This window comes from Ruegeria sp. CJ3, from assembly GCF_056536725.1.
Genome location: NZ_JBQFQE010000013.1, coordinates 54,855 through 104,100, shown reverse-complemented (window position 1 = coordinate 104,100; position 49,246 = coordinate 54,855). Strand labels below are relative to the sequence as shown.

Genomic DNA, 49,246 nt, shown 5'->3' with positions numbered 1-49,246 from the left:
CAATCTGGTCATACGCTTTGAAGTCACCGAAATACTTGGTGATCGCTGCGGTCAGCGTCGTTTTACCATGGTCAACGTGGCCAATCGTGCCAATGTTGACGTGCGGTTTTGTACGCTCAAACTTTTCCTTTGCCATTCCTCAGGCGCCCTTTTGCGATTTGGGGGACCCTCGGTCCCGGTTTCCTCTGCGCGCGCGAGATATTTGGTTTAGGGGGGAAAATCAAGCACATCCTGAGGGAAAAGCGGATCAGGACGCCGGATTTTGCGTGACGACCCCGGAATCGAGCGGCTGGATCAGGCTGGGGCGCTTGTCGAACCACCCATTCTCAAGATGTTCTTCGGCCAGCCACTCTTCGACCCGGTCGGCAACTTTCAGGGCAAGCCCGCTCATCTGCTCGTCCTTGGTGCGTTCATTGCCCGAGCCTTTGAGGGCACTTCCCCCGGTCGTGTCTTCCAGCACCTGAAATTTCTTGCCCTTGGCCAGAAACTCTTTCTTGTTCACGTCATAGACGTTCACCAGCACGATCGCGGTGCTTTTGGGGTTGTAGATTACCGGAATGCCCGGAGGGGCCAGCATATAGCCTTCAAGGCTGATGCCGATGTCATAATCCTGCGCGCCTTCATACCGACCAAGTCGGATATCAACGGCGTTCTGAATCGCTGCCGTCCATTCGTCCGGCGTGGCATCGCGCGAGACCGGGCCCTGTATCGCCTTGTCGGCGAAGGCGTAGTTCACGCGCAGTTTGAATTCGCCCAGGCTTTCGGGTTCTTCATAAACCTGCGTTTGGGTGCAGGCACCCATCAGGGCCAGCCCGGTGATCAGTGTCAGAATGCGCAGCATGTCTCTCGTCTCGATAGGCCTGTTTTCATCTGATCTAGCGCACCGATACGGGGTGTGCCAAGCGGTATCGGCAGATTTTCACCAAACGGGCCGCTTGATCACGAGAACTTATAGTCGCGCGGGAAGCCATAGGGGGCCTTTTTGCCAACACCTGCGCGCTTAGCCAGCCATTGGGACATATCCGCCTCGTGCCGGGTTTTGTCGCCGCCCATGGACCATTTCAGGCCCTCTTCCCAGTTGAACGTGGTGATGTCAGACAGACCGCCATCCAGTTCCAGCGTCCCCTGACGCCCGCGCGCCATGTTGTATTTCTGCAGGCGCACACCTTTGCCTCGGGTCATCTCGGGCAGTTCTTCCGTCGGGAAGACGAGGAACTTACCGTTCTGCGAAACGACGGCGACGTGATCGCCTTCAACGGGTTTACAGATCATCGCTGTCTCGTCGCCCTTGACGTTCAGCACCTGTTTTCCGTTGCGGGTCTGTGCCAGCACGTCATCTTCGGGCACCATGAAACCGTTGCCCGCATCCGAGGCGACCAGCAACTTGCGCCCCGGTTTGTGGATCAGAATGTCGATGATCTGCGCCTCGTTCGGCAGGTCGACCATCAGGCGCAGCGGCTCACCCATTCCGCGTCCGCCCGGCAAGTTGGCAGCGCTGACCGTGTAGAAACGCCCGTTAGAGGCAAAGACCAGCAGGCGGTCGGTGGTTTCCGCGTGGAAGATGAATCGCGGGCCGTCGCCGTCCTTGAACTTCAACTCGCGTTTCAGGTCGATATGACCGGTCATGGCGCGAATCCAGCCCATCTGGGAACAGACGACCGTGATCGGTTCGCGGTCGATCATCGCCTCAAGCGGCACTTCTTCGACCTGCCCCGCTTCGGCGAACCGCGTCCGGCGCGCGCCGCCTTCATAGTCTTTGCCGAAGGTCTTCTTGGTCTCTTTCAACTGCTCGGCGATCTTGGCCCATTGCAAGGCAGGATCGGCCAGCAGGTCTTCGAGATTGGCGCGCTCCAGCATCAACTCGTCGCGCTCCCGGACCAGTTCCATCTCTTCCAGCCGACGCAGGCTACGCAGGCGCATGTTGAGGATGGCGTCGACCTGAACCTCGGACAGTTCGCCCTCGCCCGGTTTGGGTGTGATGTAGTCGGATTCGTCCGTGGCACGGACGTGATCGATGCCCCAATCCTCGCGCATAAGTGCGGCTTTGGGGTCATCGTCGTATCGGATGATGTCGATCACGCGGTCGAGGTTGAGGAAGGCGACGATAAAGCCCTCCAACACCTCCAAACGGTGATCGATCTTCCCCAAACGATAGCGAGACCGCCTGATCAGCACCTCTTGCCGGTGATCAAGGAAGGCGCGCAGCACTTCCTTCATCGAGCAGACCTTGGGCGTCACGCCGTCGATCAGCACGTTCATGTTCAGGCTGAACCGCACCTCGAGGTCCGAGTTGCGATAGAGCATGCCCATCAACACCTCGGGGTCCACATTCTTGGAACGCGGTTCAAGGATCAGGCGGATATCATCGGCGGATTCGTCCCGCACATCTGCGAGGATCGGGATTTTCTTGGTCTGGATCAGCTCGGCGATCTTTTCGATCAGCTTGGATTTCTGAACCTGATAGGGGATCTCGGTAACCACGATCTGCCACTGCCCACGGCCCAGATCCTCAACTTCGAACTTGCAGCGCAAACGGAACGAGCCGCGCCCGGTGCGATAGGCTTGCGCGATATTCTCGGGCGGCTCAACGATCACGCCGCCGGTCGGGAAGTCCGGGCCCGGCACGTAGTTCAACAGTGTGTCGTCCCGCGCATCGGGCGTTTTGATCAGATGCAGACAGGCATCGCAAAGTTCCGAGATATTGTGCGGTGGAATATTCGTCGCCATCCCCACGGCAATACCGCTGGCCCCGTTGGCCAAAAGGTTCGGGAACTGCGCGGGCAGCACGACCGGCTCGGTCAGCGTGCCGTCATAGTTGTCGCGGAAATCGACGGCGTCTTCATTAAGACCCTCAAGCAGCGCCTCGGCCACGATGGTCATCCGCGCCTCGGTATATCGCGAGGCAGCAGGGTTGTCCCCGTCGATATTGCCGAAATTCCCCTGCCCGTCGACCAGCGGATAACGGACGTTGAAATCCTGCGCCAGCCGCGCCATCGCGTCATAGATCGCAGCATCGCCATGCGGGTGATAGTTGCCCATCACGTCGCCCGAGATTTTCGCTGACTTACGGAATCCCCCCGTCGCACTGAGTCGCAACTCGCGCATTGCATAGAGGATTCGCCGGTGAACCGGCTTCAGCCCGTCCCGTGCATCCGGCAGAGCGCGGTGCATGATGGTGGACAGCGCATAGGTCAGATAGCGCTCTCCAATCGCGCGGCGCAGCGGCTCGGCTATCTCGCCCCCGTTCTCGGGGGCCTCCATGTTGGGGTCGTCAATCGTGTCGTTCATACATGATGTGATACGCCGCAAGTGCGCCGTGGTAAAGCAATCGCTGCACATTTTACCCCGGACACATCAGGCTTTTTGCAACAGGGGGAGGCAAGTATCGGATTTCCCCCGCCTTTCGACTCAGCGCCTGATCTATGGTATCCTTTCAGTCATTCTTACTGCTGCCTTTTTATTGTTGTTACGATTGCCAGGGGGTGCGCCATGACGCGCGTTATTATCATCACTTTTGCCATGCTCGGCTGGAGCTTTTATGTCATGAGCGGAGGGCCGGATTTCGAGCCGCGCGGTGTGCGCACCGAACAGCCCCGCCAGATCGCCGCACAGACAGATCACGACCCGGCGCCGGCCGTTGAACAGCTGGTCACCCGTGCCACGCCGCAGCCCGCACTGCCCGCCATTCCGGTTGTCGAGATTGTGCCCGACGCCACCCAGACAAGTGATGACGAGGAAACCCGGGCGCTACTGGCGCAAATCGCCACGGGCCTCAATCTCGATTCGTCCTTCGTGACCGATCAGGACGCGACGCTGGCGCTGGCCTCGCTGGAACAGGGGGTAACCGCGCTGCAACAGGTCACGCCCGACGCGGTGAGCGATGCCAGTGAAACGGCTGTTCTGCCAGAACCCGAAAAAGACATCCGCGAGATCGCCGGCACCCGCGTAAACATGCGCGACGGCCCCGGCACGATCTATCCGATCATCGGCAAGGGCACCATCGGTCAGCAGGTCGAGGTGTTTGCCGAATCCGGCACCGGCTGGCTGCGCCTGCGCGTGGTGGAAACGCAACAGGTCGGTTGGATTTCAGCCTCGCTGATCCGCAAAACCAGAAACTGACGCAGTCGGGTCATTGTCCTGCCCGAAACCTCGCCATAGCTATGGGCGAGGCATAGGGGCGGGGACAACATGCAGAAAACCATCCTGATCACGGGTTGTTCGTCGGGCATCGGCCTGGACGCGGCGCATGGGATGCGCGCGCGGGGCTGGCGGGTGTTTGCCTCGTGCCGGCAGCAGCGCGATTGCGACCGGTTGCGGGCGCAAGGCTTTGACAGCCCGCTGATCGATTACACCGACGCGGCCAGCATTACCTCGGGCCTGCAGCAGGTGCTTGAGGCGACCGGCGGCACATTGGATGCCCTGTTCAACAACGGCGCCCACGGCCTGCCCGGCGCTGTTGAGGATGTGCCCACGGATGGCCTGCGCCAGATATTCGAGACCAACGTCTTTGGCTGGCACGAACTGACCCGACAGGTGATTCCCGTCATGCGCGCGCAGGGGCATGGGCGGATTGTTCAAAATTCCTCGGTTCTGGGTCTGGTCGCCTTTCCGTGGCGTGGGGCCTATGTCGCCACCAAATACGCAATCGAGGGCCTGTCGGACACGCTGCGGCTGGAACTGCGCGATACCGATATCAAGGTCATTTTGATCGAACCCGGTCCGGTCACGTCGAAAATCCGCGAAAACGCTATTCCGGTCTTCGAGCGTTTTATCGATTGGGAAAACTCGGTCCTGCGCCAGCGATATGAGGATACGGTGATAAAACGACTCTACGAATCCTCGGGGCCCGACAGGTTCGAATTGCCCGCCTCGGCGGTAACCGCCAAGCTGGCCCATGCGGTCGAAGCCGCCCGCCCCCGCAGCCGGTATTATGTCACCACGCCCACCTATATCGCCGCATATCTGCGCCGCATCCTGCCGACCCGCATGATCGACCGCATTCTGTCGGACATCTGAGGCGAAATTACCCGTTCGCTTTTACCCGCTTTGAGGCTACATCAGGCGCAACGAGACAAAACACGGACGGTGACCTTATGGACCTGTTGATGGTCGTATTGCTTCTGGCGATGGCAGCGGTGGTTGCTGTCCTGGTCATTGGCATCTCGAATTTCGGAAAACCCGGCAAAGACGCCGCGATGAAAAGCAACAAGATGATGCGGCTGCGCATCCTGTTTCAGTTCATTGCCGTCGTGCTGATTGTGCTCTACGTCTATCTGCGCGGACAGGGAGTTCAATAGATGGTCGTTCTCAACAAGATCTACACGCGCACCGGCGATGATGGCAAAACTGCGCTTGGCAATGGCGAACGGGTCGCCAAATACTCGGGCCGTGTTGCGGCCTATGGCACGGTGGACGAGCTGAATTCCTTCGTCGGCGTCGCCCGCACCGAGGCGGACGGCGAGGTCGAGGCCGCCCTGTCGCGTATCCAGAACGATCTGTTTGATCTGGGCGCCGATTTCTGCCGCCCCGACATGGATAAGGATGCCGAGGCCGAATACACCCCGCTGCGCATCGTCGCGGCCCAGATCGACCGACTAGAGGCCGAGATCGACGCGATGAACGACACGCTGGAACCGCTGCGCAGCTTCATCCTGCCCGGCGGCTCTCGTCTGGCAGCGCATTTGCATGTCTGCCGCACGGTATCGCGCCGGGCCGAGCGTCTGGCGGTGGAACTGACCAATATGGAGCCGGTAAACGAAGTGGCGGTGAAATACCTCAACCGTCTCAGCGACTGGTTCTTTGTCGCAGCGCGCTGCGCCAACAATGGCGGGCGTGACGACGTGCTGTGGATTCCGGGCGCGAACCGCTGATCTGTACGCCCGGCGGAAATAAAACTTCGTTTCCTGTCGAAAAAATGACAAAACGCGACGTCTCAAAACCATGACGTGACGATTTTGCTCTGTTGCAGGGCATCGTGACCCGCTATCTAAACCAGCGAGAGCATTGGTGGAGTCGCGGCGCGGCTTGCCGTTTTTGTAAGGAGCATACGCAAAAATGAAGGTACTTGTGCCTGTCAAGCGCGTGATCGACTACAACGTGAAAGTTCGCGTCAAAGCGGATGGCAGCGGTGTTGATCTCGCCAATGTCAAAATGTCGATGAACCCGTTCGACGAGATTGCCGTGGAAGAGGCGATCCGCCTGAAAGAAGCAGGCAAGGCTGACGAAGTCGTTGCCGTTTCGATCGGTGTGAAGCAGGCGCAGGAAACCTTGCGCACCGCCCTGGCCATGGGGGCCGACCGCGCCATTCTGGTTGTCGCAGCCGAAGACGTGCATCAGGACATCGAACCGCTGGCCGTTGCCAAGATTCTGGCCAAGGTGGTCGAGGAAGAACAGCCGGGCATCGTTCTGGCCGGCAAGCAGGCCATCGACAACGACATGAACGCCACCGGCCAGATGCTGTCAGCCCTTCTGGGCTGGTCGCAAGGCACCTTCGCGTCCGAACTGGACATCGAAGGCGACAGCGCCAAGGTCACCCGCGAGGTGGATGGCGGCCTGCAGACCATCAGCGTCAAGATGCCCACCATCGTCACCGTCGACCTGCGCATGAACGAACCGCGTTATGCGTCGCTGCCCAACATCATGAAGGCGAAGAAAAAGCCGCTGGATGAGAAAACCGCCGCCGATTACGGCGTCGACGTCACCCCGCGCCTTGAAATCGTCAAGACCGACGAGCCGCCCGCGCGCGCCGCAGGGATCATCGTGGGTTCGGTCGATGAACTGGTTGAGAAACTCAAAGAAGCGGGGGCTGTGTAATGGCTGTACTTCTGCTTGCCGAAGTCAACAACGGCGAACTGAGCGTTGACGCAACCGCCAAGACCGTTGCCGCCACCAAATCGCTGGGCGACATCACGGTTCTGGCGGCAGGTGGCTCGGCCGCTGCTGCCGGTGAGGCCGCCGCCAAGATCGACGGCGTGTCCAAGGTCCTGGTCGCCGAGGATGCCTCGCTGGGTCATCGTCTGGCGGAATCGACCGCGGCGCTGATCGTTTCGCTGGCCGATAGCTATGAGCATATCGTGGCCCCTGCGACCACCGACGCCAAGAACGTGATGCCGCGCGTGGCAGCACTTCTGGACGTGATGGTGATCTCGGATGCCTCTGGCGTGGTCGATGGCTCGACCTTCGAGCGTCCGATCTATGCGGGCAACGCGATCCAGACCGTGAAATCGAACGACGCCAAAAAAGTCGTCACCATCCGCACCGCCAGCTTCGACGCGGCGGGCGAAGGTGGCTCGGCCTCGGTCGAAACCGTTTCGGTGCCGGGCTCCGAAGGTCTGTCGTCATGGGTCGAGGACAAGGTGGCCGAAAGCGACCGTCCGGAACTGACCTCGGCTGGCGTCGTTGTCTCGGGCGGCCGTGGTGTCGGTTCGGAAGAAGACTTCAAGCTGATCGAAACGCTGGCGGACAAGCTGGGCGCTGCAGTTGGCGCGTCGCGTGCTGCTGTCGACTCGGGCTATGCGCCGAACGACTGGCAGGTGGGCCAGACCGGCAAGGTTGTTGCGCCGGACCTGTATGTCGCTGTCGGCATCTCGGGGGCAATCCAGCACCTGGCCGGCATGAAGGACTCGAAAATCATTGTGGCGATCAACAAGGACGAAGAAGCGCCGATCTTCCAGGTTGCCGATTTCGGTCTGGTCGCCGACCTGTTCCAGGCGGTGCCGGAACTGACCGAGAAACTCGGCTGATCGAAGGCCGAGATTTTTCGTCGAAAAATCTTGCAAGGCCCGCCACTGGCGGGCCTTTTCTGTTACAGGTCAAGATCCTGAATTGCACAGGCCATGACGTCGGCAACCCGACGGTGTGTGGCCGGGCCAATCATATGCTCGGCCATGGGCTGCTGCAGGGTCCCGAACAGCACATCCTCCAGATCGTCGGACATGCCTGAGACCTGCGCCTGCAAGTGGACAATTCTGGCACAAAAAGGCGCCAGCGCGCTGAGCATGAATGGTTCAATCCTCAAATGGCTCTCCAGTTCAAGCGCCAGAAGCACCACCGGGCATGTGATTTGGTCCAGAACCGTTTGCAGATGGTCGATCCAACTTTGCTGCAACGCATGGCTGACTTGTTCAAAGCGGCCATCCGAATGCGTCTGCAGCCGCATCAGCAGGTGGCCCACGAAATGGATCTCGGTAAAGTCCTCTTCTGGATAAAGCTTCACCAAATCCGGCGTCGGGGCCACGAAACGGTCATTGCGGCGGGGGTGCACGCGATAAAAGCGGTTGGAATGCCCACCTAGATCGGGCAACTGCAGAACGCAAAGCACAGACCCGTTGGCGAGTTCTGTCAGCCCCTCGTCCTGCAATAGCGCCTCGGCCCCGCAGAAGAGGCTGCCGAAATTGATGCAGCGACGGCCAAGACGCTGCTGCAGGAGCGCCGGAAATGGATGTTCGACGAATCGGCCAAAGGTCTCTGCCCCGCCGAGGCAGGCCACATAGGGGCGGCTCAATGCCCGCTCCGGCCCTCGGAAAACCAGCTTCGACGCACCATAGTTGCACGTCAGTTCAGCGGTACCACCCGCACTGATCGGTTGATAGCTCATCACGCTCACCCAAAGTCTCACCCGCCGCCATTTTGCCGCCGCAGGTCTTGAGAAAATCCTAATGTACGCATTTGAAGCGAATTTGACCGGCCCACGCCCCTTGCCGCCCGCCTGCAACTGCCCATAATGTCGCCCGTAACCTACGAGCAAAGGCATCAGAACATGGATGTAAAATCAGTCGGAGTGATCGGTGCCGGTCAGATGGGTAACGGGATCGCCCATGTGATGGCGCTGGCGGAATATGATGTCTTGCTCAATGACGTCAGCCAGGAGGCCCTGGATGCTGCGATGGCGACAATCGAAGCCAATCTGGCACGGCAAGCTTCGCGCGGGAAAATCTCGGACGAGGCGTTGCAGGCAGCTTTGGGACGGATCAAGACGACGCTGAACCTGCCAGATATCGGTCAGACCGATCTTGTGATCGAAGCCGCGACCGAACGGGAAACCGTCAAACAAGCCATTTTCGAGGATCTACTACCGCATCTGCAACCGCATACGATTCTGACGTCGAACACCTCGTCGATTTCGATCACCCGCCTCGCCAGCCGCACCGACCGGCCCGAGCGGTTCATGGGGTTCCATTTCATGAACCCGGTGCCAGTGATGCAACTGGTGGAACTGATCCGGGGCATTGCCACCGATGAGCCAACGTTCAGTGCCTGCAAGGCGGTTGTGGATCGGTTGGGCAAGACCTCGGCCAGCGCCGAGGATTTCCCGGCCTTTATCGTCAACCGTATTCTGATGCCGATGATCAATGAGGCGGTTTATACGCTGTATGAAGGCGTCGGAAATGTGGAGTCGATCGATCAGTCGATGAAGCTGGGGGCCAATCATCCCATGGGGCCGCTGGAATTGGCGGATTTCATTGGTCTGGATACCTGCCTGGCAATCATGAACGTGCTGCATGACGGCTTGGCGGATACCAAGTATCGCCCCTGCCCGCTGTTGACGAAATATGTCGAGGCCGGGTGGCTGGGGCGCAAGACTGAGCGCGGGTTTTATGATTATCGGGGCGAGGTACCGGTGCCGACACGTTAGGAATTGAGAGGGCCAGCCCTCTCTTGAGCCTGCGGCTCAATTCACTCCCGGGATATTTATGGCCAGATGAAGGTTTGGATCAGGTTTTGCCGAGGGCCAGCGTGTGGTCGCGGAGCCAGGCCATGAAGCCGCGGGGGTCGCGTTCGAGCAGGGCCATGTCTTCGTCCGACACCGGTTCTCCGATCACAGGAGACTGAGGTCTGTTGCAGGAGCGGACGATTTCGTGCAGCAGCAGGCCTTGACGCAGGATCGGCGACAGCCGGTTGGCGATCTGGTACCAGCGCGAATTGCTGCCGGGGAAAAAGATCGGCACCACTTTGGCACCCGAGCGGCGGATCATCTTGGCGGTGAAGACATTCCATTCCCGCTCGATCGCGGGGCCGAACCAGCTGTCCGAGGACATCACGACGCCTGACGGGAACAGCGCCACGACGCCGCCATCGGCAAGATGTTTCATTGTCTTGCCGCGCATCTCGAGCATCTTGGCCTGCGCTTCGGGGTCATGCGGGAAGGGTACGGGGATCATAAACGAGGTCGCCGCCTCGTCCAGACCGGTCAGGACCGAGCGGGTCAGGATGCGATAATCGCTGCGGACCCGGCCGATCAGCTCGGCGAAGATCATGCCATCGACCATGCCGTGCGGATGGTTGGCAACGACAATGACGGGCCCTTCTTTTGGAATGCGCGCAATCTGTTCGGCCGGGGTGGTCAGGTCGATGCCCATGGTCTTGAGCGCGCCGCCCCAGAATTTCTGGCCGCGATAATGTTCGTTCTGCTTTTCGAACTTGTTGACCATGCGCAGGATGGTCAGTTTACCGGTCAACCATTCGATGGTGCGAATGGCCGTCGACGTCCAGGCATCGTCGAACGAGTTGGCATAGGTCAGGGTTCGGCGGTCGTAGATCTCGCCCTGATCGGTGTCGTGGTCCACCACCGGGCCTGATTTGGTATCGTGCGTGGTTTCCGCCAATTGCCTGGTCTTTCCGTCCTTGGTGTCGCGGCAGATCGGGTGTCAGAACCCTTCGCCGAACTTGTCATTCACCAGGGTTTCCAACGCTTCTGCCAACGCCTCAGCATCCGGGCCGGACGTCTCGACGTCAATAGTGCTTCCGCGCGACGCTGCCAACATCAAAAGGCCCATGATACTGTCGCCTGAGGCAGAAAGTCCGTCGCGCGACACTTCGGCGCGGGCGTCGAAACCTTCGACCACCTCGACCAGCTTGGCCGAGGCGCGGGCGTGCAGGCCCTTTTCGTTGATAATTTTCAAACTTTTCGTGGTCATTCAAATCTATCCGGTCTCAGTCCAGCGTCACATTTTGGGCGTTGATGTATTTGCGTCCGGCCTCGAGCGCCAGACGCACGGCCTCGGCCAGCGGCAGGTGGCGGCTTTTGGCCAGTTTGATCAGCATCGGTAGGTTTGCCCCATAAAGGATTCGCCGATCCTGCGGGGCGCAGGCGCGCAAGCTGAGATTCGACGGGCTGCCGCCGAACAGGTCGGTCACCACCACCACACCGTCGCCCTGATCGACCGCATCGGCGGCGCGGCAGATATCGGCCTGTTTTTCCTCGCGGTCGTGATCGGCCTCGATCGGGACGGCCACCAGCCCGGGCTGCTGACCCACAACATGCTGCGTGGCGGCCAGGTATTCCTGTGCCAACCCCCCATGTGCAACGATTACGATCCCGATCAACCCGGCCTCACATTCAACGAACGACGCTCCATTTCGCGGTGCCTAATTGACACCTGCTGGCCCGCTTCTGCAAGGGCCTTTGCAACCGCTTCCGCCAACGCGACCGAGCGGTGCTGCCCCCCGGTGCAGCCAAAGGCCACTGACAGATGCGCCTTGCCCTCGGCCCGGAACGCCGGGAGCAGTTCGATCAGCAGGTCGACAACACGGTCAAAGAAGGCCTCATAGTTCATGTCTGACTGAACATAGGCTGCCACATCAGCATTTCGACCATCGGCCTCGCGCAATTCGGGGCGCCAGTAGGGATTGGCCAGAAAGCGGCAGTCAAAGACCATGTCCAGACCACGAGGCAGGCCGCGTTTATACGAAAAGGATTCGATCGACACCGCCAGATGTCGCCCTTCCCGGGGGGCGAACCAGCGCTCGACCTCTTCGCGCAGCTGGTGGACGTTCAGGGCGCTGGTGTCGATCAGGGTGTCTGCGATCTCGCGGATCGGGGCCAGCAGTTCCTTTTCCTGCACGATTCCCGTTTCCGGGCTGGCATCGGCGGCGACCGGGTGACGGCGGCGGGTTTCCGAGAAGCGGCGCAGCAGCACCTCGTCTCGGCAATCCAGATAGAGCGTGGTCAGGTCGACCTGTTCCATCCGGTCGAGCTTGGCGGCCAGTTCGATGAACCCGATGGTGGAAAAATCGCGGTTGCGGGCATCGATGCCCAGAGCCATCGGGCTGCCGGGCTCGGAACTGTCCAGCAGGCGCGACAGCAGGCCCATAGGCAGGTTGTCGATGGCCTCAAACCCGAGGTCTTCGAGCACGTGGATCGCGGTTGATCGGCCTGCGCCAGACGGGCCCGTTACCAATACGATGCGGCGTTGCGCGGTCATGTATGCGGCCATTCCGGGCTCACGCGTCCCATTTTAAGAAGTTGTATCAGGGCTGCGGGTAAATTGGGCACGGTTGCGGCCCGAAGCAAGGGAACAGTTTGCCTCAGCACCCGAATGTTCTGCGGCTCGGGCAGGCGGGCGGGTTCGCTTTGGTCCAGATCGACCACATAGGCCAACGGAACCGGCCCGGCCGCATCGGCGCGTAACAGGCCAATGCCGCGCGCCTCGATCAGCCCGCACAGAGGCGGCACCGCATCGGCTATGAGCCGTGTGCCCTGCACCGTCAGTTCCACCCGGTCATCCGCCACCATCTGCGCACCCAGCGCCATCATCTGCAACGCAAGCGCCGATTTTCCGGCCCCCGAGCCGCCCGCGATCAGCAGGCCGGCGCCTCGTACCGCCACACAGGACGCGTGAACGCACGCTCTGTCCTGATCCGCAATGTCCGAGAAAAGCCCCCCGCCCATAACCTAGACGGGCAGCCCGACCACAAACCGCGCCCCCAGCGGGTCCGAGGTGATGTCGGCCTCGGTCGGGCGGATGTTCTCGGCCCAGATCACGCCACCATGGGCCTCGACGATCTGTTTCGAGATCGCAAGCCCAAGCCCAGAATTGTTGCCGAAATGCTCGTCGGGGCGTTGCGAATAGAAGCGCTTGAAAATCTTTGTCAGCGCCTGATCGGGGATGCCGGGGCCGGTATCCTCGACCACGACCAGCACGCGGTTGTCGCGACGGCGGACCCAGACGCGGATCGCATCCTTATCTTCGCAGAAGGAGATCGCGTTGGTGATCAGGTTGACGAAGACCTGCGCCAGACGCGCCTCGAGCCCGTTGACCACGATCGGATCAGACGGCAGGTCGGTAATATAGTCGATGCCTTTCGAGCGCGCATCTTCGCCCAGATACTGACCGATATTGTTTAGCAGGTTCAGCAGGTCGAAGGGCTGTTCCTCTTCCTTGACCAGTTCGGCATCCAGCCGCGAGGCGTTCGAGATGTCGCTGACCAGACGGTCCAGTCGCCGCACGTCATGTTCGATCACGCCCAGCAGCTTTTCGCGCTGATCCTCACGCTTGACCATACGCATGGTGCCGACAGCGGATTGCAGGCTGGCCAGCGGGTTCTTGATCTCATGCGCCACATCTGCGGCGAACTGCTCATTGGCGTCGATGCGATTGTAAAGCGCGGTGACCATGCCGCGCAGCGCCTGGCTGAGGCGTCCTATTTCGTCGGGACGCGCGCTGAGGTCGGGGATACGGATGCGCCCCGGATTGACCCCGGCGCCGCGATCCTTTCCCATCTCGGCCGCTGCCGCCAGATCGGCCAGCGGGTTGGCGATGGTCGAGGCCAGCACGAGGCTGAGGCCGATCGATACCAGCAGCGCCACCACAAACATCTGCAGGATGCGTTCCTGTTCCTTGCGGGCCAGGGCGTCGATCTCACCCGCTGGGCCCGCCATCGCGACCGCGCCCACTGGCGCATCATCAAGCAGGATCGGTGCCACCGCGACGATCACGGTCTGGCCCATCTCGTCCTGAACAGTCTGCACCTGTATGCCGCCGCCCAGCGCGCGCGGGATCAGTTCCTGCACCCGTTGAGCAAGGGTCGGCGCCTCGCCTTCGGGGCCGCCGCTGAACACGGCGGAGATACCGTTCCAGACCGCGTTCAGCGCGTCGCTGATCACGGTGCTGCCGGTCGCCGCATCCGAGTTCTGACGCAACAGTCCGGGCAGGTCTGACGCCGCCGAGGCGCCGCGTGTCCAGCCGATCAGGGTGCCGGTGCCGTCATAGACAAAGACCTCGCCGCCTTCGGGCAGGCTGAGGCCCGATAACGTGTCGCGCACGTCCAGAACCGCCGCACCGCCGGGGGCAGGCTGGCGCAGCTGGGTTTCAAAGACATTGCTGACAAGCTGTGCATCGCCAACCAGATTGCGGGCGGTCTGTTGCACGCGTTCCTTGCGGGTATCGTCCAGATACAAAAGCCCGGCCACCAGAATGACTAGCGCGATCAGGTTGAAGGTGATGATCCGCCGCGCCAGCGGCGAATGGCGCAGCGTGAACAGGTTCCGGCGCGAGCGTTTCTCGCGCAGTTCCGCAGACTCGGGGTCCTGGGGAATGACCCAGTCATCCCCAAGAACGACGTCCGCGTCGCGCCCTTGATTGGCGTGTTCAGTATCGCGCACGAGACCCCTTTGCCCCTTAAAAACGGCCGCGCCTATTCTTCGTTATACCGATATCCGATACCATAGAGTGTTTCGATCGCCGAAAACTCGGAGTCGGCGGCGCGCATCTTCTTGCGCAGGCGCTTGATATGGCTGTCGATGGTGCGGTCATCCACATAGACCTGATCGTCATAGGCCACATCCATAAGCTGATCGCGGCTTTTGACGAAACCCGGACGTTGCGCCAGCGCCTGCAGCAGCAGGAATTCGGTCACGGTCAGCGAAACATCGTTGCCCTTCCAGCTGACCGCATGGCGCAGCGGGTCCATCCGCAGATCGCCACGCTCCATCACTTTGGTGTCGCCGGTCGTGGCATTGGTGACATCACCGTCGACCGCTTCCTGACGGCGCAGCAGTGCGCGGATGCGCTCGACCAGCAGACGCTGCGAGAAGGGTTTCTTGACATAATCGTCCGCCCCCATGCGCAGGCCCAGAACCTCGTCGATCTCATCATCCTTGGAGGTCAGGAAAATCACCGGCATCTGGGTTTTCTGCCGCAGACGCTGCAGCAGGTCCATGCCATCCATGCGCGGCATTTTGATGTCCAGAACAGCCATGTCCGGCAGTTTCTTGTTAAAGGCGTCAAGCGCCGCCTGACCATCATTATAGGTTTCGACCTCGAACCCTTCAGCTTCGAGCGTCATGGATACGGATGTCAGAATGTTTCTGTCATCATCCACCAGTGCAATCTTTGACATCGGGTTGGCCCCTTGTTCCTGCTCACATACGCGGTATTCCGCTTATTAGTAGTGTATTTTTGGCTTTTTTAAGGCCGCGAATCAAACTGTATCTGAAATTCGTGAGATTGTTGCCACACAGTTGCGGCAAAAAAGCCCTATCGTTTCACCAAATACGGCCTGTCTTTTCAGCACTATCCTTTTGATTGCGCTAAACTTCGGTGTGGTTGCGCTAACTCGCTCCGACCCTGCTGTTCATGCCCCGAACGACCGTGGTAAGAGGCGCGCGACCGCCGGGCTGGTACCGGCACCGGCCCAAGGGCGCCCGGCATCCAAGCCACCGCGCCACCACAGGAGAAGACACATATGACATCTGGACGGGTTAACCCGCAATTCCGCCTCGAGGATCAGGGCATCGAGGGTCTGGGCCATGTCTATTACAACCTGATCGAGCCGGCACTGATCGAACAGGCGCTGAAGCGCAGCGAAGGCACGTTGGGCAATGGCGGTGCGTTTTTGGTGACCACCGGCAAGTTCACCGGCCGGTCGCCCAAGGACAAGCACGTCGTCAAGACCGACAGCGTCGCCGACAGCATCTGGTGGGAAAACAACGCCGCCATGAGCCCCGAAGGGTTCGACTCGCTGTATGACGACATGCTGGCCCATATGAAGGGCCGCGACTATTTCGTGCAGGATCTGGTCGGCGGGGCCGATCCCAGCCATGCGATCAACGTGCGGCTGGTGACAGAACTGGCCTGGCACAGCCTGTTCATCCGCCACATGCTGCGCCGCCCCGAGCGCGAGGATCTGGACGATTTCATCGCCGATTTCACCGTCATCAACTGCCCCAGCTTTCAGGCCGACCCGGCCAAGCATGACTGCCGCAGCGAGACGGTGATTGCGCTGAACTTCGACCGCAAGCTGATCCTGATCGGCGGCACCGAATATGCCGGCGAGAACAAGAAATCCGTTTTCTCGCTGCTGAACTACATGCTGCCGGAAAAAGGCGTGATGCCGATGCACTGTTCGGCCAACCACGCGGTCGGCAACCCGGTGGACACAGCGGTGTTCTTCGGCCTCAGCGGCACCGGCAAGACCACGCTGTCGGCTGATCCGGCGCGGGTGCTGATTGGCGATGACGAGCACGGATGGTCGGATCGCGGCACCTTCAACTTCGAGGGCGGCTGCTATGCCAAGACCATCAACCTGAGCGCCGATGCCGAGCCCGAGATCTATGCTACCACCTCGAAATTCGGCACGGTGATCGAGAATATGGTCTTCGATCCCGAGACGAAAGAGCTGGATTTCGACGATGACTCGCTGACTGCGAACATGCGCTGTGCCTATCCGCTGCACTATATCTCGAACACGTCGACATCGGCGATGGGCGGGCACCCCAAGAACATCATCATGCTGACCTGCGACGCCTTCAGCGTGCTGCCGCCGATCGCGCGGCTGACCCCGGCGCAGGCGATGTATCACTTCCTGTCCGGCTTCACCTCGAAAGTGGCCGGGACCGAGCGCGGCATTACCGAGCCGCAGCCCACCTTCTCGACCTGTTTCGGTGCGCCCTTCATGCCGCGCCGCCCCGAGGTCTATGGCAACCTGCTGCGCGACAAGATTGCCCAGCATGGCGTGACCTGCTGGCTGGTCAATACGGGCTGGACCGGCGGCCCTTATGGCGTGGGCAGCCGGATGCCGATCAAGGCCACACGGGCGCTGCTGACCGCGGCCCTCGAAGGGTCGCTGGCCGATGCCGAATTCCGCAAGGACGCCAATTTCGGCTTCGAGGTCCCGGTCTCGGTACCCGGCGTGGCCGAGGTTCTGTTGGACCCGCGGCGCACCTGGGATGACGAGGCGGCCTTTGACAAGCAGGCCGACAGGCTGGTGCAGATGTTCGCCGAGAATTTTGAGCAATACCTGCCCTTCATCGACGATGACATCAAAGCCGTCGCCATCGGCTGACCACTTTCGGGGGCCATTCCAGCCCCCGCCCCACCCAGGAAGCTTACGCTGCGGAACCCTGAAGCGTCCGGACAAGTTCATTGCGAGAACGCTCAGTTTGAGCTATCTCACCCAACCAACGGACGGCCCGGCGCTCTTACTCACACCTGCGCTTTGGGTGGCCCGTGAAAGTAACGATTGAATCCACATGGGGATGGGTGTCGGATCGATGTGCAGCAAGGGATTTGACCCTTCGATACGCCTCGGCCCGGCACGGAGCAAAACAGGTAGATGATGACCGAGATTTCAAAACTCACCGAGCTGCGCAAGCTGATGCAGAGCATGGAACGCACCCTTGGGCTGGAGCAGCTGTCTCCGGTCGAGCGGGATATCTACTATGCCGCCGAAGAGCTGTCGAAAGCCGACAAAGAGGTCCGCACCTTCGGCCTGATCGAACACACGCTGGTCCAGAGCGTTTCGCGCCCGACCTTTTTCCGCGCGCTGAAATCGCTGGTGCAGAAGGGCTATCTTTCGCAAAGCGGCAGCGCCAACCGGGGTCGCTATGTGGTTCATGCGCCTAGGTGATGTTCACCTTCTGACGGGAAACGGCTGACCCTCGTGCGCAGATGGGCCTTTGACACATTCTATGCCTCTTTGGCCTATGTCGCGGCATCGCTTCTGACATTCGAAGTGCTGATGCCCCTGCAAAACGTGTTCTTTCCCGAATACCCCAGCCGGGCCAGCCTGCTGTTTCTGCCCCATGGGGTGCGCGTGCTGTCAGCCTGGCTGTTGGGGTGGCGTGCCATCTTTGCCTTGCTTCCGGGCGTCTTCATCGTCTTCGCCATGATCGCGGGCTGGGATGTGTTCCTGCCGAGCCGGTTGTTGGCCATCACCATCGCGGTCACCACGGTTCCGGCGGTATTCTACGCCTGTAAGGCACTGGGCTGGGACCTATTCCCCCGCGCCGACCGCAACCCCTGCTGGCTGTGCATCATGGGGGTCGGCATCGTCACATCCTTCATGGTTTCGGGCCTGACCAACCTGGTGTTCGGCAGCGCCACCGTGGAATATGTCGCCTATCTGATCGGCGATATCTCGGGCCTGTTTTTCCTGATGCTGGGCCTGCATTTCGCCTTCCGCCTGGCCGAGCGGCGTGGTTAACCCATCAGGCCCCGCCGCAGCAGGTTCAGCCCCGCCACCAGCAGCACCAGCAGCGTCAGCTTGCGGAACTGCGCCTGATCGATGCGGTCCTGCAGCAATTGCCCCACACGCATCCCCACCAGCGCCGGAACAATCAGCAGCGCCGAAAACACCGCCGTCTCGGCCCGCAGAATGCCCGAGCCCAGATGGGCCACCGCCAGCGCCACGGCCCCAAGCCCGTAGATCACACCCTGTACCCGCATCTGGTCCTTCTTGGGTGTGTTCAGCGCCGTCAGATAAGCCACGGTCGGCGGCCCCCACACACCCGAGATACCGCCGATGGCTCCGGCAACCGCGCCCACCATCGCCTCGACCCGAACCGATGGCGCGCTCAGCACCAGCTTCAGCCCCAGCAACTGCGCCAGCGCAAAGAACGAGACAGGCGCGCCCAGGATCAGAAGAAAAGCCTTTGGTGACAGAAGGTTGATCAGCTGTGCGCTGGCCAGAAGGCACACCAGGCCGACGCCCAGAAACACCCGGAACTTGCGGGTCGAAGCCAGCGCGGCGGGCGCACCTTCGCGCAGGGCCTGCACGCCGTTCGTCACCAGCGTGGGCAGGATCAGACCGGCCAGTGCCAGCTCGGGTGGCAGCATCATGCTGAGGCCCGAGACCAGCACCATCGGCATGGCAAACCCGACCATCCCCTTGACCCAGCCCGCCACGAAGGCAACGGCCAGAGCAAGATAGAACTCCTGCGGTGACATCAGTGAAAACAGTCCCATCGGACCTACATATCACCCCGGCATTTTTCTGCATCGCAAAAGTGTTTCCGCAATTTTTGAACTTTCTTGGGTCATTCTGCGTATTTTTGTTGCGCTGCACGTGCAGCATGATATCACCAGACAACCCAGCAGAGGACGTGATTCATGGCCCATGACGGACAGGATATGACGAACATGACGCAGCCAGCGGTTTTGCCCGACCTTCTGACACTCACCGCGGCGGCCCTGCCGGGGGTTGAGGCGGTTTTTGACAAGGCGCGCGAGTCAGTGCGTGCGATGGTGACAGATCAGGGGCGGATTTCGGGCGCGCTGATCGAGGCGCATCAAACCGCAGCGCATGGGCTGGCCTGGCTGGCGACCTATCACCAGTCGTTGCAACAAATGCAACGCTGGGCCGAAGCGCTTGAGAAGGATGGAAAATTCGGCGAGATGGAGCAATTGCTGCACCAGATCGCCTTTGGCGAATACCTGCACCAGATAGCTGGCGGCATCCCGATGAACCAGGGCGAAACCGTGCGTTTGCAGGACCTTGGCCTTGGCTGGGACGCCCTGTCGGGGTTCCAATGCAGCGAGGTGCAGACCCTGATGGCGCAGGCCAATTCGCAGGCCGCGCGCGCGCGTCTGGTCTCGCTGATGCAGGACCAGTCCGGGGCCACCATGTTCGGGGCCTCGGGTCTGGATGAAGAGCTTGAGATGATCCGCGATCAGTTCCGCCGCTATGCGCAGGAGAAGGTCGAACCCCATGCCCATGACTGGCACCTCAAGGATGAACTGATCCCGATCGAAGTCATTGAAGACCTTGCAGAAATGGGTGTCTTTGGCCTGACCATTCCCGAGGAATTCGGCGGATTTGGCCTGTCCAAGGCCTCGATGTGCGTGGTGTCCGAGGAACTGTCGCGCGGTTATATCGGCGTGGGCTCGCTGGGCACCCGGTCCGAGATCGCCGCAGAGTTGATCATCGCAGGCGGTACGGACGCGCAAAAAGCCAACTGGCTGCCAAAACTGGCCAGCGCGGAAATCCTGCCAACGGCGGTGTTTACCGAGCCCAATACCGGGTCTGATTTGGGCAGTCTGCGCACGCGCGCCGTCAAGGATGAGAGCGGTAACTATCAGATAACAGGCAATAAAACATGGATCACCCACGCCGCGCGCACCCATGTGATGACTCTGTTGGCGCGCACCAATCCCGACAGCTCTGACCATCGCGGTCTGTCGATGTTTCTGGCCGAAAAGAAACCCGGAACCGATGACGATCCCTTCCCCACTCCGGGCATGACCGGGGGCGAGATTGAGGTGCTTGGATACCGTGGCATGAAGGAATATGAGCTGGGTTTTGACGGGTTCGAAGTGAAGGGTGAAAACCTGCTGGGCGGCGAAGAAGGTAAAGGTTTCAAGCAGTTGATGGAAACCTTCGAGTCTGCCCGCATCCAGACCGCTGCGCGCGCCATCGGCGTGGCGCAGAGCGCATTGGACATCGCCATGCAATATGCGCAGGACCGCAAGCAGTTCGGCAAGTCTCTGATCAACTTCCCTCGCGTCTCGGGCAAGCTGGCGATGATGGCGGTCGAAATCATGATCGCGCGGCAGCTAACCTATTATTCCGCATGGGAAAAGGATCACGGCCAGCGCTGCGACCTTGAGGCCGGGATGGCCAAGCTGTTGGGCGCGCGGGTGGCGTGGACCGCCGCCGATAACGGGTTGCAGATCCATGGCGGCAACGGGTTCGCATTGGAATACAAGATCAGCCGTGTGCTGTGTGACGCGCGGATTCTGAACATCTTTGAAGGTGCGGCTGAAATTCAGGCGCAAGTCATCGCGCGGCGGGTGCTGGGATAAATCCCGGCCCGTCGCGGTTTCCCCAACTGGACCCGGCCCAAGCGCCGGGTTTTCTTTTTTTGTCCGTTTTGTACATGCTTGGGGGCGCCGATCTTCCGTTTTGTACAATCCTGTTTTGCCGCAGCGCGGGGTCAAACTTCGCCCTCGGATCGGCGGCGGGAATCGGGTAAAGGGCAGCAACCCGACCGTGCTGGCGCAAGGAGATCCAAGCGTGAAAATCATCCCCATAATTTTGGCCTGCTGTCTGGCGCTGGCCGGATGTGCCATGGCCCCCGCAACAGGGCAGAACGATGTCGAGGACCTGGCGCAGGCAATCCGCGACCTCAGCCCCGAGGTGGACCCGGCCGAGGCCCGGCGCGCGGCTGAGATTTCTTATGCCTATTCCAGCCAGCTCAAGACCGACTGGAACGTCACCGACCCGGCGATCATTCACAACGCCAAGATCATCAACGGCTTCCGCGAAAAGGGTCTGTGCAATGACTGGGCGCAGGCGATGACCGCGCGTCTGCGGCAGGAGGATTTCAGGACACTCGACCTGCACTGGGCCACCTCGCCGCCCACCGCATTCCGGATCATCCACCACTCGGCCCTGATCAGCGCCAAGGGGGATTCGATGTATGACGGCATCATTCTGGACCCGTGGCGCAACAGCGGTGTGCTGTTCTGGGACGAGGTGCGCGAGGATACCCGCTATAACTGGCGGCCCCGCAGCGAGGTGCGGGCCGAGCTGATCAGCGGCGTTAACCCTTATTGAGGCTTATGCGATGATACGCCTGATCCTGATGTTGCCCCTTGTGGCCCTGTTTCAGTGCCAGAAGGACGAGACCGTTGCCGCCTATGGCGCGGCGGATCAGACATGGGTGCTGCAGGAAATCGACGGCCAGCCCTTCGAGGCAAGCGCCCTGCTGCGGTTCCCCGAAGAGGGCCGGATCGCGGGCAATGCCCCCTGCAACAGCTATAACGGCACGCTCAACGCGCCCTACCCGTGGTTCGAGGTTACCGATCTGGCCGCCACCCGCGCCGCCTGTGCAGGGCTCGAGGCCGAGGGCTTCTATTTCGCGGCGCTGATGGCGATGACCCAGTCCGAGGTGTCGGGGGATGTGCTGATCCTGCGCAATGAGGACGGGCACGAGATGGTGTTCAAAGCCGCCGAGTGAATTGCGTGATAAACCGCGCGCGCGCCTCGGGCAGCGGGGTGTGGCCCAGCGCCGGGGCGACGTGGTTTTCCATGAAGTAACCGGTGGTGCGCAGGGCCTCGGCGATGCCGTCATCGGGCGCGTCCCCCTGCCCGCGCAGGCAGGGCGGCAGCGGCAGCAGCTTGTCGGCCCATTCGCCTGCCCCCGCCGCACTGACGGCGCGGCCCGTTTTCGGCGAGACATAGACCAACCCCTCGGTCGCACCGGTCACAGCGCAGGCCGTGAGATCAAGGCCAAAGCCCAGCTCCTCCAGTAAGGCCAGTTCCCAGCGCAGATAGGCCAGCGGCCAGACCTCGTCCTGTCCCAGCAGGTCCATTAATTGTTCAGTCTGTTTGTAGATCGCCGGATGTGGTTCCCGTTCAGGCAGGCAGAACGACAGAAGCGCCACCACCGCGTTCAGCCCGGCCAGCGCCAGCCGCCCCGAAAACGCCGCCGCCGCGCGGGATCGCAGGGGTTCGACCTGAAAGGTGCCCAGATGTTCTTCAAGTCGGGCGCGCCAGAGCACGTCCAGCTGCGCGCCGGGTTGCAGGATGGGGGCGATCTTGCGGCTGGTTCCGCCACGCACCACCCCGGCATGACGCCCATGGGCTTCGGTGAAGACCTCAATAATCGCCGCCGTCTCACCATGGGTGCGAGAGGTCAGAAGGATGCCGTGATCGCGCCAGTCCAAGGTCGCCTCGTTATGTCACCAGTTGTCTTTGCAACAGAACTTATGGCCGCCATAGGTTCAAGGGACAAAAGGAGCGGCGCGAGGTGGTAAAACAGGTTGCATGGGGTCGTTGCGCGGCCTAATGTTCTCTTTATGTTCTTTCATACAGGATTCCAACAATGTCTCTTAACTATGTCATGATCGGGTCAAACGATGTCGCCAAGGCCCGCAGCTATTATGATGCGGTGGTGTCCCGGATCGGGGGCAAGGTCATCGCCGAATACATGCCGCATGCGGTCTGCTATGAACTGCGCGGCGGCGGGTCCATGTGGGTCGCAACGCCCTTCGACAAACAGGCAGCCACGGTCGGAAACGGCAATATGGTCGGGCTGCTGTGCCAAAGCGAGGCGGAAGTGCGCGACGCACATGCGGCGGCTCTGGCCAATGGCGGGGCGAATGAAGGCGATCCGGGTGAGCGGCCTCAGTATGGCCCGAACTTTTACGGTGCCTATGCCCGCGACCCGGATGGCAACAAGATGAGCTTTGTCTACTTTGGTGACGCGGGCTGAGCAAAAGCTTCAGAACGTCCATCCAGCGTGGATCAAGATGCCGACGACCATCAGCAGGTCCAGCACCGTCGAGATGCCATTGCCTACATAGATCGGCAGCTTCTTGACCAGAATGCCGTAGACGAACCACAAAAACGACAACCCGGCATAGAGCGACCAGGACAGCAGCGATTGTCCGGTCGCGTGTTCGCTATGGGTGAAATAAAGCTTGATCAGCTGCGGCAGCGTGGCGAAAGGCCCGACAATGCCGACGAAGACCATGAAGCCTTCGAAACGCTGCATCCAGTGGCCGAATTCGGATTGTTGCAACTTCTGACTCAGAGTTTCTCGCAAGGAACTACCTCATTTCTTGGTCTGCCGCAGGACGGCACCCCGGATCGGCGGGGACTGTGTTCAAACTAGCGATTTTGGTCGGAGTGACCAAGACCTGCAACCGGATTCGGCGGATGTGTTAGTCCAACCCCTCTTCGCCCAGCAGATGGCGGCCCTGACGGTCTTCCACCTCGATCACCCAGAGGTCGGGGTCAAAGCTGCGCTGGCGCTGGATGGCGGCATCCACATCGGCCTCGGGGCCGCTGGAAAGTTCCACCCATTTGCGATCGCCGCTCATCAGATCAAAGCTGCGCTGGAAGGCGGTGGCCTGCCCGTCGAGCGTGTTGAGCTTGACCAGCACCGCGCCTGCGGTGTCGTCGCCATGGGTGACGACAAAACCCGGGATCTCCTGAAACCGCAGGCGGGCCAGATAGGCATGAACCCAGAACTCTGCCGTCAGCCGGGTCATTGTGCAGGCCTTGCGGCCGGGTGCGAGAATTTTCGTCGAAAATTCTTGGCCCGCATCAGGCGTTGCCGTCTTTGAAATCGAGGCCCATTTCCGAATAGCGCTCGGATTCCTCAAGCCAGTTGGGTCGGACTTTAACCTGCAGGAACAGGTGGATCTTGCGGTCGAGGAATTCTTCCAGTTCTGCCCGCGCGGCCTGGCTGACTGCCTTGATGGTCTCGCCCTTTTTGCCCAGCACGATGCCCTTGTGGCCGTCGCGCATGACATAGATGACCTGATCGATCTTGGCCGAGCCGTCCTTGCGCTCTTCCCAGTTTTCGGTCTCGACGGTCAGTTGATAGGGCAGTTCCTGATGCAGGCGCAGGGTCAGTTTCTCACGCGTCATCTCAGCGGCGATCATGCGCATCGGCAGGTCAGCGATCTGGTCTTCGGGGTAGAGCCACGGGCCTTCGGGTAGCTTCGACGCCAGCCATGTGCGCAGGTCGTCTACGCCGTGGCCTTTCTCGGCCGAGATCATGAAGGTTTCGGCAAAGGGATAGCGCGCGTTCAGGTCGCTGGTGAGCGCCAGCAGCTTCTCGGAGGGCACCTTGTCGATCTTGTTGATCGCCAGCGCGATAGTGCGGCCCTGCCCGATCTCTTCCAGACCTTCAAGGATGCGCTCGACCCCTTCGGTGATGCCGCGGTGGGCTTCGACCATCAGCACCACCACATCGGCGTCAGCAGCCCCGCCCCAGGCGGCGGCAACCATAGCGCGGTCAAGGCGGCGGCGGGGTTTGAAAAGGCCGGGTGTGTCCACGAAGACCAGTTGCGCATCGCCTTCCATCGCCACGCCTCGGATGCGGGCACGGGTGGTTTGCACCTTGTGGGTCACGATCGAGACCTTGGCCCCGACCATGCGGTTCAGAAGGGTGGATTTGCCTGCGTTGGGCTCTCCGATCAGGGCGATAAATCCGGCGCGTGTGGTCATGTGTATTGCGATCCTGTTTGCAGGTGCGCACCCCTATAGCAGAAAGGGCGGGCGGGCCAGAGGGATTTGTCGCATTGCGATGCGGCCCGCAGGATGGCACTTAGGCAGCGCGCCACGCCAGATCCAGCCAAGCGCCTATCCATTCAATGGGGCGAGATATGAAACGTCGCGATTTTCTTCTGGGCAGCGGAGCTGCGGCCGGTGCGTTGGGTCTGGGCGGGATTGGCCCGGCGGCTGACGCTCGGGAGCTGGTGATCCAGCCGGCCCGGTTTGCCCTGCGCGATCAAGTGACAACTGGCATGGTCAGCCTGTCGGCAGATGCACCGCCGCCTGTGCTGTATGGTAAACAGGGCGAAGTAATGCGGCTGCCGGTGCGCAATACCCTGCCCGACTATACCGCGATGCATTGGCACGGGCTGCGGATTCCAAATGAGATGGACGGGGTGCCCTATCTGACCCAGATGCCGATGGGCGAGGGTGAGGTGTTTGCATATGAGTTCACCCCACCGGATGCGGGAACCTATTGGTACCATCCACACTGCATGACGATGGAGCAGATGGCCCATGGCCTGACCGGCGTCATGGTGATTGCCGAGGCCGAAGACCCCGGTTTTGACAGTGAGCAAGTGATCAATCTGCGGGATTTCAGGCTGGATGATACGGGCGCGTTCCTGCCCGCCTATACGCCGCGCGGTGCGGCTCGGGCCGGGACCTTTGGCAATGTGCACACGGTGAACTGGCTGCAAGGGCCGGTTTACGATCACGTGGCCGGAGGTCTGGTGCGGTTGCGCGTGGTCAACACCGATACAACCCGGATTTACAAACTGCATCTGATTGGTGGCGAGGCACGGATCATTGCCTGGGATGGCCATCCGGTCGAGATCGAGATGCCGATGCCCAGCGCTGATGACCCGCTGCTTGTTGGGCCCGGCCAACGCGTCGATTTCGCGGTGAAGATGCCCGAGGACGAAGAACAAGCGGTTTCCCTGATGGCCAAGCTGCCCGGCCAGCCGCTTCGAGCGATGGCCGGGCTGCGTGCTGTCGGGGCATCTGTGGCACGGGACCTGCGCGAGCTGCCACCTTTGCCTGCCAACCCGGTCGCCAAGCCGGATCTGAACAACGCGCAGCTGCACGAATTTGTTTTTGGCTGGACCCCGGAAGGTGGTGAGCCAAACAACGGATTCTGTGGCTCGCTGGGTTATAATTTCTGGTCCATCAACCGGATGCCATGGCCCGGAGATGCGGCAAAGGATGCGGGGCCTCTGGCGACGCTGGAGATTGGCAAAAGCTATGTTCTGCGGCTGCGGAATGAATCGCCCAATCTGCACCCGATCCATCTGCATGGGTTGGCATTTGTGCCGATCAAGTCAAACCTGCGTACATTGCCACCGCTGATGACGGACACAATGCTGCTGTTAAAGGATGAAGTAGTCGAGATCGCGCTCGTTGCGGACAATCCCGGCGATTGGGCATTTCATTGCCATGTGATCGAGCACCAGAAAACGGGTCTGACAGGGTTCATTCGGGTGGTTTGATCTTACCGCCGATCTGCGGTGTTCAGCGCCAGCACATGGTTCGGATAGGCTTGGTCTCCGATGCGGAAATCCGTAACGCCGACCTGCCGGAACCCTTTGGCCAGATAAAAGTCGATTGCGGGCGTGTTCTCGGAATTGGTGGTCAACCAGATCGACGGGCGCCCTTTTTCACGCAAGTATTCGACCGCTATGTCCAACAGCGCGGACCCAATACCTTTGCCGTGATGACGGGGTTGCACATAAAACGTCACGATCTCAAGATCGGAAAGCCCATCCACAGGTGCAATGCGATCTTCCGCCAGCCGAATGTAGCCGTCGATCCCGTCTTCGTTTTCGGAGACCATCAACAGGTCTTGCCCGTCCTCCAGAAGGGTTTCAAAGCGGGCGGCCGTGAACTCGGACAGAGCGAATTCGGCAAAAAAGGAGTTCACGCCGCGCCGCAGATAGGTGCCCACCCAGACTTCGATCGAAAGCGCTGCAAGGCTGGCGGCGTCCGACTTCTGTGCAGGTCTGATCTTCATGATCTGGTGGCGAAACGGATCAACCCAACTGCTCCAACAGAGCTTTCGCCGCTGCCTGTTCGGCCTGGCGTTTGGAGCCTGCAGTGGCCTGCGCCTCGGTGCCGTCCTGCAGGCGGGCGGCGATGGTGAAGATGGGGGCGTGGTCGGGGCCGGTGCGTTTGACTTCGATATATGAGGGCGGTTTCTGGCCGCGGGCCTGCGCCCATTCCTGCAGCGCGGTTTTGGCGTCGCGGGCGTCGGCCTCGACCGTGTGGATGCGGTCGCCCCAGAGCGCGAGGATGACGTCGCGGGCGGCCTCGAACCCGGCGTCGCGGTAGATGGCGGCGATGACGGCCTCCATCGCGTCGCCCAGAAGGGCCTGTTTGCGGCGGCCGCCCGACAGCATTTCGGACCGGCCCAGTTTCAGCACCGCGCCCAGATCGATCTGACGGGCGACATCAGCGCAGGCCTCTTTGCGAACCAGTGCGTTAAAACGCGGGGCCAGCTGGCCTTCGGAGGCTTTTTTGTCGGCCTCAAGCAGGGCGGTGGCCATGACAAGGCCCAGCACCCGGTCGCCCAGAAATTCGAGCCGCTGATTGTCGGGCCGTGTGGGCGAAGAGACCGAGCCGTGCGTCAGCGCGCGCAGCAGCAGTTCGGGGTTGGAGAATTCATACCCCAGCCGCTGCTGGAACGCCTTTATCTCAGCCGACAGCTTCAATTGACCGCCTTGAAGAAGCGATCGCCACGCCAAGTCCAGAAGAACAACATCGACCGGCCAGCGGACGAGAACATGATACGGTCGGCGCGGCCGATCAGGTCTTCGTAGGGGACATAGCCCACGCCACCGGCGGATTGCGGCAGGCGGCTGTCGGCCGAATTGTCGCGGTTGTCGCCCATGAAGAAGTAATGGCCCTCGGGCACCGTGTAGATGCCGGTATTGTCCGAGCCCTGACGGCCGATGTTCAGCACGTCATAGGACACGCCGTTGGGCAGGGTTTCGATCAGGCGGGTCTTTTCGCATTCGCCGCCAAAGCCCACCGGGCCGTTGGAACAGCGCGGGCGCAGGCCTTGCGGGCCTTGCGGCTGGGCCAGTTCGGTGAAGACGCCATCGGGCTGCTGCGGCACAGGTGTGCCGTTCAGGATGATCTGGCCCTGCCGAATCTGGATGCTGTCGCCGGGCAGGCCGATCAGGCGTTTGATATAGTCGCGACCCGTGACCGGGTGGCGGAAGACGATGACATCGCCGCGCTCGGGCTCGCCGCCCAGAATGCGGGTGTTGTCGCCTTTGATCCAGCCGCAGAGATCTTCGGCATCGATGTTCAGGCCAACGCTGGGGATGATCAGGCTGGGGCACGAGGCGTAGGAATAGCCGTAGGTCATCTTGTTGACGAACAGGAAATCCCCGATCAGCAGTGTCTGCTTCATCGAGCCGGAGGGAATCCAGAACGGCTGAAAGAACAGGGTGCGGAAAACGCCCGCGATCAGAAGGGCGTAGACGATGGTTTTGATCGTCTCCCAGATGGCGTTTCCTGATTTGGCGTCCTCGGCCATACTGCTCTCCGGTCCTTGATTTGTTGGGGTGCTACATGCGGGGCGCGGCGGGGTTAGTCAAGGCCGGGCGGGCGGTTCGTGAAGGGCGCGCGCCTCGATCACCACAAAGGCCTGCGCCCAGGGGTGATCGTCGGTCAGGGTGACGTGGATAATCGCCTCATGGCCCTCGGGTGTCATTTCTTTCAGACGTTCGGCCGCCCAGCCTGTGACATGCATTACCGGCTGACCTGTGCGCAGGTTGGTCACCGCCATGTCCTTCCACGCGATGCCCATGCGCAGGCCGGTGCCCAGCGCCTTGGAGCACGCCTCTTTCGCGGCCCAGCGTTTGGCATAGGTACCGGCGGTGTCGTGACGCCGTTCGGCCTTGCGCTGTTCGGTTTCGGTGAAGACACGGTTGCGGAACCGGTCGCCGAACCGGTCGAGCGTACCCTGAATGCGGTCGATATTGGCCAGGTCTGTGCCGATGCCGAGGATCATGACAACCTCACGGTGAGAATCTTATAGCTGGCCACGCCAAAGAAGCCCGCGAAGGCGAAATCGAACCAGCGGCGGGCGCGGCGGTAGGCGTTGACCATACGCGCGGACGAGAACAGAAAGGCGTAGCCGATGAAGATCAGCAGCGACCCGGCATAAAGCATGGCGAAATAGCCCAGCAGCATCGACAGGCTGGCGTTGTTCGGTGCAACAATCGCGTAGATCGAACCCCAGCTGAGGATCGCCTTGGGGTTGGTCAGATGGATCGCCGCGCCTTTGGCAAAGATCGTCGGCAACGAGCCGGTCACCGGATTGCCCAGCGCGACCTCATCGGACGACAGCGCGCGACGCAGGGCTTTGAGCGCGAGCCAGCCCAGATAGGCGACGCCGACATAGCGGATCACCTCGAACACCCAGACATTGGCCAGCATAATCGCTGACAGGCCAAGTGCTGCGGCGATGCCCCAAGCGGCAGAACCTGCGCAAATGCCCAGCGCGAAGGCAAGACCGGCGGTGCGGCCCTCATTCATGGCGGTGCCTGCGATGCCCATGGTGGCAGGGCCCGGAGAGCCCCCGGCCATCAGCCACGCGATCCAGATTGCCATGAAGCCCGAGGTGATCATCGCGCAAAGGCCGATCGTATCAGGCCCACACCGGCAACCGCGAAAAGACCCGCGACCACGCCATCGATCCAGCGGCGGCACCGCCGGTATCCGGCCATCATTCCGCTGAACGAGAACAGCATCGAATACAGGAAGTTGTTGAGGAAGCCAGCCGCGATGCAGATCAGGGTGGCAGCGGCAACAGACAGCAGACCATCGTCGGGGCCAAGGCCAACCGAAAGCGCGGCCATCCATGCGATCACCGATTTCGGGTTCGACAAGTTGAGGATCAGCCCGCGCCAGAACCACCTGCCCTTGGCGGGCACGGACAGTTTGGCCGCGTCAGATTGCACAGCGGACCGTCCCGATTGCCACGCCAACCACAGCAGGTAGAGCCCGCCCAGCACCTTGAGCACCATAAGGACATAGAGCGAGCCTTGCAGAACCGCGCCCATGCCGCTGGCGGCGATCAGTCCCCAGAACACCAAACCGCAAGATAAGCCTGCGCCGTAGATGAGGCTTGTCTTGCGGCCGAAACTCATCGCGATGGCGGCGTTGGAGATATTCGCAGGACCCGGTGAGACCGCCACGATGAAAAAGGCAAGCGCCGTAACGCCAAGCGAGGCCGGGTCGATCATCCCCGCGCCGCATCCATCAGGCGGCGCATTTCGTGAACGGCGGGGGTGAGGCCGCGGAAGATGGCCTCGCCGATCAGGAAGTGGCCGATGTTGAGCTCGCGCACCTCGGGGAAGGCGGCGACCGGCTGCACGGTGTCATAGGTCAGGCCGTGGCCTGCATGGACTTCCAGCCCCAGCGAATGGGCATAGGCGGACATTTCGCGCAGGGCGTCCAGTTCTCGGGCGGCCTCGTCCAGTTTGCCCTCAGCGTGGAGGTCGCAATAGGCGCCGGTGTGCAGCTCGATCACCTCGGCCCCGATGCGGTGGGCGGCTTCGATCTGGCGTCGGTCGGCGGCGATGAAGATCGACACGCGGCAGCCCGCCTCGCGCAGGGGCGCGATGTAATGGGCCAGCTTGTTTTCCTCGCGCGCGACCTCAAGCCCGCCCTCGGTGGTGCGTTCCTCGCGCTTTTCGGGGACGATGCAGACGGCGTGGGGTTTGTGGCGCAGCGCGATCTGCTGCATCTCGGGCGTGGCGGCCATCTCGAAATTCAGCGGCACGCTCAGCGCGTCCATGAGACCTTCGATATCGGCGTCCAGAATGTGGCGGCGGTCTTCGCGCAGGTGGGCGGTGATGCCGTCGGCCCCGGCCTCTTCTGCCAGTTTCGCAGCACGGATCGGATCAGGGTAGGCCCCGCCGCGTGCATTGCGGATGGTGGCCACGTGGTCGATATTCACGCCCAGACGCAAGTGGTTGTCAGACATCGTTCGAATCCTTCATTGTCCCTTGGCCCGAGCCTAGTGGTTTTGTCGTCGGAACGTCAGCCTCTGCCTGCGCAAGACGTTTGATTTGTTCAAACTTCGCCTTGATCTTGGCGCGGCGGCGCTGCTGATAGGTGCGGATCAGCGGCAGGCTGAGATAGGCGCAGACGACGCCCGCGATGATGCCCGGAATGACCCCGCCCACCATGTAGGGAAAGAACACATCATCGTAAAACCGGCTGAGCCCGTGCCAGTCGGCCTCGCGCCCGGTGAACACGGCGATGCAGTTGTCTTTGAGGTCACCCATCGCATCAGCGAACTTGCCCATCAACCCGTGCGTGTCACGCTCACGATACCGGGTGCCCAGCAGGAAATGCCCGGTTTGCAGGCTGACGACACCGATGGGGACGTAGGTCAGAGGGTTGCCGAAGAAGGTGCCAGACAGCGCGGCCAGTATGTTGCCGTTCAGCAACCGGGCCAGAACGGCGGCAACCAGAAAGTGCAGCCCATAGAACGGTGTAAATGAGGCAAACACCCCGGCCCCGATACCCCGCGCGATGCGTTCGGGACTGTCAGGCAGACGCCGGACGCGGTGTTTGACGTAGTGAAAGGCGCGGGTCCAGCCCCCGCGTGGATAGACGAACTCGGACGCGACTTGAACGGCTGAGCGGCGATCTCGGCGCTTGAAAACCACTCGTGATCACCCCTTCTCAGCCAGCCGTGGCGGCGGTTTTCACGCTTTCGCGGTACCGTTCGACCGCAGCGACATCACGTTCCGCCTCGAGCGTCAGCATCAACGAGTGCAGCTGTTCGAGGTCGCGCAGTTCGACATTGATCATCAGACGGTAAAAATCCGGTTTGCGGTCGACAAATTGCAGGTTCGAGATATTGGCCTTTTTCTCGCCGATCAATGTGCAAATCCGCCCCAGCACCCCGGCGTCATTGCCGATGGTCAGATCCAGCGAGGCCCCATAGACCGCCGGGTGGGTGCCAGAATGCCAGTGCAGATCGACCCAGCGTTCGGGCTGGCTCTCGAATTCCGAAAGGCGGTCGCAGTCGATGGCGTGGACCACCACGCCCTGACCGCGATAAGTGATGCCGACGATGCGTTCCCCCGGCAGCGGCTGGCAACAGGGGGCGCGGTCGAACTTCTGGCCCGGCTCAAGCCCGATCACCGCGCGCCGCGGCGAGATCGCGTCGCCTTCGTCGCGGGCCAGTTCGGGATAGACCGCCTCGACCACGTCATGGGCGGTCAGTTCGGCGCTGCCCAGACGGGCCAGCAATTCGTGGCGGTCCTTCAGGCGCAGGTGCTTGGCGGCGGTGTCCAGCGCCTTGTCGGTGGCCTTGCGGCCCAGGTTTTCGAACCCCGCGCGGGCCAGTTCCTTGCCCAGCTTGATGAACCGTTCGCGGTCGACCTCGCGCAGGGCGCGGCGGATGGCGGTGCGGGCCTTGCCGGTGACCGCGATTTCCAGCCACGTGACCTGGGGCATCTGACCGTCGGCGGTGATGATCTCGACCGACTGGCCGTTTTTCAGCCGGGTCCACAGTGGCACCCGGATGGCGTCCACCTTGGCCCCGACACAGGCATGGCCGATCCGGGTATGGATCGCATAGGCGAAATCCAGCGGCGTCGCGCCACGCGGCAGTTTCACCACATCGCCGGTGGGCGTGAAGCAGAACACCTGGTCGGAATACATTTCCAGCTTGACCGCCTCGAGGAAATCTTCGTGATCCTCTTCGCTGTCGAACTGTTCGGTGAGGTTGGAGATCCACTTGGCCGGGTCCACCGCAAAGGGGTTTTCCGAGCGCACACCGTCGCGATAGGACCAGTGCGCGGCAACGCCGGTTTCGGCCACGTCATGCATCTGGCGGGTGCGGATCTGAACCTCGACCCGTTTGCCGTCGCGCCCCGAGACGGTGGTGTGGATCGAGCGATAGCCGTTGGATTTGGGCTGCGAGATATAATCCTTGAACCGGCCGGGCACCGCGCGCCAGCGCTGGTGGATCGCGCCCAGCGTCCTGTAACAATCTTCCTCGGTCTGCGTGATGATGCGGAAACCGTAGATGTCCGAGAGGCGCGAAAAACCCTGATCCTTGGCCTGCATCTTGCGCCAGATCGAATAGGGTTTCTTGGCGCGGCCAAAGACCTCGGCCTCGATCCCGGCCTTGTCCAGTTCAAGGCGCATGTCGCCGGTGATGCGATGGATCACATCGCCGGTTTCGCGCTGCAGGGTGATGAAACGGCGGATGATCGACTGGCGGCCTTCGGGGTTCAGCACACGGAAGGCGAGGTCTTCCAGTTCCTCGCGCATCCATTGCATCCCCATGCGGCCCGCAAGTGGCGCGTAGATATCCATGGTCTCGCGCGCCTTCTGCACCTGCTTTTCGGGGCGCATCGCCTTGATGGTGCGCATGTTGTGCAGACGGTCGGCCAGTTTGACCAAGATAACCCGCAAGTCCTTGGACATGGCCATGAACAGCTTGCGAAAGTTTTCGGCCTGCTTGGTTTCGCGGCTGGACAGTTGCAGGTTGGTCAGCTTGGTGACGCCGTCGACCAGCCGGGCGACCTCGTCCCCGAACAGGTCCGAGACCTTGCTGTAATTGGCCTTGGTATCCTCGATCGTGTCGTGCAGCAGCGCGGTGATGATGGTGGCATCATCCAGACGCTGTTCGGTCAGGATGGCGGCAACGGCAACGGGATGGGTAAAATAGGGCTCGCCGGAATGGCGGAACTGCCCCTTGTGCATCTTTTTCCCAAACTTGTAGGCCTGGGCGATGCGGTCGGCGTTTGTCTTGGGATTATAGTTGCGGACCAGCGCAATCAGGTCTTCTGCTGAAATCATCCGGTCCGCACCTTCGTGTCTGGGCTTTACCCCTGGCCCTGAGCCTCCATCAGAGCGCGCAGGAGCTTTTCTTCGGACATATCGTCATCGGCGGGCTTGTCGGATTCCGCGCCCATCAGCAGCGCCATCTGATCTTCTTCAGGCTCGTCCACCTCGATCTGGGTCTGGTTGGCTTCGATCAGACGCTCGCGCAGGTCGTCGGCGCTTTGGGTCTCATCGGCGATTTCGCGCAGCGAGACGACCGGGTTCTTGTCGTTGTCGCGGTCGACGGTGATCGGGCCACCGGCGGAAATCTCGCGCGCCCGGTGGGCGGCAAGCATCACCAGTTCGAACCGGTTCGGGACCTTGTCTACACAATCTTCGACCGTAACGCGGGCCATTGGGCGCTCTCCGTAAATGAATCCGTGGCAGGAAGGGGTTTATCTAAGCGCGAATCCCCGCCTTGACAAGCAGGAAATGCCGCAAATGCGAGGATCACAGAGGCGTGACCGCCGCCACATCTTCGGGCGGCAGCGCAGTCACCATCTGCGCCACCGAATGCCCCAGCACCGGATGGGACCAGTCAGGCGCAACATCGGCCATCGGCACCAGCACGAAGGCGCGGTCCTGCAGGCGGGGATGGGGCAGGATCAGCTGCTCGGGCGCGGATTTGATCTGATCCTCGGGCGGCAGGGTCAGCCAGCGCTGATATTCCGCCGGATCAGGCAGAACCCGGTCGCCCCAGCAGACCAGATCCAGATCCAGTGTGCGCATTCCCCAGCGCTGCGCCCGGGCGCGGCCAAAGTCATGTTCGATGCGGTGCAGCAGCTCAAGAACCTGCTGCGGGGTGCGGTCGGTTTCGATCAAAACCGCAGCATTGACATAGTCAGGCCCCGCCCCTGCCGGAAAGCACAGGGTCGCAAAAAACCGGCTTGCGGCGCGAATCACAAGGCCGGACTCGGCCATCGCGGCCAGCGCGTGCTGAAGTGTCACCTTGGGTCCGTTTCCTCTCAGACTGAGATTAGCACCCAGCGCGATGACCGCTTCTGACATGAATTTGTCCATTATTACCCCCATATGCAGGTCAGAGAATGCTTGCGATAAAGACCAAAAGACCTATTTTAAGCACACCATTGCACTGACCATATTATTCGCTCACGGAACTCACGGTGCGGTGGCGTATACCGGAAGGACCATTTTTATGTTTTACAAAGACGAACGGCTAGCGCTGTTCATCGACGGCTCGAATCTTTATGCCGCCGCCAAAGCTCTGGGGTTTGACATCGACTACAAGTTGCTGCGCCAGGAATTCATGCGCAGAGGCAAACTGCTTAGAGCTTTCTACTATACAGCGCTACTGGAAAACGACGAGTATTCCCCGATCAGACCGCTGGTGGACTGGCTGCATTACAACGGCTTCACCATGGTCACCAAACCGGCCAAGGAATACACCGACAGCATGGGGCGTCGGAAAGTCAAAGGAAATATGGATATCGAACTGACCGTGGATGCCATGGAACTGGCACCGCGCGTGGATCATATCGTGCTGTTCTCGGGCGATGGGGATTTCCGCCCGCTGATTGCCAGCCTGCAACGGCAGGGCGTGCGCGTCTCGGTCGTGTCGACCATCCGCAGCCAGCCGCCGATGATCTCGGACGAGCTGCGCCGTCAGGCCGACAACTTCATCGAGCTGGAGGACCTGCGCGACGTCATCGGCCGCCCCCCGCGTGAGATGCCGTCCGAGCCGCGCAGCGTCGCGGCGGCAGGCGGACACTGATATCGCCCGCCCCCCCGTCGTTCAACAAACGGGGGTCATCGCAAGGATATGCACGGCCAGGGCCCGAAAGCCCTGGCCGTGCTGCTTTGAAAAGGTTTAGGTGCTGAAATTACCCCGGTGCTAACAGTGATTCATGTCAGGGAAATGACGCCCTGCTGTCTGGACCATGGCGATGAAAAGACCTAGGTGTTCGAGCTAGGAGATCGCCGAATGACCAAGCCGCCGCTGACATTATATCTGGCCGCCCCGCGCGGGTTCTGCGCCGGTGTGGACCGCGCCATCAAGATCGTGGAAATGGCGCTGCAGAAATGGGGCGCGCCGGTCTATGTGCGCCATGAGATCGTGCATAACAAATTCGTCGTCGACGGGCTGCGCGCCAAGGGCGCGGTGTTTGTCGAGGAGCTGGATGAATGCCCCGACGACCGGCCCGTGATCTTTTCCGCCCATGGCGTGCCGAAATCCGTGCCCGCAACGGCAGAGCGGCGCGAGATGATCTATGTGGATGCGACCTGCCCGCTGGTGTCGAAGGTCCATGTCGAGGCGCAGCGCCATGCGGATGCGGGGCTGCAGATGATCATGATCGGCCATAAGGGTCATCCCGAAACCGTCGGCACCATGGGGCAACTGCCCGAGGGCGAAGTGCTGCTGGTCGAAACGGTCGAAGATGTGGCCGAGGTCGCGGTGCGCGATCCGGCGAAACTGGCCTTTGTGACCCAGACTACCCTGTCGGTGGATGACACCAAGGATATCATCGCCGCGTTGCAGGCCCGCTTTCCGGCCATTGTCGGGCCGCATAAGGAAGACATCTGCTATGCCACCACCAACCGGCAGGAAGCGGTGAAAGAGGTTGCGCCGAAATCCGACGCGCTGCTGGTGGTGGGCGCACCGAACTCGTCCAACTCGCGCCGTCTGGTCGAGGTTGCCGCGCGCGCGGGCTGCAACTACGCGCAACTGGTGCAGCGCGCGACCGAGATCGACTGGCGCGCGCTGAACGGTATTTCCAGTGTTGCCATCACCGCCGGGGCCTCGGCCCCCGAGGTGCTGGTGAACGAGGTGATTGACGCCTTCCGCGACCATTACGATGTCACTGTCGAACTGGTCGAAACCGCCGTGGAAAACGTCGAATTCAAAGTGCCCCGCGTCCTGCGGCAACCGGCATGAGCGGCATCCCCCGCGCGCCGCTGTTTCTGGGGCTGGTCGGGCTGATCCCGTTTGTCTGGGGGGCGCTGACCTATCTGAGCGGCGATCTGAACGATTGGGGTCGGCAGGAACTGGGATCGCGGTTCGTGGGGCCATATATCCAACTGTTCTATGGCTCGGTGATCCTGAGCTTTATGTCTGGCGTGTTGTGGGGCTTTGCAACCAAGACCTCGGGCAGCAAGGCGGCGACCTGCTATGCGCTGTCGGTGCTGCCGGCGCTGTGGGCGTTCTTCATGACCGGCGGCGGGCCGGTCACTGCGGGCACCAACTTGATGTATGGCTTTGCCGGGCTGCTGATGCTGGATGCCATGTTCTCATACTGGCGGCTGACGCCGGTCTGGTGGATGCGGCTGCGCATCCTGCTGACCGCGGTCGTGCTGGCCTGTCTTGCGGTAGGAGTTTACCTGTGAGCGACGAACGGACGATCAACGCCTATACGGCGCGGGTCGCGGATTATCTGAACATCCCCCTGCCCCCCGAACAGCTTGAGGCGCGGCAGGCCTTTGCCGATGCCGTAGGCGCGGGTGGGTATGTGCTGGATCTGGGCTCGGGCCCCGGATCGGACAGCGCGTTTCTGATGCGGCAGGGTTTGCGGGTGCGGGCGCTGGATGCCACGCCTGCCTTTGTCGACCACGCGCGCGAGAACGGCGTCGATGCGCATCTGGGGACCTTCGATGATGTCACGGAAGTCGCCGAATATGACGGTATCTATGCCAGCTTTTCCCTGCTGCACGCCCCGCGCGCCGATTTCCCCCGCCATCTGAGCGCGATCTACGCGGCGCTGAAACCGGGTGGCCACCTGTTTCTGGGCATGAAACTGGGCACGGGCGAGCATCGCGACGGCATTGATCGATACTATACCTACTACTCAGAGGCCGAGATCGAGGCCGCTCTGACCGAGGCCGGGTTCACCATCGACCGCAGCGTCAAAGGGGTGGGGAAGGGTCTGGCGGGGTCATATGACGGGTTCATTCTGGTGTTTGCCCATGCCTGATCTTTTTGCCTATACCGACGGCGCCTGTTCCGGCAATCCCGGCCCCGGCGGCTGGGGCGTGCTGCTGCGCGCGATGGACGGTGAGACCGTGTTGAAAGAGCGCGAGCTGAGCGGCGGAGAGGCCGAGACCACCAACAACCGGATGGAATTGCTGGCCGCGATCAGTGCGCTAGAGACGCTGGAGCGGTCCTCGAAACTGACCATCGTGACCGACAGCGCTTATGTGAAGAACGGCGTCACCGGCTGGATTTTCGGGTGGAAGCGGAATGGTTGGAAAACTTCGAACAAGAAACCCGTCAAGAATGTCGATCTGTGGCAACGGCTGGACGAGGCGGCGCAGCGTCATGATGTGACGTGGGAATGGGTCAAGGGCCACGCGGGCCACCCCGAAAACGAACGCGCCGACGAGCTGGCGCGCGCGGGCATGGCCCCGTTCAAGCCGGACAAGGCCGGATCATGAGCGGGCTGGCGGTGCTGGACTATGCCTCGGTCTTTGTGTTTGCGCTGACCGGGGCGCTGGTGGCCAGCCGGGCGCAGCTGGACCTGATCGGCTTTGCCTTCATCGCCTGTCTGACGGCGGTGGGCGGCGGGACCGTGCGCGACTTGCTGCTGGACCGGCATCCGGTCTTCTGGGTCGGCCAGCCCGATTACATCCTGATCGCCTGCGGCGCGGCGATCCTGGTCTTTTTTACCGCCCATCTGGTCGAGAGCCGTTATAACCTGCTGATCTGGCTGGACAGTTTCGCCCTGTCAATCGCCGTGGCCGCGGGCACCGCGGCGGCGCTGTCGATGGGGCAGTCGGGGCTGATCGTCATTCTGATGGGCATCAACACCGGCTGTCTGGGCGGGCTGATGCGCGATGTGGTCTGCAACGAGGTGCCCTTGGTGCTGAAACAGGGCGAGCTTTACGTTTCCTGCGCGCTGGCCGGGGCGCTGACGGCGGTGCTGAGCCTGCATCTGGGGCTTGAAACCCTGCCGGCGCTGGCACTATGCGCCCTTGTCTGCTGGGCGCTGCGGGCCGGATCGCTGCTGTTTGGCTGGCGCTTGCCGGTCTACAAGGCGCGGCCGCCGCGTAGCTAGGATGAAGATGCTGACAAGATATCCCGCTCTGGCCGTTGCTTTGCTGCTGGCGGCCTGTTCTCAGCCCTACAACCCGGTCAGCTTCACCGCCCGGGGCGATCAGATCGTCGCCAGCGGCACCATCGACCACACGACGCTGAGCGCGTTTGAAGAGGTGATCGCCGACAATCCCGGGGCGCGGACGCTGGTGCTGCAGAACATCGAAGGCTCGGTCGATGATGACGCCAATGTGGTCTTCAGCCGCGTGGTGCGCGCGGAAGGGTTCGATACGGTCGTGCCCTCGGACGGGCTGGTCGCCTCGGGCGGGACCGACCTGTTTCTGGCGGGCAACCAGCGGGTACTGGAGCGCGGGGCCTGTGTCGGCGTCCACAGTTGGGGCGGCGGCGGGTATGTGGCCGCGGACCTGCCCAAGGGGCACCCCGAACATGACCGGTATCTGGAGTATTTCGGGGATATCGGCGTCGATCCCGCCTTTTACTGGTTCACGCTGGATGTGGCATCCGAGGACGAGATGCATTGGATGACCGCAGCCGAGGCGAACCGGTTCGACATGACCACGCGCGCGGCCCCCGCTTTGGGATCGGCGGCTGCGTGTGAGGCGCGATAGCGGTCAGCGCCGCCTGTAGGTCTGCCACAGCCAGATCACCAGCAGCGCCCCCAACACGGCGCCGACAAAACCCGACAGCCAGCCCATCATCGTGATCAGAGTGCGCAGGATCAGCCCGCCCACCAGCGCGCCGATGATGCCGATCAGCATGGTGGTGGGAATGTCGGCCTCGATCCGCATCAGGCGGGTGGCGAGGAAGCCTGCGGCGGCACCGATGATGATCAGGGCGACGATGGGCATGTCATTTCCTCCAATGGGTGGGCACGATGATCAGAGCACCGATCGACGACAGCACCGCGTCCAGACCGGGCGGGCCAAAGCTGATACCGAACATGATGCGAACGAAATAGAACAGGAAGGCCCCGCCGACGCAGATGATAATCGATGGAAGGTAACCGTTATGGGTAAAGCCGGTTTTCTCGGACAGGTAGCCGACGATGCCCGCAATCACGACAGTGCCCATCAGGATCATGAACATGGTGCTACTCCGACAACAGGTGGGTGCCGGCCGGGATTGGCCAACCCCGCAGGAACGTGTCCCTGTCCTGCGCGCCCTTGCCAGCCCGTTGCAGGCGCAGCAGCTCGACCGCGCCGGTGCCGCAGGCCACGGTCAACTGATCGTCCAGCACCTCGCCCGGAGTGCCCTGCCCTTCGGCCAGACGCGAAGCCAACAGCTTAATGCGGTCGCCCTGAACTTCTGTCCACGCGCCGGGGAACGGAGACAGACCTCGGATGTGACGGTCGACCTCTGTCGCGGGGGCGGACCAGTCGATGCGGGCCTCGGATTTGTCGATCTTGTCGGCATAGGTCGCGCCCTCATCGGGCTGCGGATCGGGCGTGAGGTGGGGCAGATCGGACAGGGCCTTGACGATCAACGCTGCCCCGATGGCCGAAAGGCGGTCCTGCAGCCCGGCGGTGGTTTCCTCGGCCCCGATATCGGTGGCCTCGCGCAGCAGCACGGGGCCGGTGTCCAACCCGGCTTCCATCTGCATGATGCAGATGCCGGTTTGCGCATCGCCCGCCATGATCGCGCGGTGGATCGGCGCGGCCCCGCGCCAGCGCGGCAGCAGGCTGGCGTGGATGTTCAGGCAGCCCTGGGCGGGCGCGTCCAGGACCGGTTGCGGCAGCAGCAGCCCATAGGCCGCAACCACCGCCACATCGGCGTTCAGCGCGGCAAAGGCGGCCTGTTCCTCGGGCGATCTCAGTGATCGGGGATGGCGCACTGTCAGGCCCAGCGCCTCGGCCCGCGCATGGACCGGTGTGGGGCGGTCTTTCTTGCCGCGCCCGGCGGGCCGGGGGGGCTGACAATAGACGGCGGCGATCTCGTGCCCGGCCGCAACCAGAGCGTCCAGCACCGGGACCGAGAAATCGGGGGTTCCCATGAAGATTATACGCATCCGTCCCTCCGTAGGATGGGGTTTCACCCCGTCTTCTTTGCCTTGCGCAGCAGCATGTCACGTTTGACCTTGCTGAGCCGGTCGAAATACATTCGCCCGTTCAGATGATCGATCTGATGCTGGACGCTGGTGGCCTCGATACCCACGAAATCGCGGCGGTCGATCTGGCCCTGTTCGTTGAGGAATTTCACCGTCACCGCGCGGGGGCGTTTCACCTTGGCTGAGACGCCGGGCAGGTTCGGGCTGGCCTCGTCATGCTCGCGCAGCTCGACCGAGCTGTGCAGGATCTCGGGATTGGCCAGACGCACCGCCCTGCCCCGCTGGGTCGAACCATCCACCACGGCCAGCCGCAGCATCACCCCGATCTGGGGCGCGGCGAGGCCGACGCCGGGCATCGCCTCCATCGTGTCGATCATGTCGTCCCAGATGGCGCGGATATCGTCGGTGATCTCGGGCACGTCCTCGGCCTTGCTGCGCAGGCGCTTGTCGGGCCATGGCAGGCAGGTCCGCACCGTCATGTGCGGGCCTGTTCGCGTTTCAGCTTTTGCATCTTGCGGGTGATCATCTGACGCTTGAGCGGTTTGAGATAGTCGATGAAGAGCTTACCGTTCAGATGGTCGATCTCATGCTGCACGCAGGTGGCCCAGAGGTCGTCAAAGGTTTCCTGCTGCAGATTGCCGTCACGGTCCAGCCATGTGACGTCCACCGTTTTGGGGCGGGTGACCTCGGCATATTGCTCGGGGATCGACAGGCAACCTTCTTCATAGACATTGGTCTCATCAGAGGATGCGATGACCTCGGGGTTGAACATCACCAGCGGGCGCGGGGCCTCGCCCTCTTCCTTGACGCAATCCACCACGATCAGCCGATCCAGCACGCCGATCTGGGGCGCGGCAAGGCCAATGCCCGGCGCGTCATACATCGTCTCCAGCATGTCGTCGGCCAGTTTGCGCAACTCGTCGGTGATGTCGGCCACCGGCGCGCAGACCTTTTTCAGGCGGGGATCGGGATGGATCAGGATATTGCGTTTCATGGGGCTGATTTAGGCCATCGCGCCCGCCACCGCAACGGCCCCCTTGCACATGGCGGAATTGAGGTTAGCTTTCGCCTCGACAGATGGAGATGACATGACTTTCAACGACCTGATCGACCGCCGGGGCACCAATTCTTCGAAATGGGACAAGATGGAGCGCCTGTATGGCGTCTCGCCCGAGGATGGGCTGGCCATGTGGACGGCTGATTCCGACTATGCCACAGCGCCTTGCGTGATCGAAGCGGTGCGCAAAGCGGCGGATCACGGCGCGTTTGGCTATTCTTGGATGCATCCGGAGTATCTGAACGCGATCCAGTGGTGGATGAAGACCCGCCACAATTGGGAGATCGACACCGATTGGGTGCTGACCTCGCAGGGGCTCGGCAACGCCATTGCGCTGTGTCTGGATGTCTGGAGCGCACCGGGGGATGGGGTGGTGATCTTCTCGCCCGTTTACCATGAGTTTGCGCATAAGGTGAACAAATCGGGCCGCCGCGTGGTGGAATGCCCGCTGGTGCGTGAGGGCGAGACCTATGCGCTGGATTTGGAGGATGCGCAGGCGCGGCTGGACGGGTCTGAAAGGCTGCTGCTGTGGTGCTCGCCGCAGAACCCCTCGGGCCGGGTCTGGACGCCGGACGAATTGCGGGCGGTGGCGGCATTTGCCGAACGCAACGGATTGATCCTGGTCTCGGATGAGATTCACCATGATCTGGTTTATCCCGGTTTCAATTTCGTACCGATGGATGTGGCCGCGCCGGATGCGCGGGCGTGGACCGTGACGCTGACGGCGGCCTCCAAGACGTTCAACATCGCAGGCCAGCGCACCGGCAACATGATCATACCCGACGCCAAGCTGCGGGCCGAGATGAAACACCGGTTGCAGACGCTGGATTATGACCCCAGCGCGCTGGGGGTGGCGATGATCACCGCCGCCTATTCACCCGAGGGGGCCGCATGGGTCGACGCACAGATCGCGCATCTGGCCGAGAACTGCCGGGTGTTCGACGCCGCAATCGCCGAGATTCCCGGCCTGCGGTCGATGCCGCTGCAGGCGACCTATCTGGCTTGGGTCGATTTCTCGGGCACCGGGATGGATCATAGTGAATTTATCCGCCGCCTGCGCGAGGATGCACGGATCGCCACGTCCCCGGGCCCCGGGTTCGGCACCGGCGGCGAGACGTTCGAGCGATTCAATCTGGCCACGCAACGCGCACGGGTGGAAGAAGCCTGCGCGCGCCTGAAGGCAGCCTTTGGCGATCTGCAGTAAGCCTTACGGACGGAGAAGCCCCATGCCCGAGACCCTTTTTGCGCTGCCGGACATCCCAAACATTCCGGTGCAGGGAGAACAGGCGACCTATCCGATCGGGCGGATTTTCTGCGTGGGCCGCAATTATGCCGCCCATGCTGCCGAGATGGGGCATAAGGTCGACCGCCAGACGCCGTTCTATTTCACCAAATCCGCGCCCAACGCGGTTTTGACGGGCGCATCTGTGTCGTATCCGGCGGGCACTGAGAATTATCATCACGAAATGGAACTGGCCGTTGCCATCGGTAAGCCGGTTTTTCAGGCCACGACGGCGCAGGCCCATGCCGCGATCTTTGGCTATGGGTGCGCGCTGGACATGACACGCCGCGATCTGCAGATCCGCGAGCGCAACAAGCAGCGCCCCTGGGATCTGGGCAAGGATGTGGAAAACGGAGCCGTCTTTGCCCCGCTGACCCGCGCGGGTCATTGGAGCCCATCGGATGACAAGCGCATCCACCTCAGCGTCAATGGGCAGGTCGCGCAGGATGCCACTCTGTCCGAGCTGGTCTGGAAGATCGATGAGCTGATCTGCCATCTGTCGGGTTTCTATCATTTGCGCCCCGGTGATCTGATCCTGACCGGAACGCCCGCCGGTGTCGGACCCGTGGTCGCCGGAGACCGGATCGAAGGCGGCATCGATGGGCTGGCCCCCGTGCAGCTGACCCTGACAGACCCCGATTGATCCGTTCGTCCAACACCCGAGCAACTTGAGACCCAAAGACTGCCGCCGAGGCCTCGGTCTGAAGGTTAAAATCTGCGCGGCTCAGTCGCGGTTTTCAAGCAAGGCGATGGGCGCGTCTGGCGCACGGTAAAAATCCAACGGGGCCTTGTCGGCGACCACGGTGCTGCGCTTGAATTCATAGCGCATCTCACCCACCGCTTCCTCATCCGCGATGATCAGGCATTGGTACAGGTGATTGGCCCCGTCATAGATATCGACCAGACCGCGCAGGCGCGGCGTGGTTTCGGCCTCGACGGTGAAGCCATCCTTCCACAATGTCAGAATTTTATAGCTATTGTTGCCGGTTTCCACACGTAAACGGCTGGATTTCTTCAATGCAGCGATTCGGGCCGCATCCAATTCGGCGCGAATTTCCTTTGAAACATAGGTACTCATTATAAATTTCCCCCTTCAATACCCTCTATTGTGGAACAGCTTTTGTAAAAATCCAGTGAACCGCGCCCCTTGGCCCGCAGGATTTGTGATCTGTTGCGCAACCGTCCCGGACTGTGCGCAGGCGCAGGCCAGATGCGCGCGCGGTGAAATAGGAACCGGGGTCGCAGCGGCCTATCTTTGCTGCAATCGCAATGCGGAGGAATGATGATGGGCCTGCTTGTCGACGGCAAATGGCATGACACCTGGTATGACACCCTGTCCACCGGCGGGGCGTTCAAACGCTCGGCCGCGCAGTTTCGCAACTGGATCACCGCCGATGGCGCGCCCGGCCCCTCGGGGCGCGGCGGGTTCGAGGCGGAAAGCGGGCGCTATCACCTGTATATCAGCCATGCCTGCCCCTGGGCCCATCGCACGCTGATCTTTCGCGCGCTCAAGGGGCTGGACGATCACATCGCCGTCTCGGTGGTGCATCCCGACATGCTGGACAAGGGCTGGACCTTCGCGACAGATACCGACGGCGCGACGGGCGACCGGCTGTTCGGGCACGACTTTGCCCATCAGCTTTATACCCGCGCCGATCCTAACTATTCCGGCCGGGTCACAGTGCCGATCCTGTGGGACAAGGTGGAAAAGACCATCGTGTCGAACGAAAGTTCCGAGATTATCCGCATGTTCAACTCGGCCTTTGACGGCATCACTGGCAATACCGACGATTACTGGCCCGAGGCGATGCGCGACCAGATCGAAGAGGTCAACGCGCGCATCTATTCCGACGTCAATAACGGGGTCTACAAATCGGGCTTTGCCACCACGCAAGAGGCCTATGACGCCGCCGTCGGCCCGCTGTTCGACACGCTGGACTGGCTGGAAGACCGGCTGGGCCGCAACCGGTACCTGATGGGCGACCGCATCACCGAGGCCGACTGGCGGCTGTTCACCACGCTGATCCGGTTCGATCCGGTCTATCATTTGCATTTCAAATGCAACCGCCGGCGGCTGGTCGATTATCCGAACCTATGGGCCTATACACGCGAGCTGTATCAGTGGCCGGGCGTGGCCCAGACGGTGCATATGGACCATATCGTGCGCCACTATCATTACAGCCACGACAGCATCAATCCGCACCGCATCATCCCGACAAACCCGGTTCTGGATTATTCAGAACCGCATGGGCGGGATCAGCGCCCGGCGGCGTAATGTTCGACCATGGCCGCCAAGTCCTCGGGCGGGGTCGAGCTTTGGACATAAGCGCAGGCATTGGCGCTGTGGGCAAAGATCGACCCGTCCGAAAAGAAGGTGGTGTTGGTGACAAAGATCACCCGCGCGTCTGGGCGGCGATAGCTGGCGAAGTCCGCCACCGCCAGCGCGCTGCCGGTTTCCAGCACCAGATCCAGCACGATGATATCGAATTCCGCGCCATACAGCGCCAATATCGCGGCCTCTTGCGTTTCGACCAGCGTGACCTCGGCCCCCTGCCTTTGCAGATGCCGCTGCCAAACCCGACCAAGATCGGGGTTACTCTCAACAATCAGAACATTCATATGCAACAACCTCGGCACGTGATAAGGTGATAGGTGCCGACCCCTGCCTCCCGTGATCACGCGATTTCCTTAACAAAGTGTTAACAAGGCCTGCACAGGGCCGTGATCCGGCGGATCGGCTTGTGCCAGCGGCAAAAATCCGCTTGAACCGGCACAGCATGGCGGTATCGGCAGGGGCAGATGGTGGAACAGGTGGACAGGTTGAACCCGCGGGGCGCGCGCGATCATGGCGGCGGGCTGGACGGAGCGATGGCACGATTTGGCGGCGCGCGGGGCGACTGGATCGATCTGTCGACCGGGATCAATCCGCACCCCTATGAGGTCGCGGGGCTGCGCCCCTCGGACTGGATGGAACTGCCTGATCATGGCGCGTTTGAGCGGCTGGCGGACGCGGCGCGCGGCTTCTGGAGCGTACCGGACGGGGCGGCGATTCTGCCTGCACCCGGAGCCTCGGCGGTGATTGCGCGGATGCCCGCATTGGCGCAAGCGGGCCGAGTGCAAATCACCTCGCCCACCTATAACGAACACGCCGCCGCATTTGCCGCGCAAGGTTGGCAGGTTCAGGAGACCGGCCCGGCCGAGGCGCGCGTCCTCGTGCATCCCAACAACCCCGACGGGCGTATCTGGGACGCGGATGATGCCGATGCCCCGCTGACAGTGATTGACGAGAGCTTTTGCGACGTCACGCCCGAGGCTTCGCTGATCCATCTGTCTGAACGGCCGGGCGTGGTGGTGCTGAAAAGCTTTGGCAAGTTCTGGGGTCTGGCGGGTCTGCGTCTGGGCTTTGCCGTCGGTCATCCGGACCTGATCGCGCGGCTGAATGATCTGACGGGGCCGTGGGCCGTATCCGGCCCGGCCCTGCGGATCGGGGAACAGGCGTTACGCGATGTCTCATGGGCCGAGGCCACCCGTGTCCGGCTGGAGAACGAGGCCACGCGGCTGGATCACCTTGTGTTGCCCAAGGGTGCGCGGCTGGTCGGCGGCACCAGCCTGTTCCGGCTTTATGAGGTTGATGACGCCGCCGCATGGCAAGATCGCCTTGCCCGCGCGCATATCTGGAGCCGTATCTTCCCCTATTCCAAGACCTATCTGCGCCTTGGCCTGCCGCCTGATACCGGCTGGACCCGGTTGGAGGCGGCGCTGTGAGCACCGCATTCGTTCTGGTCTGCGCGCTGTGCCTTGACGCCGCTCTGGGAGAGCCGGACTGGCTATGGTCGCGCCTTCGTCACCCCGCGGTGATGATCGGCAACGTCATCGGCTGGCTCGACAAGCGCCTGAACCACGTCGCGCAGCGGCGGTTGAAGGGGATCGCGGTGGTTCTGCTGCTGGTGCTGGGCGCTTATGCGATCGGTCGCGGGCTGGCGCTGCTAGGGCCGGTGGTCGAGATCGTGATCTGCGCGGTCCTGCTGGCACAGAAGTCGCTGGTCGAACACGTCCGCGCCGTGGGTGACGGGCTGCGCACCTCTCTGCCCGAAGGTCGTGCTGCGGTGGCGATGATCGTCACCCGCGACACGCGGGACATGACCGAGGCTCAGGTCACCCGCTCGGCCATCGAAAGTGCCGCGGAAAACCTGAGTGACGGGGTGATCGCACCCGCGTTCTGGTTTCTGGTCGCCGGATTGCCGGGACTGCTGATCTACAAGGCCGTCAACACCGCCGACAGCATGATCGGTTATCGCAACGAGAAATACGCGGCCTTTGGCTGGGCCGCCGCACGGCTGGACGATCTGCTGAACCTGATCCCGGCGCGGCTGACATTTCTGCTGATCGTGGCGCTGTCCAGCCAATGGTCCCGTTGGGCGGAAATGGTGGCGGATGCGCGTCGCCACGTATCACCGAACGCTGGCTGGCCCGAGGCCGCCATGGCGCGCGCACTCAACGTCGCGCTGGCCGGGCCGCGCAGCTATGACGGGCAAATGCGCGATCTGGCCTGGGTGAACGGCGACGCTCCGCGCGAAATCGGCGCGGAGGAGATTTTCCGCGCATGTGACATGCTGTGGCGCGTCTGGGGGCTTGCGCTTGGGCTCGTGTCGGTGTGGGTTGGGATCAACTTTATCATTTGAAGGACGCCCCATGCGCTTTCTCTCTGCCCTCGTGGCCACAGCCCTGTTCGCCTCGCCCGCCTTTGCCCAATGCGGCGGCGGCTTCAATTCTTTCGTGAAGGGCCTGAAATCCGAGGCGGTGCAGCGCGGGTTCGACACCGCAACCGTCAACGCCTTCTTCCAAGGCGTCCAGCAGGACAATGCGGTGCTGAAAGCCGACCGGGCGCAAGGGGTGTTTCAGAAACCGTTCATAGACTTCTCGCGCCATCTGATCTCGCAGAACCGGATCGACCGGGGGCAGGCCATGTCGCGCAAATACGATGCGGTGTTTGACCGGATCGAGGCCGAATACGGTGTCTCGCGCGGGGTGCTGCTGGCCTTCTGGGCGTTCGAGACGGATTACGGCGCATTTCAGGGCAATTTCAACACCCGCAACGCACTGGTGACGCTGGCCCATGATTGCCGCAGACCCGAGCTGTTCCGACCCCAGATTTTCGCGGCCATTGAGCTGTACAGCCAAGGCGATTTCGACCCCGCCCGCACCACCGGCGCTTGGGCGGGTGAGATCGGCATGGTGCAGATGTTGCCGCAAGATATTCTGGACAATGGCGTCGACGGGGATGGGGATGGTCAGGTCTCCTTGAAAACCTCGGCCCCGGATGCGTTGATGTCGGGGGGCAAGATGCTGTCGCATCTGGGCTGGCAGCCGGGTCAGCCGTGGCTGCAGGAAGTCACGGTGCCTGCAGATATGGACTGGTCGCTATCGGGGCCGGGCAAACCGCGTGCGGTGTCCGACTGGCAGGCGATGGGTGTGCAGGCACGCAGCGGGTCGCTGACCAACCTGCCCGCCTCGCTGATCCTGCCGCAGGGGCACAAGGGGCCAGCCTTTCTGGCCTACCCGAATTTCGACGTCTATTTCGAATGGAACCAGAGCTTTGTCTATGTCCTGACCGCCGCCTATTTCGGCACAAGGCTTGAGGGTGGACAGATCTATGACGCAGGCAACCCGGCACCGGGCCTGTCGGGTGCGCAGATGAAGCAATTGCAGAGCAAGCTGCAGGCGCGCGGGCATGATGTCGGCAAGATCGATGGCATTCTGGGCGCCGGAACGCGGGCTGCCGTGCAGGCCGAACAGGTGCGGCTGGGGCTGCCTGCAGATGCGTGGCCGACGGTGGAGTTGTTGGGGCGATTGTGAAGCGATTCCTGGTTAGAGCCCAGGGCTACCCGCAAGTGTTTTCTCGCCAGATTCGTCTGCTAAGAAGTGACTCATGAAAAAGCACAATTTTCTTGGCATCGTGGCCACATCAGCAATCTTCATCACCTTTGTCCT

Annotated in this window: 63 protein-coding genes (1 of these 63 running past the window's edge); 29 read left to right on the top strand and 34 right to left on the bottom strand. The window is 61.8% G+C overall.

Annotated elements, in window-relative coordinates:
* The 3 genes from ACR0J1_RS18555 to parC form a co-directional block, all read right to left on the bottom strand.
* Positions 1–136: GTP-binding protein (locus tag ACR0J1_RS18555; RefSeq protein WP_480732136.1), on the bottom strand; the 136-nt coding region annotated here is incomplete at its 3' end.
* A gap of 111 nt (positions 137–247) precedes the next feature.
* Positions 248–841, bottom strand: coding sequence for a hypothetical protein (locus tag ACR0J1_RS18550; RefSeq protein WP_480734169.1), 594 nt, complete (start codon positions 839–841; stop codon positions 248–250).
* Positions 842–939: 98 nt separating this feature from the next.
* Positions 940–3,288: a DNA topoisomerase IV subunit A gene (gene parC, locus ACR0J1_RS18545; protein ID WP_480734168.1), complete on the bottom strand. Its 2,349-nt coding sequence runs from the start codon at positions 3,286–3,288 to the stop codon at positions 940–942.
* Between the two features lie 201 nt (positions 3,289–3,489).
* Between parC and ACR0J1_RS18540 the strand changes: the two genes are divergently transcribed.
* From ACR0J1_RS18540 to ACR0J1_RS18515, 6 genes are all read left to right on the top strand, one after another.
* Entirely contained in the window at positions 3,490–4,119 is a 630-nt protein-coding gene (locus ACR0J1_RS18540) for an SH3 domain-containing protein (RefSeq protein WP_480734167.1), read from the top strand.
* A 69-nt stretch (positions 4,120–4,188) separates the two neighbouring features.
* Positions 4,189–5,016, top strand: coding sequence for an SDR family NAD(P)-dependent oxidoreductase (locus ACR0J1_RS18535; protein ID WP_480734166.1), 828 nt, complete (start codon positions 4,189–4,191; stop codon positions 5,014–5,016).
* Positions 5,017–5,093: 77 nt separating this feature from the next.
* Positions 5,094–5,297, top strand: a complete 204-nt coding sequence (locus ACR0J1_RS18530) for a twin transmembrane helix small protein (RefSeq protein ID WP_480734165.1) — start codon at positions 5,094–5,096, stop codon at positions 5,295–5,297.
* Positions 5,298–5,870 (top strand): cob(I)yrinic acid a,c-diamide adenosyltransferase, encoded by a 573-nt coding sequence (locus ACR0J1_RS18525; RefSeq protein ID WP_480734164.1) that lies wholly within the window; start codon positions 5,298–5,300, stop codon positions 5,868–5,870. It abuts the gene before it with no gap.
* Between the two features lie 184 nt (positions 5,871–6,054).
* The gene (locus tag ACR0J1_RS18520; protein ID WP_480734163.1) at positions 6,055–6,813 is read left to right on the top strand and encodes an electron transfer flavoprotein subunit beta/FixA family protein; all 759 of its coding nucleotides are present in this window, start codon (positions 6,055–6,057) and stop codon (positions 6,811–6,813) included.
* The gene (locus ACR0J1_RS18515) at positions 6,813–7,742 is read left to right on the top strand and encodes an electron transfer flavoprotein subunit alpha/FixB family protein (protein ID WP_480734162.1); all 930 of its coding nucleotides are present in this window, start codon (positions 6,813–6,815) and stop codon (positions 7,740–7,742) included. The genes ACR0J1_RS18520 and ACR0J1_RS18515 overlap by 1 nt, the downstream gene beginning before the upstream one ends.
* A gap of 62 nt (positions 7,743–7,804) precedes the next feature.
* Here the strand turns inward: ACR0J1_RS18515 and ACR0J1_RS18510 are convergent, their stop codons facing one another.
* The gene (locus ACR0J1_RS18510) at positions 7,805–8,596 is read right to left on the bottom strand and encodes a DUF6473 family protein (protein ID WP_480734161.1); all 792 of its coding nucleotides are present in this window, start codon (positions 8,594–8,596) and stop codon (positions 7,805–7,807) included.
* A 162-nt stretch (positions 8,597–8,758) separates the two neighbouring features.
* Between ACR0J1_RS18510 and ACR0J1_RS18505 the strand changes: the two genes are divergently transcribed.
* Positions 8,759–9,634 (top strand): 3-hydroxybutyryl-CoA dehydrogenase, encoded by an 876-nt coding sequence (locus ACR0J1_RS18505; protein ID WP_480734160.1) that lies wholly within the window; start codon positions 8,759–8,761, stop codon positions 9,632–9,634.
* 79 nt (positions 9,635–9,713) lie between these two features.
* Here ACR0J1_RS18505 and ACR0J1_RS18500 read toward each other — a convergent pair whose 3' ends face one another.
* From ACR0J1_RS18500 to ACR0J1_RS18470, 7 genes are all read right to left on the bottom strand, one after another.
* Positions 9,714–10,604: a lysophospholipid acyltransferase family protein gene (locus ACR0J1_RS18500; protein WP_480734159.1), complete on the bottom strand. Its 891-nt coding sequence runs from the start codon at positions 10,602–10,604 to the stop codon at positions 9,714–9,716.
* A gap of 42 nt (positions 10,605–10,646) precedes the next feature.
* Positions 10,647–10,916, bottom strand: a complete 270-nt coding sequence (locus tag ACR0J1_RS18495) for an HPr family phosphocarrier protein (RefSeq protein WP_170392593.1) — start codon at positions 10,914–10,916, stop codon at positions 10,647–10,649.
* 16 nt (positions 10,917–10,932) lie between these two features.
* Positions 10,933–11,325: a PTS sugar transporter subunit IIA gene (locus ACR0J1_RS18490; RefSeq protein ID WP_480734158.1), complete on the bottom strand. Its 393-nt coding sequence runs from the start codon at positions 11,323–11,325 to the stop codon at positions 10,933–10,935.
* Positions 11,322–12,215, bottom strand: coding sequence for an RNase adapter RapZ (rapZ, locus tag ACR0J1_RS18485; RefSeq protein ID WP_480734157.1), 894 nt, complete (start codon positions 12,213–12,215; stop codon positions 11,322–11,324). Before rapZ ends, ACR0J1_RS18490 begins: the two co-directional genes overlap by 4 nt.
* Positions 12,200–12,607, bottom strand: coding sequence for an HPr kinase/phosphorylase (locus ACR0J1_RS18480; RefSeq protein ID WP_480734156.1), 408 nt, complete (start codon positions 12,605–12,607; stop codon positions 12,200–12,202). Before ACR0J1_RS18480 ends, rapZ begins: the two co-directional genes overlap by 16 nt.
* A 66-nt stretch (positions 12,608–12,673) precedes the next feature.
* A complete protein-coding gene (locus tag ACR0J1_RS18475) occupies positions 12,674–14,383 on the bottom strand; it encodes an ATP-binding protein (protein WP_480734154.1) in 1,710 nt (569 codons plus the stop codon).
* Between the two features lie 32 nt (positions 14,384–14,415).
* The gene (locus tag ACR0J1_RS18470) at positions 14,416–15,120 is read right to left on the bottom strand and encodes a response regulator transcription factor (RefSeq protein ID WP_480734153.1); all 705 of its coding nucleotides are present in this window, start codon (positions 15,118–15,120) and stop codon (positions 14,416–14,418) included.
* 345 nt (positions 15,121–15,465) lie between these two features.
* On the opposite strand from ACR0J1_RS18470, the gene ACR0J1_RS18465 reads away from it, so the two are divergent.
* The 3 genes from ACR0J1_RS18465 to ACR0J1_RS18455 all read left to right on the top strand — a co-directional run bounded on the left by ACR0J1_RS18465 (position 15,466) and on the right by ACR0J1_RS18455 (position 18,204).
* On the top strand, positions 15,466–17,064 hold the full coding sequence (locus ACR0J1_RS18465) for a phosphoenolpyruvate carboxykinase (RefSeq protein WP_480734152.1): 1,599 nt from the start codon (positions 15,466–15,468) through the stop codon (positions 17,062–17,064).
* A 273-nt stretch (positions 17,065–17,337) separates the two neighbouring features.
* Positions 17,338–17,628: a hypothetical protein gene (locus ACR0J1_RS18460; RefSeq protein ID WP_480534303.1), complete on the top strand. Its 291-nt coding sequence runs from the start codon at positions 17,338–17,340 to the stop codon at positions 17,626–17,628.
* Between the two features lie 33 nt (positions 17,629–17,661).
* Positions 17,662–18,204 carry a hypothetical protein gene (locus ACR0J1_RS18455; RefSeq protein ID WP_480734151.1) on the top strand — a complete coding sequence of 181 codons (543 nt, stop codon included), beginning with the start codon at positions 17,662–17,664 and terminating at the stop codon, positions 18,202–18,204.
* On the opposite strand, the gene ACR0J1_RS18450 is transcribed toward ACR0J1_RS18455, so the two are convergent.
* Positions 18,201–18,965: a sulfite exporter TauE/SafE family protein gene (locus ACR0J1_RS18450; RefSeq protein ID WP_480734149.1), complete on the bottom strand. Its 765-nt coding sequence runs from the start codon at positions 18,963–18,965 to the stop codon at positions 18,201–18,203. The two genes, ACR0J1_RS18455 and ACR0J1_RS18450, sit on opposite strands and share 4 nt — an antisense overlap.
* 144 nt (positions 18,966–19,109) lie before the next feature.
* Here ACR0J1_RS18450 and ACR0J1_RS18445 point away from each other — a divergent pair, with 144 nt between their 5' ends.
* The 3 genes from ACR0J1_RS18445 to ACR0J1_RS18435 all read left to right on the top strand — a co-directional run bounded on the left by ACR0J1_RS18445 (position 19,110) and on the right by ACR0J1_RS18435 (position 21,958).
* On the top strand, positions 19,110–20,801 hold the full coding sequence (locus tag ACR0J1_RS18445) for an acyl-CoA dehydrogenase family protein (RefSeq protein WP_480734148.1): 1,692 nt from the start codon (positions 19,110–19,112) through the stop codon (positions 20,799–20,801).
* A 211-nt stretch (positions 20,802–21,012) separates the two neighbouring features.
* A complete protein-coding gene (locus ACR0J1_RS18440) occupies positions 21,013–21,555 on the top strand; it encodes a hypothetical protein (protein ID WP_480734147.1) in 543 nt (180 codons plus the stop codon).
* A 10-nt stretch (positions 21,556–21,565) separates the two neighbouring features.
* On the top strand, positions 21,566–21,958 hold the full coding sequence (locus tag ACR0J1_RS18435; RefSeq protein WP_480734146.1) for an META domain-containing protein: 393 nt from the start codon (positions 21,566–21,568) through the stop codon (positions 21,956–21,958).
* Here ACR0J1_RS18435 and recO read toward each other — a convergent pair.
* Positions 21,942–22,667, bottom strand: coding sequence for a DNA repair protein RecO (recO, locus tag ACR0J1_RS18430; protein ID WP_480734145.1), 726 nt, complete (start codon positions 22,665–22,667; stop codon positions 21,942–21,944). The two genes, ACR0J1_RS18435 and recO, sit on opposite strands and share 17 nt — an antisense overlap.
* A gap of 158 nt (positions 22,668–22,825) precedes the next feature.
* On the opposite strand from recO, the gene ACR0J1_RS18425 reads away from it, so the two are divergent.
* Complete coding sequence (locus ACR0J1_RS18425) at positions 22,826–23,215, top strand: VOC family protein (RefSeq protein ID WP_480734144.1); 390 nt, start codon at positions 22,826–22,828, stop codon at positions 23,213–23,215.
* Between the two features lie 9 nt (positions 23,216–23,224).
* On the opposite strand, the gene ACR0J1_RS18420 is transcribed toward ACR0J1_RS18425, so the two are convergent.
* The 3 genes from ACR0J1_RS18420 to era form a co-directional block, all read right to left on the bottom strand.
* Complete coding sequence (locus tag ACR0J1_RS18420) at positions 23,225–23,548, bottom strand: SemiSWEET transporter (protein ID WP_480734143.1); 324 nt, start codon at positions 23,546–23,548, stop codon at positions 23,225–23,227.
* Between the two features lie 118 nt (positions 23,549–23,666).
* The gene (locus ACR0J1_RS18415; protein ID WP_480734142.1) at positions 23,667–23,996 is read right to left on the bottom strand and encodes a DUF1491 family protein; all 330 of its coding nucleotides are present in this window, start codon (positions 23,994–23,996) and stop codon (positions 23,667–23,669) included.
* A 55-nt stretch (positions 23,997–24,051) separates the two neighbouring features.
* Positions 24,052–24,960 (bottom strand): GTPase Era, encoded by a 909-nt coding sequence (era, locus tag ACR0J1_RS18410; protein ID WP_480734141.1) that lies wholly within the window; start codon positions 24,958–24,960, stop codon positions 24,052–24,054.
* Between the two features lie 158 nt (positions 24,961–25,118).
* On the opposite strand from era, the gene ACR0J1_RS18405 reads away from it, so the two are divergent.
* Complete coding sequence (locus tag ACR0J1_RS18405) at positions 25,119–26,495, top strand: multicopper oxidase family protein (RefSeq protein WP_480734140.1); 1,377 nt, start codon at positions 25,119–25,121, stop codon at positions 26,493–26,495.
* Between the two features lie 2 nt (positions 26,496–26,497).
* Here the strand turns inward: ACR0J1_RS18405 and ACR0J1_RS18400 are convergent, their stop codons facing one another.
* The 11 genes from ACR0J1_RS18400 to folK form a co-directional block, all read right to left on the bottom strand.
* Positions 26,498–27,016: an N-acetyltransferase family protein gene (locus ACR0J1_RS18400; RefSeq protein WP_480734139.1), complete on the bottom strand. Its 519-nt coding sequence runs from the start codon at positions 27,014–27,016 to the stop codon at positions 26,498–26,500.
* Between the two features lie 19 nt (positions 27,017–27,035).
* Positions 27,036–27,713: a ribonuclease III gene (gene rnc / locus ACR0J1_RS18395; RefSeq protein ID WP_480734138.1), complete on the bottom strand. Its 678-nt coding sequence runs from the start codon at positions 27,711–27,713 to the stop codon at positions 27,036–27,038.
* Positions 27,710–28,546 (bottom strand): signal peptidase I, encoded by an 837-nt coding sequence (gene lepB / locus ACR0J1_RS18390; RefSeq protein ID WP_480734137.1) that lies wholly within the window; start codon positions 28,544–28,546, stop codon positions 27,710–27,712. Before lepB ends, rnc begins: the two co-directional genes overlap by 4 nt.
* Before the next feature lie 57 nt (positions 28,547–28,603).
* Positions 28,604–29,023: a holo-ACP synthase gene (gene acpS / locus ACR0J1_RS18385; protein WP_480734136.1), complete on the bottom strand. Its 420-nt coding sequence runs from the start codon at positions 29,021–29,023 to the stop codon at positions 28,604–28,606.
* Positions 29,020–29,643 (bottom strand): LysE family translocator, encoded by a 624-nt coding sequence (locus tag ACR0J1_RS18380; RefSeq protein ID WP_480734135.1) that lies wholly within the window; start codon positions 29,641–29,643, stop codon positions 29,020–29,022. Before ACR0J1_RS18380 ends, acpS begins: the two co-directional genes overlap by 4 nt.
* Positions 29,640–30,260, bottom strand: a complete 621-nt coding sequence (locus tag ACR0J1_RS18375) for a LysE family translocator (protein WP_480734134.1) — start codon at positions 30,258–30,260, stop codon at positions 29,640–29,642. The genes ACR0J1_RS18380 and ACR0J1_RS18375 overlap by 4 nt, the downstream gene beginning before the upstream one ends.
* Positions 30,257–31,003 (bottom strand): pyridoxine 5'-phosphate synthase, encoded by a 747-nt coding sequence (locus tag ACR0J1_RS18370; RefSeq protein ID WP_480734132.1) that lies wholly within the window; start codon positions 31,001–31,003, stop codon positions 30,257–30,259. The genes ACR0J1_RS18375 and ACR0J1_RS18370 overlap by 4 nt, the downstream gene beginning before the upstream one ends.
* The gene (locus ACR0J1_RS18365; protein WP_480734131.1) at positions 30,996–31,694 is read right to left on the bottom strand and encodes a DUF2062 domain-containing protein; all 699 of its coding nucleotides are present in this window, start codon (positions 31,692–31,694) and stop codon (positions 30,996–30,998) included. The genes ACR0J1_RS18370 and ACR0J1_RS18365 overlap by 8 nt, the downstream gene beginning before the upstream one ends.
* Positions 31,695–31,710: 16 nt before the next feature.
* Positions 31,711–33,843 carry a RelA/SpoT family protein gene (locus ACR0J1_RS18360; protein ID WP_480734130.1) on the bottom strand — a complete coding sequence of 711 codons (2,133 nt, stop codon included), beginning with the start codon at positions 33,841–33,843 and terminating at the stop codon, positions 31,711–31,713.
* 26 nt (positions 33,844–33,869) lie between these two features.
* A complete protein-coding gene (gene rpoZ, locus ACR0J1_RS18355; RefSeq protein WP_085824454.1) occupies positions 33,870–34,223 on the bottom strand; it encodes a DNA-directed RNA polymerase subunit omega in 354 nt (117 codons plus the stop codon).
* A 94-nt stretch (positions 34,224–34,317) separates the two neighbouring features.
* Positions 34,318–34,887, bottom strand: coding sequence for a 2-amino-4-hydroxy-6-hydroxymethyldihydropteridine diphosphokinase (gene folK, locus ACR0J1_RS18350; RefSeq protein WP_480734129.1), 570 nt, complete (start codon positions 34,885–34,887; stop codon positions 34,318–34,320).
* A gap of 136 nt (positions 34,888–35,023) precedes the next feature.
* Between folK and ACR0J1_RS18345 the strand changes: the two genes are divergently transcribed.
* From ACR0J1_RS18345 to ACR0J1_RS18315, 7 genes are all read left to right on the top strand, one after another.
* On the top strand, positions 35,024–35,599 hold the full coding sequence (locus ACR0J1_RS18345; RefSeq protein ID WP_298388428.1) for a LabA-like NYN domain-containing protein: 576 nt from the start codon (positions 35,024–35,026) through the stop codon (positions 35,597–35,599).
* A gap of 210 nt (positions 35,600–35,809) precedes the next feature.
* Positions 35,810–36,760, top strand: a complete 951-nt coding sequence (gene ispH, locus ACR0J1_RS18340; RefSeq protein ID WP_480734128.1) for a 4-hydroxy-3-methylbut-2-enyl diphosphate reductase — start codon at positions 35,810–35,812, stop codon at positions 36,758–36,760.
* Positions 36,757–37,209, top strand: a complete 453-nt coding sequence (locus tag ACR0J1_RS18335; RefSeq protein WP_480734127.1) for a DUF3429 domain-containing protein — start codon at positions 36,757–36,759, stop codon at positions 37,207–37,209. The genes ispH and ACR0J1_RS18335 overlap by 4 nt, the downstream gene beginning before the upstream one ends.
* Positions 37,206–37,793 carry a class I SAM-dependent methyltransferase gene (locus tag ACR0J1_RS18330; protein WP_480734126.1) on the top strand — a complete coding sequence of 196 codons (588 nt, stop codon included), beginning with the start codon at positions 37,206–37,208 and terminating at the stop codon, positions 37,791–37,793. Before ACR0J1_RS18335 ends, ACR0J1_RS18330 begins: the two co-directional genes overlap by 4 nt.
* Positions 37,786–38,253, top strand: a complete 468-nt coding sequence (gene rnhA, locus ACR0J1_RS18325; protein ID WP_480534263.1) for a ribonuclease HI — start codon at positions 37,786–37,788, stop codon at positions 38,251–38,253. Before ACR0J1_RS18330 ends, rnhA begins: the two co-directional genes overlap by 8 nt.
* On the top strand, positions 38,250–38,873 hold the full coding sequence (locus ACR0J1_RS18320; protein WP_480734125.1) for a trimeric intracellular cation channel family protein: 624 nt from the start codon (positions 38,250–38,252) through the stop codon (positions 38,871–38,873). Before rnhA ends, ACR0J1_RS18320 begins: the two co-directional genes overlap by 4 nt.
* A gap of 7 nt (positions 38,874–38,880) precedes the next feature.
* A complete protein-coding gene (locus tag ACR0J1_RS18315; protein ID WP_480734124.1) occupies positions 38,881–39,480 on the top strand; it encodes a COG3904 family protein in 600 nt (199 codons plus the stop codon).
* A gap of 3 nt (positions 39,481–39,483) precedes the next feature.
* Here ACR0J1_RS18315 and ACR0J1_RS18310 read toward each other — a convergent pair whose 3' ends face one another.
* The 5 genes from ACR0J1_RS18310 to def (ACR0J1_RS18290) are packed head-to-tail and all read right to left on the bottom strand — an operon-like array spanning position 39,484 to position 41,910.
* Positions 39,484–39,720, bottom strand: a complete 237-nt coding sequence (locus tag ACR0J1_RS18310) for a GlsB/YeaQ/YmgE family stress response membrane protein (RefSeq protein ID WP_480734123.1) — start codon at positions 39,718–39,720, stop codon at positions 39,484–39,486.
* A gap of 1 nt (position 39,721) precedes the next feature.
* Positions 39,722–39,958, bottom strand: a complete 237-nt coding sequence (locus ACR0J1_RS18305; protein ID WP_480534255.1) for a hypothetical protein — start codon at positions 39,956–39,958, stop codon at positions 39,722–39,724.
* Positions 39,959–39,962: 4 nt separating this feature from the next.
* Positions 39,963–40,877, bottom strand: coding sequence for a methionyl-tRNA formyltransferase (fmt, locus tag ACR0J1_RS18300; RefSeq protein WP_480734122.1), 915 nt, complete (start codon positions 40,875–40,877; stop codon positions 39,963–39,965).
* 23 nt (positions 40,878–40,900) lie between these two features.
* Positions 40,901–41,395 (bottom strand): peptide deformylase, encoded by a 495-nt coding sequence (def, locus tag ACR0J1_RS18295; protein WP_480734121.1) that lies wholly within the window; start codon positions 41,393–41,395, stop codon positions 40,901–40,903.
* Positions 41,392–41,910: a peptide deformylase gene (gene def / locus ACR0J1_RS18290; protein WP_480734120.1), complete on the bottom strand. Its 519-nt coding sequence runs from the start codon at positions 41,908–41,910 to the stop codon at positions 41,392–41,394. The genes def (ACR0J1_RS18295) and def (ACR0J1_RS18290) overlap by 4 nt, the downstream gene beginning before the upstream one ends.
* 94 nt (positions 41,911–42,004) lie before the next feature.
* Between def (ACR0J1_RS18290) and ACR0J1_RS18285 the strand changes: the two genes are divergently transcribed.
* The gene (locus ACR0J1_RS18285) at positions 42,005–43,177 is read left to right on the top strand and encodes a MalY/PatB family protein (protein ID WP_480734119.1); all 1,173 of its coding nucleotides are present in this window, start codon (positions 42,005–42,007) and stop codon (positions 43,175–43,177) included.
* 22 nt (positions 43,178–43,199) lie between these two features.
* Positions 43,200–43,898: a fumarylacetoacetate hydrolase family protein gene (locus ACR0J1_RS18280; protein WP_480734118.1), complete on the top strand. Its 699-nt coding sequence runs from the start codon at positions 43,200–43,202 to the stop codon at positions 43,896–43,898.
* An 81-nt stretch (positions 43,899–43,979) separates the two neighbouring features.
* On the opposite strand, the gene ACR0J1_RS18275 is transcribed toward ACR0J1_RS18280, so the two are convergent.
* Positions 43,980–44,333, bottom strand: a complete 354-nt coding sequence (locus ACR0J1_RS18275; RefSeq protein WP_480734117.1) for a hypothetical protein — start codon at positions 44,331–44,333, stop codon at positions 43,980–43,982.
* Positions 44,334–44,540: 207 nt separating this feature from the next.
* Here ACR0J1_RS18275 and ACR0J1_RS18270 point away from each other — a divergent pair, with 207 nt between their 5' ends.
* Complete coding sequence (locus ACR0J1_RS18270) at positions 44,541–45,530, top strand: glutathione S-transferase family protein (protein ID WP_480734171.1); 990 nt, start codon at positions 44,541–44,543, stop codon at positions 45,528–45,530.
* Here ACR0J1_RS18270 and ACR0J1_RS18265 read toward each other — a convergent pair.
* The gene (locus ACR0J1_RS18265) at positions 45,512–45,874 is read right to left on the bottom strand and encodes a response regulator transcription factor (protein ID WP_480734116.1); all 363 of its coding nucleotides are present in this window, start codon (positions 45,872–45,874) and stop codon (positions 45,512–45,514) included. The two genes, ACR0J1_RS18270 and ACR0J1_RS18265, sit on opposite strands and share 19 nt — an antisense overlap.
* A gap of 180 nt (positions 45,875–46,054) precedes the next feature.
* On the opposite strand from ACR0J1_RS18265, the gene cobD reads away from it, so the two are divergent.
* The 4 genes from cobD to ACR0J1_RS18245 all read left to right on the top strand — a co-directional run.
* Positions 46,055–47,020: a threonine-phosphate decarboxylase CobD gene (cobD, locus tag ACR0J1_RS18260; RefSeq protein WP_480734115.1), complete on the top strand. Its 966-nt coding sequence runs from the start codon at positions 46,055–46,057 to the stop codon at positions 47,018–47,020.
* Positions 47,017–47,937: an adenosylcobinamide-phosphate synthase CbiB gene (cbiB, locus tag ACR0J1_RS18255; RefSeq protein WP_480734114.1), complete on the top strand. Its 921-nt coding sequence runs from the start codon at positions 47,017–47,019 to the stop codon at positions 47,935–47,937. The genes cobD and cbiB overlap by 4 nt, the downstream gene beginning before the upstream one ends.
* 10 nt (positions 47,938–47,947) lie before the next feature.
* Positions 47,948–49,111 carry a lytic murein transglycosylase gene (locus ACR0J1_RS18250; protein ID WP_480734113.1) on the top strand — a complete coding sequence of 388 codons (1,164 nt, stop codon included), beginning with the start codon at positions 47,948–47,950 and terminating at the stop codon, positions 49,109–49,111.
* A 73-nt stretch (positions 49,112–49,184) separates the two neighbouring features.
* Positions 49,185–49,246, top strand: partial view of a Rieske (2Fe-2S) protein gene (locus tag ACR0J1_RS18245; protein ID WP_480734112.1) — the start only. The gene runs 493 nt beyond the window's last position; only the first 62 of its 555 coding nucleotides appear in the window; it begins with the start codon at positions 49,185–49,187; its stop codon lies beyond the right edge, outside the window.

Excerpts from the sequence above, each read along its gene's own strand:
- ACR0J1_RS18550 (WP_480734169.1), bottom strand. The coding sequence starts at position 841 with ATGCTGCGCATTCTGACACTGATCACCGGGCTGGCCCTGATGGGTGCC.
- parC (WP_480734168.1), bottom strand. The coding sequence starts at position 3,288 with ATGAACGACACGATTGACGACCCCAACATGGAGGCCCCCGAGAACGGG.
- ACR0J1_RS18540 (WP_480734167.1), top strand. The coding sequence starts at position 3,490 with ATGACGCGCGTTATTATCATCACTTTTGCCATGCTCGGCTGGAGCTTT.
- ACR0J1_RS18535 (WP_480734166.1), top strand. The coding sequence starts at position 4,189 with ATGCAGAAAACCATCCTGATCACGGGTTGTTCGTCGGGCATCGGCCTG.
- ACR0J1_RS18530 (WP_480734165.1), top strand. The coding sequence starts at position 5,094 with ATGGACCTGTTGATGGTCGTATTGCTTCTGGCGATGGCAGCGGTGGTT.
- ACR0J1_RS18525 (WP_480734164.1), top strand. The coding sequence starts at position 5,298 with ATGGTCGTTCTCAACAAGATCTACACGCGCACCGGCGATGATGGCAAA.
- ACR0J1_RS18520 (WP_480734163.1), top strand. The coding sequence starts at position 6,055 with ATGAAGGTACTTGTGCCTGTCAAGCGCGTGATCGACTACAACGTGAAA.
- ACR0J1_RS18515 (WP_480734162.1), top strand. The coding sequence starts at position 6,813 with ATGGCTGTACTTCTGCTTGCCGAAGTCAACAACGGCGAACTGAGCGTT.
- ACR0J1_RS18510 (WP_480734161.1), bottom strand. The coding sequence starts at position 8,596 with ATGAGCTATCAACCGATCAGTGCGGGTGGTACCGCTGAACTGACGTGC.
- ACR0J1_RS18505 (WP_480734160.1), top strand. The coding sequence starts at position 8,759 with ATGGATGTAAAATCAGTCGGAGTGATCGGTGCCGGTCAGATGGGTAAC.
- ACR0J1_RS18495 (WP_170392593.1), bottom strand. The coding sequence starts at position 10,916 with ATGACCACGAAAAGTTTGAAAATTATCAACGAAAAGGGCCTGCACGCC.
- rapZ (WP_480734157.1), bottom strand. The coding sequence starts at position 12,215 with ATGGCCGCATACATGACCGCGCAACGCCGCATCGTATTGGTAACGGGC.
- ACR0J1_RS18470 (WP_480734153.1), bottom strand. The coding sequence starts at position 15,120 with ATGTCAAAGATTGCACTGGTGGATGATGACAGAAACATTCTGACATCC.
- ACR0J1_RS18465 (WP_480734152.1), top strand. The coding sequence starts at position 15,466 with ATGACATCTGGACGGGTTAACCCGCAATTCCGCCTCGAGGATCAGGGC.
- ACR0J1_RS18460 (WP_480534303.1), top strand. The coding sequence starts at position 17,338 with ATGACCGAGATTTCAAAACTCACCGAGCTGCGCAAGCTGATGCAGAGC.
- ACR0J1_RS18450 (WP_480734149.1), bottom strand. The coding sequence starts at position 18,965 with ATGGGACTGTTTTCACTGATGTCACCGCAGGAGTTCTATCTTGCTCTG.
- ACR0J1_RS18445 (WP_480734148.1), top strand. The coding sequence starts at position 19,110 with ATGGCCCATGACGGACAGGATATGACGAACATGACGCAGCCAGCGGTT.
- ACR0J1_RS18435 (WP_480734146.1), top strand. The coding sequence starts at position 21,566 with ATGATACGCCTGATCCTGATGTTGCCCCTTGTGGCCCTGTTTCAGTGC.
- ACR0J1_RS18425 (WP_480734144.1), top strand. The coding sequence starts at position 22,826 with ATGTCTCTTAACTATGTCATGATCGGGTCAAACGATGTCGCCAAGGCC.
- ACR0J1_RS18415 (WP_480734142.1), bottom strand. The coding sequence starts at position 23,996 with ATGACCCGGCTGACGGCAGAGTTCTGGGTTCATGCCTATCTGGCCCGC.
- era (WP_480734141.1), bottom strand. The coding sequence starts at position 24,960 with ATGACCACACGCGCCGGATTTATCGCCCTGATCGGAGAGCCCAACGCA.
- ACR0J1_RS18405 (WP_480734140.1), top strand. The coding sequence starts at position 25,119 with ATGAAACGTCGCGATTTTCTTCTGGGCAGCGGAGCTGCGGCCGGTGCG.
- ACR0J1_RS18400 (WP_480734139.1), bottom strand. The coding sequence starts at position 27,016 with ATGAAGATCAGACCTGCACAGAAGTCGGACGCCGCCAGCCTTGCAGCG.
- lepB (WP_480734137.1), bottom strand. The coding sequence starts at position 28,546 with ATGGCCGAGGACGCCAAATCAGGAAACGCCATCTGGGAGACGATCAAA.
- acpS (WP_480734136.1), bottom strand. The coding sequence starts at position 29,023 with ATGATCCTCGGCATCGGCACAGACCTGGCCAATATCGACCGCATTCAG.
- ACR0J1_RS18380 (WP_480734135.1), bottom strand. The coding sequence starts at position 29,643 with ATGATCACCTCGGGCTTCATGGCAATCTGGATCGCGTGGCTGATGGCC.
- ACR0J1_RS18375 (WP_480734134.1), bottom strand. The coding sequence starts at position 30,260 with ATGATCGACCCGGCCTCGCTTGGCGTTACGGCGCTTGCCTTTTTCATC.
- ACR0J1_RS18370 (WP_480734132.1), bottom strand. The coding sequence starts at position 31,003 with ATGTCTGACAACCACTTGCGTCTGGGCGTGAATATCGACCACGTGGCC.
- ACR0J1_RS18360 (WP_480734130.1), bottom strand. The coding sequence starts at position 33,843 with ATGATTTCAGCAGAAGACCTGATTGCGCTGGTCCGCAACTATAATCCC.
- rpoZ (WP_085824454.1), bottom strand. The coding sequence starts at position 34,223 with ATGGCCCGCGTTACGGTCGAAGATTGTGTAGACAAGGTCCCGAACCGG.
- folK (WP_480734129.1), bottom strand. The coding sequence starts at position 34,887 with ATGGACAAATTCATGTCAGAAGCGGTCATCGCGCTGGGTGCTAATCTC.
- ACR0J1_RS18345 (WP_298388428.1), top strand. The coding sequence starts at position 35,024 with ATGTTTTACAAAGACGAACGGCTAGCGCTGTTCATCGACGGCTCGAAT.
- ispH (WP_480734128.1), top strand. The coding sequence starts at position 35,810 with ATGACCAAGCCGCCGCTGACATTATATCTGGCCGCCCCGCGCGGGTTC.
- ACR0J1_RS18335 (WP_480734127.1), top strand. The coding sequence starts at position 36,757 with ATGAGCGGCATCCCCCGCGCGCCGCTGTTTCTGGGGCTGGTCGGGCTG.
- rnhA (WP_480534263.1), top strand. The coding sequence starts at position 37,786 with ATGCCTGATCTTTTTGCCTATACCGACGGCGCCTGTTCCGGCAATCCC.
- ACR0J1_RS18320 (WP_480734125.1), top strand. The coding sequence starts at position 38,250 with ATGAGCGGGCTGGCGGTGCTGGACTATGCCTCGGTCTTTGTGTTTGCG.
- ACR0J1_RS18315 (WP_480734124.1), top strand. The coding sequence starts at position 38,881 with ATGCTGACAAGATATCCCGCTCTGGCCGTTGCTTTGCTGCTGGCGGCC.
- ACR0J1_RS18310 (WP_480734123.1), bottom strand. The coding sequence starts at position 39,720 with ATGCCCATCGTCGCCCTGATCATCATCGGTGCCGCCGCAGGCTTCCTC.
- ACR0J1_RS18305 (WP_480534255.1), bottom strand. The coding sequence starts at position 39,958 with ATGTTCATGATCCTGATGGGCACTGTCGTGATTGCGGGCATCGTCGGC.
- fmt (WP_480734122.1), bottom strand. The coding sequence starts at position 40,877 with ATGCGTATAATCTTCATGGGAACCCCCGATTTCTCGGTCCCGGTGCTG.
- def (WP_480734121.1), bottom strand. The coding sequence starts at position 41,395 with ATGACGGTGCGGACCTGCCTGCCATGGCCCGACAAGCGCCTGCGCAGC.
- def (WP_480734120.1), bottom strand. The coding sequence starts at position 41,910 with ATGAAACGCAATATCCTGATCCATCCCGATCCCCGCCTGAAAAAGGTC.
- ACR0J1_RS18285 (WP_480734119.1), top strand. The coding sequence starts at position 42,005 with ATGACTTTCAACGACCTGATCGACCGCCGGGGCACCAATTCTTCGAAA.
- ACR0J1_RS18280 (WP_480734118.1), top strand. The coding sequence starts at position 43,200 with ATGCCCGAGACCCTTTTTGCGCTGCCGGACATCCCAAACATTCCGGTG.
- ACR0J1_RS18275 (WP_480734117.1), bottom strand. The coding sequence starts at position 44,333 with ATGAGTACCTATGTTTCAAAGGAAATTCGCGCCGAATTGGATGCGGCC.
- ACR0J1_RS18270 (WP_480734171.1), top strand. The coding sequence starts at position 44,541 with ATGGGCCTGCTTGTCGACGGCAAATGGCATGACACCTGGTATGACACC.
- ACR0J1_RS18265 (WP_480734116.1), bottom strand. The coding sequence starts at position 45,874 with ATGAATGTTCTGATTGTTGAGAGTAACCCCGATCTTGGTCGGGTTTGG.
- cobD (WP_480734115.1), top strand. The coding sequence starts at position 46,055 with ATGGTGGAACAGGTGGACAGGTTGAACCCGCGGGGCGCGCGCGATCAT.
- ACR0J1_RS18250 (WP_480734113.1), top strand. The coding sequence starts at position 47,948 with ATGCGCTTTCTCTCTGCCCTCGTGGCCACAGCCCTGTTCGCCTCGCCC.